Source organism: Bythopirellula sp., from assembly GCF_041737835.1.
Taxonomy (GTDB): Bacteria; Planctomycetota; Planctomycetia; order Pirellulales; family Lacipirellulaceae; genus Bythopirellula.
In genome coordinates this window covers 346,029-403,699 of record NZ_JBGSQY010000021.1, presented here as the reverse complement: position 1 = coordinate 403,699, position 57,671 = coordinate 346,029, and the positions used below count along the sequence as shown (strand labels likewise).

Below are 57,671 nucleotides of genomic sequence, written 5' to 3'. Positions count from 1 at the left end.
AAACCGCCGGGGATGGTCGTTCATCCTGCGCGGGGGCATTGGTCGGGCACACTGGCCAGCGCGCTGGTCCATCACTTTGGTGAGCTGAGCCAATATGGCGGCGCGATTCGCCCCGGAATCGTTCATCGGCTCGATCGCGATACCAGCGGCGTAATGGTCGTGGCCAAAACTGACGCTGCCCATATGCATCTCGCCGAGCAATTTCAGAATCGCACCGTCGAAAAGGAATATCTCGCCATCGTGCTTGGTTCTCCCGACCGTGACCGCGACATCATCGATATTCCCATCGCGAATCATCCGTCGCACCGCGAAAAGATGACGCTCTTGGCTAACCATTCCACCAGCCGGGCCGCCCAAACTTTTTACGAAGTCGAAGAGCGTTTTCGTGGCTTTGCGTGCATACGTTGCTTTCCCAAGACGGGCCGCACCCACCAAATCCGGCTGCATCTTGAATCGATTCGCTGCCCCGTGCTGTGCGACAAGCTCTACGGCGGCCGCGCTAGGCTCACGCTCGAAGAACTGCGCAACATGACGCGCATGAAGCAACTGGCTACCGACCGCGCGCCCGCGGAAATTGTGCTGGACCGGCAAGCCTTGCACGCCCATATCTTGCGGATCTCGCATCCGCTCACCAGCGAACGCCTGGAATTCCGCGCCGAGCTGCACGCCGATCTCGAAAGCGTGCTTGTGCTCTTGCGTGAAGCTTCGCAAAAAGCCTAATTTACTCGCATCCTATCGCTGCCGTTCGCTAGCCAAACAGGAGTCTGAACCATGGGCATGATCAAAGAATTCAAAGAGTTCGCCATGCGCGGCAACGTCGTCGATATGGCCGTGGGCATTATCATTGGCGGTGCGTTCGGCAAGATTGTCAGCTCGCTGGTAGGCGACGTGATCATGCCAGTCCTTGCTAAGTTGACCGGCGGCGTGAATTTTACCGACCAGTTTATCTGGCTCGGCGAAGGTGCCAAACCGGCGACCCTCGCAGCCGCTAAGGCAGCTGGTGGGGCCTACCTCGGTTGGGGTGCGTTCGCCCAGAACGTGCTCGATTTTGTAATTATAGCTGCCGCCATTTTCGCGATGATCAAAGTCATGAATTCACTGAAGAAAACGGAGGAGGCACCCCCGGCAGCAACCCCCGAAGACGTGCTTTTGCTCCGCGAAATTCGCGATCAACTTGCGAAGAAGAGTTAACCACAAAGACACAAACGGCACTAAGAAATCTTTGTGTCCTTAGTGCCTTTGTGGTTCTCAATTATTCAAAGATGGTCTGCATGAGATCCGTGGTGCCCAGCGTGCGCGGGCTGATCAACAGTTCCCCCGCTGCGAAGCCCGCCATATAGCCGTAATTCGCGGCCATTGATTCGATTCGTGGATAAATGTACTGCTTTGCCGCCGGAAACTGAGTTTTGTAACAGCGCACCGCATTGAGCTTCGCTTCGAGCGTGTCGCTGATATCGACAACAATCTGCCCTGCCCCCTCCATCGGATTCGCGCGATGCGATTCCAACGTGTAATACATTTGCGCGGCAATCGAATGGGGCGGCAAATTCGTGAAGTCGACATCCCACTTCGTGAGCCGCGAATAGAACACGGCCGCATCGGTGATTTGCATCGCTTGCCAATGGTCGGGAGAGGCCATCGGCGTTTTCTCGCCCAGTCCGATCACCAGCCTTGGCCGATAACGGCGGAACTCAATCGCCAGCTTCACCCGCGCTTCATAGGAATCGAACAGCTTGCGGTTGGGCAAATCGAGCGTCAAGCGCACTTGCACTCCTAGTATCGAAGCGGCCACCTTAGCTTCGGCCAAGCGTTCCTCGGGCCCTGATGATCCAGGAGTGGGTTCACCATCAGTGAGATCGATGATTCCCACGCGATAGCCTTGCTGCACCAATTTGGCGAGCGTCCCGCCGCATCCGATTTCCACGTCGTCGGGGTGAGCCCCCACGGCAATCACGTCGAGTTGTTCCACTTCACTGTTGGTCATGCTTTTCGCGACGGCCAAAAGCCGCTGTCCTCTCGAATCCGTGCTAGTTGTTCTCGCGATTCTTGGGATATCGGCTGCGTCGAACCTAACTGTCCGGCGAGAAATAAGATTTTGCAGTACGCATCCAGTACTTCCATCAAGTTATAAGCCAACTGCAAGCTCGTTCCAAACGTGACCGCCCCATGATTGGCCAGCAAACAGGCATTGGACTTATCCACGAACGGCAAAATCTTGCGGGCGAACTCAACGGTCCCCGGAGTTTCGTAGGGCACAATCGGCACTTCACCCAAAAACACATCGGCCTCGGCCATCGTTCCCATCGGCACAGATCGACCCGCGATGGCGAACGCCGTCGCATGCGGCGGATGGCAATGCACAACGCTCAACACATCGGGCCGTGCCTTCAAGATTTCCAAATGCAAACGGACTTCACTCGAGCAGCGTTTGTCGCCCGCGAGTTGCTTCCCGTTCATATCCACGAGGCAAATATCTCGCGGCTCCATGAAACCCTTCGAACACATCGTCGGCGTGCAGAGTATCTGCTCATCGTTGAGCCGCACACTGATGTTGCCGTCGCTGCCGGCCACGAGTTCGCGTTGCCACATCCGCTGGCCTATGGCACAAATCTCGGCTTGGATCGACTCGATTTTGTCCATAATGAATAATAGCCGCTCGCGGCTTAGCGCCATTAACCGTGTTTCGCCCCGCCAATGATCACCCGTCGACCCTCCACACGAATCTTGCCGCCGGCAAGTAACTTCAGTACATGGGGCAGGGCCTCTTTTTCCACGCTGAACACCCGCGCCGCCAGCGACTCCGCCGTGTCGTCGTCAAACACCGGCACGGGCTGCTGCCAAATGATCGGCCCGTTGTCGTATTCATTATCGACGAAATGCACGGTACAGCCAGTCACCTTCACGCCGCAATCAAGCACGGCTTGATGAACATGATGACCATACATGCCCGGGCCACAGAACGACGGAATCAACGAGGGATGAATATTCACCACGCGGTTCGTAAAATCTTCCGGCACGGGAGCCAATTTCAAAAAACCGGCCATCACGACGTAATCGACACTCGCGTTCCGACAAGCAGCAAAGATCGCATCGCCGTATTCAACGTCAGTCGCAAACTTCTTGCGGTCGAAAATCGCCGTCTCGATGTTCGCATCCGTGGCGAATTGTAACCCGGCGGCTTTCGCACTGCTAGAAATCACCAGCCGCACGTCGACGGGCAGTCCCTTCTCCTCCGCGGCTAGGTCCAACAAATTTTTGAGCGTACGCCCACCACCAGAAATGAGGACCGCGATCTTGATGGGTTCGACGGGCGTGCGGCTCACAGCGACACCTGCTGCAAGCTTCTAAACCGTAGCCCCAAAGGAGTAAATAGTCTCATAGCAGAATCGAATGATAAATTATCAAATAGGCTGAACGTAAAGCTTAGCAGAAATTCCATTTATAATAATTTCCGCGGGAACAACATCACTAAGGGAACCAAAGGCTAGAGGAATTTTATCTCGTTCAAATCCGAATTGGACAGAAAGAACTTCGTTTTTAATATATTCGATCCAATCTTCAGTTGCCTTTTTCAGTTCCGGGTTATCGGTTTCGAGTGCAACAGCAATTCGGTCCGTAAACTCCAGACCAATCAATTTCCGGTGGTCCTGTATAGCACGCACTAAATCTCTTGCTAGTCCTTCAGCCAACAGCTCCTCGGTGATCTCCGTCGCCAACACCACGACTACGCCTTTGTCATTCGCCGCGGCCCAACCCGGTTTGGCTTTGATGCGAATCTCGACTTCCTCGGCCGTGAGGGCGACTTGTTGGCCATCTATTTCCAAATCGATTTTGCCGTTGTCGCGAATGTTTGCCAGCAACCCCGAGCCACTTTGCTGGGCCAACACGCCCTTCAACTTGGGTAGCAGTTTACCGAGCTTCGGTCCCAGCAACTTGAAATTCGGCAGCACTTCGTGGTCGACGTACTTCTCGGGCGTGTCGGAAAATTCGACCGCTTTCACGTTGAGTTCCTCAGCAATCACGGCCGCATGTTCTTCGAGCCACTCGCGATGCGTCACGTCAGCCAGAATCACTTCCACCTTGGCCAGCGGCTGACGCACCTTGAGCTCCGCGGCGCTGCGAGCCTGCCGACCCAGGGAGGTGATCAATCGTACCAAATCCATTTGCTCCGATAGGGCTTTGTCGAACTTCGCGTCTCCCAGGGGATAATCGCAAAGGTGCACGCTCTCGGGCACGGAATCGTTGAAGATTGCCACCGCCAAATCCCGCCACAGCTTCTCGGCCAAAAACGGCACGAACGGCGCGATCAATTTGCTCGTCGTGATCAAACATTCGTAGAGCGTCCAATACGCATCAAGCTTGTCGGTGCTGCGTGTCTCCTTCGCCCAATAGCGGTCGCGACTCCGCCGGACGTACCAATTCGACAAACCATCGACAAACGCCGTGATGGCCTGACAGGCTCCGTAGTTGTCGTAGGCATCCATCCGCTCGACGACTGCCGCGCAGGTGGCGTGGAGTTCGCCTAAGACCCAGCGATCGAGTTCGTTGCGTTCCGCGACTGGGCGGTACGACTCCGCTCGGGCGAAGTCGTTGGGGGTGAGTTGCACGGTGCCGCCGCTCGCTGAAGCGAGCTCGCCAGCGGGGTTGAATCCGTCGATGTTCGCGTAGATCGTGAAGAAGCTGTACACATTCCACAAACGCAACAGGAACTCGGGGATACTATCTTTGATCGCCTCTTCGCTGTAGCGGATCGACGTCCACGGCGGTTGATTGGCAAACAGATACCACCGCAAGGCGTCGGCACCATATTTGTCGAAGATCTCATTCGGCTCGCGGTAGTTCCGCTTGCTCTTGGACATCTTCTGGCCGTCTTCGCCAAGCATCAGACCCAGCACGATGCAGTTTTTGAACGGATGAGGATAAGATGTCGAAGCAGGAGCGTTAGGATTTTTTTTGGACAGTAGCTCTGCATATTCAATCTTTCCGAGTGTACTCTCATAAGATTTCACAGATGCTGCAATAAGCTCTTCCTTATTGGGCTCCGCCATGATTTCAGAAATCTTAAGCGGAATTCTTCCAAACATGAGCGTGCTGATCGCCAGTTGGCTGTAAAACCAGCCACGTGTCTGATCGATCGCTTCGCTGATGAAGTCGGCGGGGAATTGAGAATGGAATTGCTCGGCGACTCCGGGCGCTGACGGCTCGCCTTTGTAACCCCATTGGGCGAACGGCATCGCGCCGCTGTCGTACCAGCAGTCAATCACCTCGGTGACGCGCTCCATCCGCGCCCCCTCGGCATAGGGCGAGTCATAAGTGATCGCGTCGATGTAGGGCTTATGGATCCGCAGATCATCAGGAAGCTCAGGATTCGCCGCTTTCGCCGCCTCCCACACCTCAAACCCAGCCGCTTGCGGCTTAGCGGCCAACTCCTCATAACTCCCGACCGCTTCCATCTTGCCGGTTTCACTGCACACCCAAATCGGCAGCGGCGTGCCCCAATAGCGTTCGCGCGACAAGGCCCAGTCGACGTTCGATTCCAAAAACTTGCCGAAGCGTCCGTCACGAATATGCTCGGGAAGCCAATTGATCTTCGCATTGTTGGCGAGCATTTGGTCCTTGTATTCGGTCGTCCGAATAAACCAACTCTCGCGCGGATATTGAATCAGCGGATCTTCTTCCGCCCGCCAACAGAAGGGGTAATCGTGGAGATATTGTTCTTGGTGAAACAACAGCCCGCGAGTCTTGAGATCGCGGATGATGTCCTTATCGCAATCTTTCACCCAGCGACCACGGCAATATTCGGGACCTTCGTCGGTAAACTTGCCATTAGCAGCAACAGGATTCAAAACGCCAGGGACCGAATTAGACTCCAGAATATCACGTTCCCGTTGCAAAATACCAAAATCGTCCTCGCCGAATGGTGGTGCAATATGCACAAGCCCAGTTCCAGAATCTGTAGTTACAAAATCAGCTGGAACAATGAACCACCCATGCCACCGGACACTATTTTTATTTATCCAATCACGGATTCGGTCTTCGACAATCTGTAGAGACTCCTCGCGGCTGATATCACCAACCGTGACTCTACTTACGAAGTACTTTGTACAGAAGTCACGTAAAGGCAAAGAACTTACGCCACGATCTTCAGAGTAAGACAGCTTGCTAAATTCATTTTTTAAGCGACTATGATAATCCGTGAAGGGAGGTAGGTAGCGTCGGTTATGTAGCGATTCTCCAGAAAAAGGTCCCCTGACCCTTTGCAACTGAGTCTTTTTCTTTTCTTGAATACTTTTAACAAGGTCTAATGCTACGATTAGTTTTCGTTGATTATCGTCGGGGTCAACAACTTCCACATAGTAGATATCTTTACTTACCGCGACGTATTGATTGCTCGGCAATGTCCAAGGTGTCGTCGTCCAGACTAGCAGCGATGTATCCGTTTCCTTGCCATCATCATCCAACAGCGGAAACTTCACATACACGCTCGGATCAGCCACCTGACGATAGCCCTGCCCCACTTCGCCAGCTGAGAGTGCCGTGCCACCCTGGGCCCACCACCAGACGATCTTGTGCCCGCGATACAGCAATCCGCGGTCAAACAGGTTTTTGAGGCTCCACCAGACGCTCTCGATGTAGCTTTGGTGGTACGTGACGTAAGCCGCGTCGAGATCGACCCAAAAGCCGAGCCGCTCGGTGAGTCGCCGCCACTCCTGCATGTAGCGCCACACACTTTGTTGGCATTTCTGAATGAACGGCTCGATCCCAAAGGCTTCGATCTCCTCCTTCGAGTGGATACCCATCTCTTTGCAGACTTCCACTTCCACGGGCAGGCCGTGGGTATCCCACCCCGCTTTGCGTTCGCAGCGATAGCCGCGCATCGTCTTGTAGCGGGGGAACAGGTCCTTGATCGCCCGGGTGAGGCAATGCCCCGGATGTGGCATGCCATTGGCCGTGGGAGGGCCTTCGTAGAACACAAACGCTGGAGCACCATCGCGAGCGGCTAACGACTTGGCATAGATTTCGCGTTCTTTCCAAAACGCACCAACGGCCAACTCGCGCTGAGGAAAACCTTCATTCTTATCAATCGTGGGAAACATGCTACCTGCGAAAAATTAAAGCGGGCCCAATCACTCTCGCAGGATCGCACCCAAGAAATTTAAACAGGAGGTAGCAGAGTGAGCAGAGTTGAGGTCTTACCGAGGGCCAGTTTCAGTCGAATAGAGCTACGACCAGAGGGATCTGGCCTGTAGTACTTTTAAGGATAGGAAACTTGTCCAGCATGAATCCAGATTCCTCAATCGCCTAGGCTCCCTCGGAATGACATGCATTCATCCTCTGCTCTCTCTGCTACCTCCTGTAAAGTAAACTATTCGTCGTCGAAGTCGGGATCGTCGCTAAACGGCGATTCGTCGTCTTCGTCGGTGTCGTTGTCGCCATCAAAGTTGTCGGGGAACTCAACGTCCTCTTTCAGATCGTCTTCCCAATCTTCTTCAAAGTCGTCGTCGAAGTCGTCATCGAAATCGTCGTCGTCGAAGTCATCGAACGGATCGTCTACTTCGGCAACCAGCGTCGAGGGCGACCAACCCCGCTTCCAGGTGTCGCTCGCGTCGCTCGTGTTGGTGTCGGTCAATCCTGGTGCTAGCAATCCCAAACCCATCTGTTCCACCTATTAAGTACGACTTCAAAACGGCTCAAAATGTTCACCGGTAACGACCTAACTCGTGTCGTGCGGGGCCTTTAATTGGCCTCGCTTAATTGTAGGGGCGGATTCTGCCGCACGACAGGCGTCCTTGTCAAGTTCTGCCGCGGGGGTAGGCATTCTGCCTGCCTCCAGACGCGACGTGCTGGAAGCATACCCCACGCACAAGCTGAAGTTGGTGAAATCAGCGATTCGGGGTAGACTCGACCCCCAGCCGCGCCGCATCGCGTTGCCCGGCAAATTGCATGTTTTCCGTCGGCCGCAAGGAGGCACCGATGTCGCATCCCCCGCTCCGCTTCGTTCATGCCAGCGATTTTCACCTGGAACGCCCGCTTGGGGGCGTGGCCGAAGTGCCCGCTGCCATGCGCGAACTGTTTCTCGAAGCCCCATTTAACGCGGCCCGGCACGTGTTCGAGACGGCCCTTGCCGAAAACGCCGATGCCCTGCTGCTTTCCGGCGACTTATTGAATTGCGAACTCGCCGGCCCGCGGGCGGTCGTGTTTCTCCGCGATCAATTCCAGCGGCTCGCCGATCATGGGATACCAATCTATTGGGCCTGCGGCGAGGTAGATGCCCCCGACACCTGGCCCGCCTGTGCGAAACTCCCGTCGAATGTCCATATTTTTCCTGTGGGTCGTGTCGAGAACATCGATCTGCTGCGTGAGGGCAAACCGATCGCGCGGATTCAGGGGATTAGCCGCACCCCCGGCATTGCCCCCGACGACACCGGTTTTCATCGCGATGCCCTGGGCCTGTTCACCGTCGGCGTGGCGTATGGTACGGCGGCGTCATCGGGCGCCGAAGGGGATCGTGTCGACTACATGGCTCTCGGAGGACAGCATCAACGGCAGACGGTCGATCAATCGCCAGGAATCGCCCACTACTGCGGTACGCCTCAGGGGCGGAACCCAAGCGAAACTGGCCCGCGCGGTTGCACCGTGGTTTACGTCGACGACGCCGGGCACGTGAAAACCAACTTCGTGGCAACTGATGCCGTTCGCTGGATCACCGAAGAGGTCGAGATCACCGCCGGCACCGAAGAAGATGCCCTGATGCTGCAAATCGAAGAACGCATCGGCAAATTGCAAACGAAACACCACGGCAGCGAATTGCTGATTACGTGGCACATCACCGGTCGTGGCAGCGTGCTCAATCACATTCGCACCGGCGGCATCAGCGACAAAATGGTCGAAGTCCTACGGGAACGCTACGCCAAGCTCAAACCGAGTATTTGGACCGTGGGCATCGAATGCGATTCGCCGCTCGACGTGCCGCAGGAATGGGTCGACGAAGAAACGATCATGGGCGACCTGTTGCGGGATTTCCGCAAGCTCGAAAACGACCCGCTGATCGATCTGGCGCTTGAGGAATTCCTTCCCGCGGAATTTCGTGAAACTCAGTTTGCCGAAGTGGCCGTCATCCAACCCGAAGAGCGGGCCCAATTGCTGTGGGCGGCTTCCAAGTTGGGGGTCGACCTCATGGATGGCGAAGAAGTGCTGGCGAGTAGTTAGTGGCAAGCGTTGTTAGTAAGTAGCCGCGATTCGACGAATCGCCGGGGACAACAAAATGAAAATCACCGAAGTACACATCGACGGCTTTGGCGTTTGGAACGACCTCAAGCTGGGCGGGCTTTCGCCACAACTCACGGCGTTCTACGGGCCCAACGAAGCGGGCAAAACCACGCTCATGCAGTTCATGCGCTGCGTGTTGTATGGCGTTTCACCGAAGCGTCGCGGCCGCTACTTGCCACCAATCAACGGTGGTCGTCCCGGGGGATCGCTTCGCGTGCTGGAAGATGGCCAGGCGCTGCACATCAACCGCATCGCCGACCGGGGAAACGACGACCTGGGCCTTGTGACGATCATCGACGATGCGGGCCATGCGTCGGGGGATCGGCTGCTCCGCGAATCGCTGGCCGGTGTCGATGAAAAAACTTATGAGAATGTTTTTGCCCTGGGGCTTGGCGAGATTCAACAGCTCAACACACTAAGTGATACCCAAGCCGCCGAGTGGCTGTACCGACTCACCTCGGGACTCGACCGTGTTAGTCTTTACGATGTGATCCAAGGCCTGCGAAAGACTCGCAAGGATTTGCTCTCCGGGCGGGAACAGGATTCGCTCATCGCGCAACTACTAACTCGGCGTGAGGTCTTGCGTGGCGAAATCACGCAGCTTTCGCAGCAGAACCGCCGTTGGTCGCAGCTGGCGATTCGGATCGACGAACTCGATGCCGAAATCTTGGCCCAGGAATCCAAGGTTGCCGAACACGAACGCCGCGCTCGCACGATCGAAATCGCTGTCGGTCTGAAAGAAAATTGGCGCCGTCGCGCTAAGCTGACTTCGCAGTTACAGCAATTCAACACTGCGGTGCAACTCCCCGACGATGCCGCCGCGCGGCTTGATGGTCTGAATCGTAAATTGGAAGAGCATCAGCGCGAAGCCGATATTATTGAGGGCCAACGTCGACAATTGCGGGAAGAAACCGAGCGGCTCGGGATCAACGAATTGCTGGTTCACAATACTGCCCGCATCGATGCCCTCGCCGAGCAACGGGATTGGCTGATTTCGCTCGACCGCCAGATCGGCGATCTTGATGGCGAAGCTAAAGAACTCAACAAACGTCTGACCAACGAGCAAGAACGCCTGGCGTCGGCGCTTGGCGTTGCGAAGAGCGATCATCTCAAACAACTCACGACCGCGGAATTTGAAAGCCTCGAACCGCTGCTCGAAGATATTCAATCGGCTCAGAAAAAGGTTGATTCCGCCAACAAGGAAGTCGACGCCCTCACAGAGAACGAGCGTTCACTCAAAGTGCGGATCGACTCAGCCATCGTCGGCGGGGAATCCCACGGCCTGCCGATGGACCTGGAAGAGGCAAGCGATTTAGTCGCCCGTCTGCGCCGCCGCTTGCAAGTCGAGCAACGGCTGGAACAAGCTCGCAGCCACGAAATCGATCTCGAACATCAAAGCCACGAACTGCTCGAAGACCAAGTGATGCCATTATGGGCGTTCGGCTGGACCTTTGCGATCGTCGTGTTGGGGATGCTCTTGGTTGGTTTGTGGTTATGGGTGCCAAACAATCCCATCGGAAATAGCGGCGGCATTGTTGCCATAGTTGGTCTTGCTGCGGCCGCATTTATGTTTGTCTTCAAATTCTTCACCGAAGACGCCGCGGCCGACAAGCTTGAAGCCTGTCAGCGACAAATGGAATCGCTCTCGCGGCAACGTGAAGAAGCCGAGCGTGAAAAAGAAGTGCTCGATGCCGAGTTGCCGATCACTGATGGTTCGGTGGTCTTACGCCTCCAAGCCGCGGAAAAGCATCTTGCGGAACTCGAGAACGTTTTGCCTGTGGAAGCTCAACGCAAACGGGCTGGTCACGAAGTTTCCAGCGCCCAATCGCGGCTTGAACAGGCTAAGGCCCAGTTCGATAAAGCCTCCACAGCTTGGCGGAACAAACTTGTGGGTCTCGGCATTTCCGAAAAACTCGACCCGCTACGCTTCGCTGCTGTTACCGAACGCTTCGCAGCCCTTGGTGATTTGGAAGAACGTGTCGCCCTGCGTCGCGAGGAAATCATCGCCCGTCAACGCGAACATGCAGCGCTATCACGACGGATCCACGACATTGCCCAGGAAGTTGGTTGTGTGCTTGTGCCTAAGAAGAAAGAGGGAGCCAAATCGGCTGCCACCGCCGAGGCCGACGAGCTACCGCTGGCCCCAGTGGTCGATCAATTGGAGCACTTAATCGCCGAACGCCACAAACAACTGGCCGGTGTCGAACGTCGCACCGAATTGTTTGAACGAGCCAAAGAACTTAAGGCCCAGGAACGCGAGCATCGCCGCACCGTGGCTGGCATCCGCCGTCGTCGTGAAGGGTTGTTCCATGCCGCCGATTGCGAAGACGAAGTCGGTTACCGCCGGATGATCGAAGAGCAGCAACAAATCCGCAATCTTCGCAACCAGCGCGAAAGCGTATCGCGCGAGATCGTCGCCGCCATCGGCACGCACGCCAGCGAAGATACCTTTGCATCACTCCTTTCGCCCGAGAACATCGACAAGCTCGACGAGATGTGGGAAAAGTTCTCCGCCGAACTCGATGCGGCCCAAACCGACCTGAAATCACTCGTCGATCAACGGGGTGCCCGTCGGCACGAGCAAAAACTGCTTGCCGAAGATCGTTCGCTCGCCGAGCGGCAGCTGGAGCTCAGTTGCCTGGAAAAGCAACTCGACAATGCTCGCCAAGCGTGGCGCGAACATGCCATCGTCAGCCGGGTGCTCGAACGCCTACGGCATCATTACGAAAAGCACCGCCAGCCGGAAACGCTCAGCGAAGCCAGCCGCTATCTGTCGCAACTCACGGGCGGCGAATACGTGCGAGTTTGGACCCCCATCGCCGACGATATTCTCCTCGTTGAAAATTCCGCCGGCCAATCACTTCCCGTCGAAGTACTGAGCCGCGGCACACGCGAGCAATTGTTCCTCAGTATTAGGTTGGCAGTTGTCTCGACTTACGCCAAACGGGGCATTCAACTCCCCATGGTACTCGACGACGTGCTGGTGAACTTCGACGCAGTTCGCACGCAGCGCGCCGCCGAAGTGCTTGTCGGCTTCGCCGTGGGGGGTCATCAGTTGATGATCTTCACTTGTCACGAACATATGTGGCAGATGTTTAAACCTTTGAACGCCGATTGCCGCCGCTTGCCCAACCGCTTCGGCGAGACCATTGAACTTATCCCCGACGAGCCAATCATCGAGCCCGTTGTAGAGGAAGTTGTTGACGAAGTGCCTGTCGTTGAAGAACCGAAGGCTAAGAAGCCTCGCAAAACCCGCCGCGTCGTGGTGCAGGAAGTGATCGCCCCCGAGCCGGTCGATTTCTACGACTATCCGTTCACCGAGCGCATCGAGCAGGAAACAATTCGCACGCCAGTAGCCGTAGAAACAGCTACGGTCACGGAATACACGGTTCCCGTGGCGGAAACAACCTACGAATGGATGATCGACGAAGAAGACGCCCGCTACGACCGCCTGTTCCGCGACCATCTCGAGCCGCGCCGGGCTTAATCGACTCTTTGAATTAAGCCAGTGTGCTTCCAGCTTGACTTGCCCCGGCGAGTCGGTCGAATTGCTGTCGCAGATACACAACCGCTACAAGAATCATCAATAAGCATATCGATGAAAAAACGAAGTACTGTTCGATAGATGCTGAGGAATCGGTCAAATTGGCTTGTTGCGTGTTACCGCTGAAATCATAGACCAGCCGAATTAGATAGCCACATAAATTGGCAGCCATGTGGACGACGATACATGGCCCCACGCTTCGCGTGCGATAGTAAACCCAGCCCAAAAAACACCCCAACACTAAGCCTGTGACGAATTGCCATGGGTTGAGGTGGGCCAAACCGAACAACAGGCTTGAAACAAAAATCGCCGTCAGCGGCCGGTAACGTTGAAGAAGCCCATCGAGCATTATTCCTCGGAAGATTAACTCTTCCAGCACTGGCGCCGCTATTACGAAAAAAACAAACGTTGCAAAACCGGTTTGCGATGCCATTTTCTGGATACTCTCGTTCGCCTCCTCGGGCATCGGTATCAAACTCGTAATAGGTCCGATTACCCCCAGAAGTAGCGCAACGGAGACAACGATTAAAGGAAAAATCAGTTTCCAAGAATCAATTCTAAAATTATAGATCGACTGCCCAGATTTTCGTTTACGAATTGAATGCACGATAAACAACGTCAAACCCATGGCGGTGATATAGTACAACATCATCGCAACTTCGCTACTCAAGCGGCCCGTGAGCATGAACAACGGTGCGCAGCCAATCATGACAAAAATCATGATGAATAAAATACCAAAACTTTGCCAGATCGAGGGATATGCGCAGTAGGAAGCTTCGCTTGGGGGCGAAGAAATCACGGTTTCCAGTGGTGAAAACGTGTCGATTGCAGACACCAACTCTTGATCCAGCGATTCCATAGCGCACCTGTGAAGAGAGGCGAGACGCAGATGAAGTCCTGATTCTACCCTGTTACGCGAACTAACTGGTAGCACCAAGTTTGATTAATATTTATGGCTTTTGTTAATATTTCAGTATGACATCCACCCAATCCCAAATCGACCAACTCAACGATCAACTCGAGGAACTCGCCGGCAATCTGGCCGAAGTTGAAGGCCGCGCGCAGTTGGCTTTGAAAAACCAGCGTCGCGCCCGCTGGCATTCGTATTACTACAAAGGAATTTTGGCTTTGCGCAAGCCCGAGGCCAATTACGCCATGTGGACCACCGGCGTGCTGACGATTGGCCCCGCCGCTGGGATATTGTTGACCTTCGTGGTGGGGATTCTGCTTGGTCTCCCCGGCGGAGCGATTTTCTGGCTCGCCATTCTCGCGGCAATAATATGCTTTCTGGCACTGAGCGTGATGTTGAATTTCCCCGCCACGCGTGCCCTGCCCAAACTTATCGCTGACAAACGATTTGAAGAAAAAGAGTTCCAAGACGAAGCGGCAGAACTGACTGAAGAAGCCAAACTGGTCCAACAAAAAATCGCGTTGACTCAAGCCACGATCGTTGAACTTCGACTGGCCGACGTTGCCAAGCGAGAGCAACTTCTCGAAAGAAATTGGCTGGAGATGCGCGACGCCGAATGGGATGACTACGTCGCCGAGGTGTTTGCCGCCTTGGGTGCCCAAGCGGAACCCATGCCCGACAAAGACCATGGGATCGATTTGCTTGTTCGTTACGGTGCTTCGATGATCGCCGTGGAATCGCAAGGCTACATCGGCTCGGTGGGCATCGAAACCGTCAAGCAAGCCGTTGCGGGCCGCTTCCACTACGGTTGCGACCGCGCGGCTGTGATCACGAATAGCCGCTTTGCCGCCCCGGCACGTGCCTATGCCGCCAGCCATCAATGCTTTCTCATCGGCGAGCAAGAATTCCCAGCCTTCGTGATGGGGAGCAACCTTGAGTTGTTCAAGTAAGGCCGCCAATTATTGGGCTGGCGAAGAGTCCCCTTTGCTTTCATACTGTTCCATCAATTTTTTAACTTCGGCAGCTAATTCTGTCGGCGCTACATCCTTGGCTGCGATCTTTCCTTCGGGATCGATCAAATAAAATGTCGGCCACATGAGTACGTTGTAATCCTTGTGAATGGGCTGATCTTGGCCATCATACCAGCAGGGCCAATCGATTCCTTTTTTCTCGGCTGTGTCCTGTGCGACCGTAAGTTCTTGATCGTTATTAACTGCCAAGAGTGCAAACGGTTGACCACCAAAGGTTTCTATAAGTTTTTGTTCCTCGGGGATCATTTGCAGACAGGGACCGCAACCGGATGACCAGAAGGAAAGCAACACAATCTTACCCTTGTAGTCGCTCAATCGCAGCGGCTTTCCTCGCAAGTCGGTGCCAACGATCATGGGAGCTTCCTTGCCCACAATCAAATTTTCGAGTGCGTGTAAACTTTTTTTCGCTTTGTCACCTAAGGTCTTAACGTTGCGAAAATAGGGCTCGCTTTGTGTGATCTCAATATCGCCATAATGGGAAATGACATGCCGCATCAAGTCCACACTTTCAGTACGACATTGCTTTGGATCTACAGACCGCATGTACTCGATCCATTCAGGAGCTTTTGTTGAACGAAGATATTGCTCGAATTCCCCTTGAGGTTCAGCCCAAGCGTCGATTCCACCGTTGGCATGGAATTCATTGTTACGAGCAAGCCTTTCTGCTAGCGCGAGGTAAGCATATCCATGAGCCGCCACGGGCTGACGATAATCCTCCAAAATACTGCGCAAAAACTGCTCCCGCGCAGGCGAAGGATACTGCATCGCTCGTAGGCAATACTGGCGTATCTCATCACGCTGGGAATGGTGCTGTAAAAGCATATTCCAGGCAAATTTCTCCGGTTCATAAATGCCTATTTCACTGTTACCAACATTCGAGCATCGGGCGATGATCCAATAACAACATGCAAACGCAACGTCGTCATCTGGAACTTCCTTGGCCAAGGCCACGAACTCTGGCAAGAATTTCCAGCCAGGCCACGCTTGATAGTGTCGTATCTTTTCTGAATCCGGAGCATCATCAGGAAGTTGAACTTCCTGATATTCGGAAACAGCCGCGCTGTAGCTTTCTTCAAGCTCAAGCAACTTCTGCTGGCGCTGAGCGGAAGCCTCAATTTGTGTGGTTGTTACCAAGAAAAACAATGACGCTAATATCGTGTTCATGGAGTGCCTCGACTATGTGTCAGTCGTAGTGTTAGGACTATCTATTCAAATAGATGCAGCCAGACAGCCGACAGGGTTACAGATTCCCCAAAAATATTGGGAATTGGATATTCTCAGCCATATTGTCGACTGAAAAAGCAATTCTTATACGCTAGCCATCGAGCGGCATTGCTTAAGAGCATGTATTAGATAAGTCGCTCGAAAGCAGGAAATCTTGCGAGAATTTTGCCAGAATTTTTAGCGAGGCATCAACATGATTTAACAAGAATTCCCCGCCTTCGTGATGGGGAGCAACCTTGAGTTGTTCAAATAACTATTCGTCTCATTCTTAAGATTTGTGATTCAAACCATATTAATCACGCACGCGGCGGCCACTGATTCGCCGGGCGGCATCGTCGACCAGATCGCGGTACTTATTCCGCACGTCGAGATAGCTCCAGAACAAGTAAAGATTGCCCGCCCCCGAACCACTCAGTAGCACCCACGATAGCAAGAGTGGGAACGTCCCCGCCGAGCCAGCCAACGCGGCATCAAGTGCTTGTTGCTGGTATTGTTGAGGTTGCGGCTGGGCTTGAGGCTTGGTGTTCCAATTGAAATCGTTGGCCGTGGGTGTCGACGGTGTGCTGACCGTTTGAGCGGCTGGTGCCGGGTTGCGAACTGGTTCCTGGCCAATAGGCAAACCGTTGGCTCCTTGGATGTCGGCATTGGCCGGCTGATTAAGCATGTCACGGCGAATCTCCGCGACGTTGGCCGAGGACGGCGGTTGGTTCGGCGTGGGCGTGATCGCTTGGTCGTTGCCGAGATTCGGAGTAAACGCTGGAAATTCAGGCCCCGCAGGATTTCTAAGTGGCTCGGTGGCGGGGGGAGTATTGCGGTTGTCTGCCGTCGCAAAATTGTTGCTCGGTTGCTGACGATAATCTTGCGGAGCGTTGCTCTGAGGCACGATGTTGGAATTCGATCCTGCTAAGGACGAATATCGGTCCGTAGTAGCAGGAGCCGCGTTCAGATTGCTGCGTTGATTATTAACAGGCTGGCTCGGTGAATTATTGACAGTCTGTGGCATGCTTTGCCAATCGTTGGTCGGCGGTGCACTGATTGGTTGATCGAGTCGCCGACGCGTGTTCATGTTGCTCGTATCAGTGGGCATGATTTGCGCGGCTTGCTGGTTGTTTGCCGGTGCAGCGTTGGAACTTCCCGGCGGAAGAATCTGGGAGCTATTCCCTGTCGCAGGCTGCGCGCCGAACATTTGCCGAATGTCCTCATGAACCGTGTCACCCGCATTCTGCAAATTCTCGCCCAGTTGCTGACCTGCGCGATCCATGGCGTTGGACACACTTTGCCTCGTTTCGGGTGGCAAAATATCTTGGGTGGCCTGATCGATGTTGTCCCGAACCGCTTGCCCGCCGTTTTGCAAAGAGCGAGCAAACGCATTTTGCGTATCGGTGATCGGTTGATTAACCGGCAGAATCTGTCCGTTCACAGGCTGCTGCTGGTAGTTGTTGTAAGCGTTATTGGGCGCGGCATTGTTCGTCGTGTATTGCGTCTCAACAACGCCGTCTCGCGACTGTTTATCATCTGCAGGCCAGGGCTTGAAAGTTGTCGCAAGCGTCTGCTGTGGCAAATCGCCGTGGCCGACGGTCAAACGAATGCGACCGATGGGCCGCACGTGCTCGGGGACTTCCACGGACAAAGGAATTGAATCGCCCCGTTTGAGCGATTCGAGAAGTTCGGGCTCGATCTGGACGACGCATTCGTAGCTTTGACTGCCATCGGGCATCGGCTGCCAACCGCACACGATACCCATCAACGAAGCCAAGCCCAGCTTAAAAGCAAATGAGGCGACCAGCGCAGCACTCATGGTTGAATCCCTTCTTCGCGAAAATCGCGTCGCACAAACTCCTATCCCACTCGTTGAAGAAAGTGGGACGATTCCATCGATCCTTCGAGTGGAACACTCGACCGGGTCATTCTAACCCGATGTGCAAAAATCTCCTAGACAAGCCAGCACGGCTAGTAGTGCTTCACACTGAGAGTGATAGCACTTATCAAGGAACCTTGGTTTGATCGGGCACAGCTGGCTCTGCGGCGGCCTGGATCGTTGAAGGGGGATCGATCGCATCGATCACAGGCTGCAAGGAAGTTGAAAAGTTCATTTGTTCGATTTCCTTGTTGAGCATGTTGATCAATGCTTGCAAGAAGGCCACCAGCATCGGCCCCACGAGAATTCCAATAGGGCCCAGCACCTGCACCCCACCGATCACACTCAACAGCGCCAGCAGCGGGTGCAAATTCGCTTGGCCATGCAAGATGTAGGGTTTGAGGACGTTATCCACCATCGAAACCACGGCCGTGCAATACCCTGCCAAGACCAACGCCGCCATGGGCCGCTCGTCGTGAAAATAGAGCACCAGACAGACGGGGACCCAAATCGCTGCCGCCCCGACAAACGGAATCATGGCGAAGAAAATGGTGATCGCCGTCAGGAAGAAAATTTTATCGAGTCCGACAAAAAAGAAGCCAATCCCCGCCAGCAGGCCTTGCACGATTGCCGAAACCAGCGTTGCCACGACGACCGAACGGCTAATGTCGCTGAACTTTTCCAGAAGTTCTCGCTCGTAGGCATCGTCCAGCGGCGACATTCGCATGAGGGCAATCAGCATGTACGGTCCATCGGCGAAGAAGTAATAGGTCGAGATGACCATGATCGCCAGCCCCACAAGGATGCTGGTCAAAATTTGTAAGCCCCCCACCGCAATCGGCGCTACCGTGCTGACCAAGTTTTCCTGAATCGCCTTGTTCGTGGCGTCGACATCGAGTTCAGGCAAATTCAGCCGGATCAAAATTTTGGCGTTGATTTCGTTGACGATTTTCGTGACCAGGGTATCCAAGGCATTTTTCTTATGCTGCTCCGTTTCATCTCCACCCACGGCTGCCTGTTCACTCTCAGCTTCGTCGACGGCCTTAGCTTCGCTGGCGACCGCCGCGACGGCGTAAGTGGAATAAAGCTCCATCCCTTCGGCAATGGCCCGCATTGTCATGGCGAGCGTGGGCAACAGCACAATCAGCACAATGACCAGCGTCGTCAGCGCCGCCGCGATGCGACGATGACGCCCCACTTTCGACAAAATCCACAGATGAACAGGTTTGAAAATGACGACCAGCACGGCCGAGAGAAACAACGGCACGATAAAAAGGACCATCACCTCGAAGAACTTCATGCCGATCAGCAGCACGATGGTCAGCAGAACAATAAACGAAACGACGCGTGGCACGTGGTGCTCCTTATCGGCAATTTCTTCTCCGTGGGGATTTCGTCCCCAACAACGGCATCTTGCCAAGTCATTCTAAAAGGCAAAGTCACCTTCGTGAAAGACAAGAAATGCTCGCGGCAACGATTCCTTGCCGAAGGCGGCCCCGGGGAAATCAGCGTTTTGGCGAATGCCCCCTGATCTGCTATTCTGGAGAGAGAGCCCAACACTCCCCATTCGAGCTATGATCAGCCGACCCTATGATCAGCGTCGTTATCCCCACCCTGAACGAAGCTCCTTGCCTTGAAGAGCTGCACGAACAGCTCTCGGCAGTGGCCGCTGCGCGGGAATATGACCTGCAAATTATCTTTGTGGATGATGGTTCCACCGACGCCACCTGGAAAACCATCGAGAAACTCGCACGCCAGGATCAGCGAGTGTTAGGTATTCGCTTCCGGCGAAATTTTGGCAAATCGGCCGCGCTGAGCGCCGGTTTCGATGCAGCTGTCGGAGAAATCATCATCACGATGGATGCCGACTTGCAGGACGATCCGGCCGAGATCCCGAACTTGATTGCGAGGCTCAACGAAGGGTTCGACGTGGTGAACGGCTGGAAACGTGAACGCCATGACCCTTGGCACAAAATCTGGCCATCGAAAATATTCAATAAGCTTGTGAGCGCGATGACGGGCGTTCGTCTACACGATCACAATTGCGGCCTCAAATGTTTTCGCCGCGACGTTATCAACGAAGTGCGTCTGTACGGCGAGCTGCACCGCTTTGTTCCCGTGCTCGCTGCTGCCCGCGGCTTTCGCGTCGGCGAAGTCGTGGTGAAACATCGCCCGCGACTTTTTGGCGAATCCAAGTACGGTTGGTCACGCATTCCCAAGGGGCTGCTTGATTTGTTGACCGTGCGATTCATCACCCGCTTTAACCAACGCCCGCAGCATTGGCTGGGGATGGCGGCTTTGTCGTCGCTGGCACTTGGCATTCTCGGGATGGGCTATTTGGCCATTCTATGGTGCGTATCGCGACTACCCGGTCATGTGCCAATTCATCTGCATGAGACCGCGGCTTTGTATTATTCGCTCGTGCTGTTGTTGATCGGGGCGCAACTTTTGGCGCTGGGATTTGTCGCTGAGCTGATCTCGGCCCTACTCTCCCGCGACACCGACGCCTATTCCATCGCAGCCCACACCGAACCAGAGAAGCGAACGACGCTAGGAAAGCATTTAAAAATCTCTCAGTCCACCGAGAACCCGGAATCATGAGCCCGCAAGGCAGCGCTGCTCAAACGTCATTGCGTTGGGGAATTTACGCAATCCTGATCGCCATCGCGGTGGGGAATATGACCGGCCGCTTGTTGTCGGTCAATTCGATCAATCGCATTGATCTTGAGCGGCATGTCGTCAATCGTGAGTTACAAACATTCGAAGAGCAACTCCGTTTAAAGAATCTCTCCGATGAGGAACATGCCAAGCAATTAGCAGCGCAGCGAGAACGCCTCGAGCTTGAGCATCAGTTGCAACGTCCCTTCTTGAGCGCCAACGACCGCAGTCGCTGGCTGGCGATCCGTGCCCTTGTGGAATTAGGCACCTTCGAAATTGATACGCTCATCGATCGGGATGTATGGAACACCATCGACATGGTCCAGCATCGGGGTGATGACGGCGAGCTACACATTTATTCCAGCAAGCCTCCGCTACTAATTACACTGCTTGCCGGTGAATACTGGGTGATTCATAAACTCACGGGCATGACTCTCGCCGAGCATCCTTATTTGATTGGCAGATTCATGCTATTCACGGTGAATGTGCTGCCGTTAGCGTGGATGTTGGTGATTGTCGCTCAACTGGCGGAACGCTTTGGTAAAACCGATTGGGCACGAATTTTCTTGGTCGCCACGGCATGCTTTGGCACGATGCTTGGAACATTTGCCGTGGTGCTCAACAATCACACGATCGCTGCAGTGTTCGCCGCTGTTTCCCTGGCAAGCTTTGCACGGATTTGGTGCGATGGCTCGAGTCGCATCCACGATTACGCCGTTTGCGGCATCGCGGCAGCGTTCACGGCCGCTAATGAGCTCCCCGCCCTTTCAATGTTTGCCCTTGTGGCGTTGGCTCTGTTGACCCGAAACCGCCGTGCTTGGTTGATCGGTTTTTTGCCACCTGCGGCCATTATTGCTCTCGCTGTGTTCGGCACCAACTACGCCGCACACGGCACGCTATCGCCTCCCTACGCTTTCCGCACAACCGAAGAGGGCGAGGAAAACTGGTATCAATACAAATACACGGTCGAAGGAGTCGAAATCAAAAGCTACTGGGCCAATCGCCAAGGGATTGATCGTGGCGAGGAATCAAAGCTCAAATATGCTTGGCATTGTTTGTTCGGCCATCACGGCGTGTTTTCGCTCACTCCGGTTTGGCTTTTGAGCATGGTAGGACTGGTCATGTGGTGGCGAGGCGGGGAACGCAGTACGAGCCAAATCGCACTGGGAATCGCGATTCTCACCGTCGTTTGCCTGACGTTCTTCATTGCCCTCAGACCACTCGAAGATCGCAACTACGGCGGCATGACCAGCGGCTTACGCTGGATGTTCTGGTTTGCTCCGTTGTGGTTGTGGGCCATGTTGCCAACCGTCGACAAGCTCAGCACATCCCGCGGCGGAAAGGCACTTTGCCTTGTGCTGCTCGCTATTTCCGTGTTTTCGGCAAGCTACCCCACCTGGAATCCCTGGACGCATCCCTGGATTTACAACGGCATGGAATCGCTGGGCTGGATCGCGAACTAGCTTTAGCCAATCAATTCCCGCGGCAATTCAAACTTGTCCCACGCCTTAGAAAGCGGCGCGACGACACTCACCGGTTCCTGTGTCATTGGGTGCCGAAACCCAATTGAGCGGGCATGAAGCGCGATCGGACGTTCGCGGGGGTCTTCCTTCGGTTCGCCAAAAGCGATCTTGCTGCCGTAATCCTCATCCCCCACCAGCGCATAGCCACGCGCCCGTGCTTGGGCACGTATTTGATGTGTGCGGCCGGTCTCAAGCTCAATCTCGAGCCAACTCCCCAGCGGCGAATGCCACAGCACGCGGTAATGCAAAATCGCATGCTTGCCGGCGGGATGATCGGCCGTGACGATCTCTGGCTGAGGTATGCCGTGACGTTTGTGCAGATAGTCGGTCCAAGTTCCTTCGTCCGGAGTCACGTGACCTTCAAAGAATGCCCAATAGATTTTGCTGACCGTGCGTTCGGCGAACTGGGCACAAATTCGTTGTGCTGCCCGGACGTGCCGTGCAAATATTAAAGCGCCCGTGGTGGGTCGATCCATCCGGTGAGTGATGCCGAGATAGATATTCGCGTCGTCAGGCTTCCCTTCCTGTTGGCGATAGTAATTTTTGACGCGCACTTCCATGCTGTCGATGCCGCGCGGAGCTTGCGTGAGCACCCCCGCCTCTTTGTTCACAACCAGGCACGGACCATTCTCATAAAGTATTTCTAACGGCGGCGAATTCAACACGGCACCCTCAGCCAAAACGATTCATCACGCGGTCCACAAGCCGCGGGGCCCAACGATTGACGGCCACCAGCAGCCGTCCGCGCCAGTTGGGATAGATTTCCGTCCGCCGTAGCTCAATCGCTCGCACAATCTGGCGAGCCGCCGCGGCGGGTGAAATTCCCTTCTGTTTGCCCCAAGGTAACGAATCGCTCGTGGCGAGCAAATGGCTAAAGAATTCCGTATCAATCGTGCCAGGGCTCACCAACAGCACGTCAATTCCTCGCCCGTGCAATTCCGTACGCAAGGCCTCACTCCAGCCCCGGAGCGCAAACTTGCTGGCCGAATACTCGCTGTTGTAGGGCATCCCACGGTGACCAAGGATCGAACCGAGATTCACAATGAGTGCGTCATCACTTTGCGCCAAGAAAGGGAGCGACAACCGGGTCAATTCCGTGGGCGCATAAAAATTAACTTCCATGATTTGCCGAAGAATCGCTTCATCATGGCCGTCGAAATGTCCGTGGGCACTCACACCCGCATTGTTGACCAGCACGTCAATCGCCTGCCACTCGGCCTGCACTTTAGCAATGATCTCCGCGCGAAATTCCGCACGAGTAACATCGCCAATAAGTGCCTCGGCACTCTTGGCACCTGCCGACAGAAGTTCAGCAACCAACGGCTGAAGCACCTCGCCGCTGCGAGCGACCAACAATAGCCGGGCATGCCGACGCGCTAGTTGGAGGGCCAACTCACGCCCCACGCCACGTGACGCCCCGGTCAAGAGAATTCGCCGGTTTTCCAGGACGCGTCGAGCCATGGCAATGCTTAGGCCACTTCGTCGATTGATTCAGAAGGTGGCGATTCCAGCCGGCCCGTCGCCGCGGAGTACTCATGGACCTTCGAACTCTTATGCGGCCGAATCTGAACATCCGGCTGGTCCTGCATGCGTCCCCAGTACTTCTGCGAAATCCGGCAATGCACCACGATACGGTTTTCGACGTACGTGCGGCTCAAAACTTCGCCATACTGGGCCAGAAACGCAAGCAGCTTGCCGTTGCTGGCATCCATTTGGATTTCCAGGTCGAGAAAATCACGGCTCAGCGATTCACTCACGGCGTTGGACAGTCGGGATATTCCCTCGCCGCTCGCGGCGCTGATTAATACGGCACTGGGATAGCGGGTACGCAACGTTTCGATCGACGTTGGATCGGTCACTTGGTCGACTTTATTGAGCGCGAGAATCGTGTCTTTCTCGTCAATACCCAGTTCATGCAACACATCGTAAACAGCCAGAATTTGCTCCAATGCCGCAGGATTGCTTGCATCGGCCACATGAATCAGCAAATCCGCTTGCCGAGCTTCTTCGAGCGTGGCCTTAAAGCTGGCGATCAAATGGTGAGGCAAATCGCGAATAAATCCGACCGTATCGCTCAGCAGCACAGGCCCCCAGCCCGGCAATTGCCAACGGCGGGTCCGCGTGTCGAGCGTGGCAAATAACTTGTCCTCGGCCAACACGTGGGCGTCGGTCAGCCGGTTCATGAGCGTACTCTTACCGGCATTCGTATAGCCCACGAGCGAAACCGTCATGCGATCGCTGCGTGCCGCGACGGCCCGTTCTTTCCGCTCTTCAATTTTCTTAAGCTCGCTGCGGAGATCGTTGATCCGCTTTTCCACCAACCGGCGGTCGGTTTCGAGCTGCTTTTCACCAGGGCCACGCATGCCCACACCCATCTTCATACGCGACAAGTGGGTCCACATCCGTTTCAGCCGGGGAAGCGAATACTCAAGCTGCGCAAGCTCTACAGCCAAACGGGCTTCGTGAGTTTGGGCCCGACCGGAAAAGATATCGAGGATAATCTCGGTTCGGTCTAAGACCTTGACCTTGAACGCTTCTTCAAGATTACGAATCTGCGCCGGCGACAAATCGTTGTCAAAGACCACGACATCGGCCTCAAGCACTTCGACGAAGTGTCTGATTTCTTCAACCTTGCCTGTGCCGATATAGGTGGCTGGATCGGGCGAAGGCCGCTTCTGCGTGATGCGACCGACAACCTTCGCGCCAGCCGTCTGGACTAAGCCGGCTAGCTCGTCTAAAGGATCACTCGTATGAATGCCGTTTTGCGTGCGGTCGCTAGATAATTGAACACCGACCAGAATGGCCGATTCACTACTAATTCCTGCTGTGCGGTCGATGGAACTCACCGGGTTGGGAAATCTCCAAGGGTCTTAAAAGTTAGGGAGCGATGAAGAAGAGGAGTCATCTGCCAAACCAAGGTTCGCCTGAAAAAAACTTCCTCTCCCTCAGGCTCTATAAACAATTATAGCACCGAACACCTCGCCGGGGTAACGGCGGATGTCCGGTGCTTTTTTAGTGATTTCGCCAGATTCGGCCGAATTGGTTTACAGCTCACCCGCCCCGATCAGTTCGAACACGGCATCCTCGGCCGACAGTTCGTCAGAATCATCATCGAGAGAACGGCTGGTGACGATGTCTCCAAAATCGTCATCCGCAGCAGCTACGATGTAATCATCCAGCTCACTGCCCGCAGCCAAGTAGGCAACATCAACTTCCGCTTCAGTAAACGTGGCGCTAGGCTTGGTTGACACTGGGGCTTGTAAAATCCAGCCTGTCAAAATTGGCTCGCTTGCAGCAAACGACGGTTCGCTAGCAGTTTCTTCCGCAACAAGCGGCGCCGAGACACTCTCGCTGAATTCTTCTACGACCAACGCAGCAACAAGGGCACCCCCGCCAGTTCCATAATTGGATTGCCAACTGGCAAGATCCCCGTTGCTTCCAGGGCTGGGAGATTGCCCGCGCTGCCAAGCCAAGAAATCCCGACCGTTGATGACACTGTTGCCGTCAAAATCTCCTGACGCGGCACCCGTGAAGTCTGATTCATAGGCACCCACGTCGATACGGCCTTGCTTAACACGGTTTTCACCTCGTTGATCAAACTCCGGTACGCCGTTCTGTCCTGCCACGGCAGCAGGGTTACCACGACCGACAGCAGGGCTATCGTCTTTGAGTGCGTGGATCCAAGCAGTAGTGCCGTCAGTATTCAAAACGGGGCTTAGTATCTCAAGTCCTGGATCCAACACACCGAACTGGTCTCCGGGACTGGTGAATTTGGTCGTTAACCCTGTACCGATGACGTTGTATCCCAAACTATTGAATGTGTCCTGGAAGGTTCCTCCAACTCGGTCCACATCACTGTTTTGGTTGCCTGTCATCACAACGCTGGATTTGTTGCCGGCAATGATCGACGAACCCACGTCAGTTCGTGTCGTTGCTTGGCTACCGAAGGTTGCCACGCCAGCACCGAAACCAAAATAGGGCGCGGAGTTCTCAGTGATCGTGCTATGTTTGATCACTGTCAAACCGTCGGCGTTATAAATACCGCCGCCATAACTACGGGTCGAGTTGCCGGAAATCGTGGAATTCAAGACGGTAGTCTGCTTACCTGTCAAATTCGTGTTGCTATAAATGGCTCCACCATCTGCTCGTACGCCAGTCGTGTGGTTGTCTCGAAGAGAACTGTTAACAACCGACAGGCTTCCTTCTTGAATCGAGATGGCTCCACCATGGGCATCGGCACCCGCGGTCGAATTCTGTGCTAGATCCAATCCATTGACGGAAACGTCGGCGTTAACACTGGCTATGGCAGCGCCCGAGGCGAATTGCCCAGTAGTAACATTTTGAAAGAAATTCCCTCTTTCGATCGTTAAGCTGCCACCATTCATAAATATGGCCCCACCCTTGGCTTGCGAGCCAGTCGTGATGTTAAACGCAAATGTTGTATCGATAAACGTGGCTTCACTGTCTCTGAGTGATATCGCCCCGCCTTCGGCAGTCGAACCCTGGCTACGATTGCCGCTGATAATCGAATTGGTCAGCGTCATCGTGGCGTTGCGGGCATAAATGCCACCGCCGTCGCCCATGCCGGTCGTCGTGAGATTGCCAGTAATGTACAGGTAATCGGCGGTAAAATTGCCATTTCTAATGTAGATCGCGCCCCCCTTGCCGCCCGCTGAGGTGGTCGTGGAATTTCCAGACAGGAACGAATTATTGATCTCCAGGTTACCATCCAAAACGTGAATCGCGCCGCCACCACCAGTACCGGTTGAGGAATTGCCAATGAACGTGCTGTTCTCGATAAGCAAATCGCCAAACTGTTGAGAGATCGCACCACCATTGGTCGTCGCAGCGTTGTTGACAAACAACATGTCGTCAAACGTAAGGTTTTCTTTGCTGATGACCTGAGTGTTGTTTTCAAACCGAATACCACTGATTCGGACGTCGCTCAATTCGGCATTATTTCCATCATTAATGTTCACCGTCAGCGAAGAATTTCCAGTGAAATACATCGCTGTGGATCCAAGACCCACGATGTTTACCGAATTGGTGATGTTCAAAGCATCGCCTGGAAAAGTCTCTCCTTCCCATGTGAAGAGAAAGACGATCGTTTCCGGTAAAGGATTTAAATTCGCATCCGTAAGGGCAGCAACGAATGTTGAATAGCTTCCTTCTGCGGGACTTCCGTCACCCACCAACAGAACATCCGTTTGAACCTCATAGGCACCGATGTCGATGCGACCACCGTTGGCAACATCCTCAATGCGATTAAAAGGAAAACCTCGCTGATCGAACTCCGGCACGCTGCCTAGGCCGTTCGCGTTAGGGTCCCCAGCGTCAATCGCCGGGCTGCCAGGCTGCAATCTGTGCACAGCGGTGAGTCCGCCGAGTTTGACCAATGGAGCGAGAAGTGGATTCTTGTTGACCTGATCTCCCGCAGCCGAGAAGACGCCCCCTGTTACGGCATTGCCGTTGCCGATTAAGTTGTAACCCAAGGAGACAATATTACTGGGGCCGGAGAGCACATGCTGGACATCGTTAGTAGTATTGCCCGCAATAATGCTCGAGCGGATTTCCGTGGTGGCGGCTCCATTACGGAAGCTCGCCACGCCACCTCCCAATGTGGAACCCGCGGTATTTAGCGTGATTGTACTGTATTGAATGACAACATTACCGCCGGCGTTCGCAATACCGCCACCGTGGAGAGTGCCAGTATTGCCTGAGATTGTCGAATTCTCGACCGTGACATCGCCACTAATAACATAGATGCCACCGCCACTGCTTGAGGAGCGATTGTTGTTGATCGTTGTGGAATCCAGAAAGAGCGTCCCCGCCTGCACGGCAATGGCACCGCCAAAAGCAGTCGAAGAGTTTTCCTTCACTGTGACGTTTTTGAGAACGAGATCACCACTGGTCAGAATTCCCCCGCCTAGTTCCTGACGATCTCCCCCCATCAACGTCAGATTGGAGATTGCTACGCTGGCCGTGATCTGAAAAACACGCGTACCGTCACCATTGTTCGAAGAGGGAGTAGGGTCATTACCCGTGGCATCGATTTCCAGAATGAACTGGGGTCCTTCGATGGTCACATCTTGATCAATCGATATTTGACCCAGTTTGAGCAGAATCGTGGCTGCTGGGGAGGGAGTAGGATCGGTGTTGCTCCCAGCCTGTGTCAGTTGTTGGGAAAATCGGATCGTGCTTGGCTCTGGATTGAGATTTGCAAACTCCAGCGCTTCTCGCAGTGAGAAATCGCCGGCGACTGTGTAGTCATACACTTCCACGTTTGTGCCATTGGGCAACACAAGAGCATCCGGGGTCGGAAACGTATCCCAGACCCGCGTGTATTGACCGTCATTCTCGTCTTCTAGCGCATCAACGACAAACACGCCGCGTTGCACTTCAACTGCACCAATATCGATACGGTCTATTTCTAAACCCAAACCGTCAGCGACCCGAACAAAGTGTCGGCCACGTTGATCAGAAACTCCCTCAAATTGCTCTGGTAAGAAATCAGCGTTGCCTGCATCAATCGCGGGGCTTACGCTGAATTCTTCACTGTTAGGATCGGAATTCGGATAGTAGGTTCGGGTCGGCCCCCCGTAGTAATCCAACGGAAGCAGTTCTGGATCGATACCAAATATGTTCGTACCTTGATCGTATTCAATCACGAAAGCAATTGGCTTAAATTCGTCCTCGGGATCATCGACGTAGTCACCCCAAGTGGCAGTGCGAGTATCGTCCGGCGCGTGGAATGCCAACCGATTTTCGGCTAATTCTGGTGGGTCTTCTGAACTCGTAGCGGCTCCATCATCAGGCTGGCCCGCATCCCAGATACCAACAAACGGGCTCTGATCGTCCGGCTGGACCCATTCCCAGCCTTCAGTGGGACCGTCCTCTTCGTTAACTTGAATACCGCCAATCCACGGACCGATATTCTGTGCCGGACGCGTGTCGTCAGTTTCTGGCTCAAAAAGCTTCCAGAAAAGCTGATCGTCAATTAAATCAAAGACGACCTGATTTTCTTCCGGACTCGTAATCGTCGCCAGGTGACCGGTCCCGGAACTGGCAATCGCGTTGGCATCTGTCCAAGCAATGCCCTCCGGCGCGGAAATGACAAGATAAAAATTTCCATCTGGGCTGCTGCCAGCCACTGTGCCACCGCCAACAGTACCAATAAGGTTGTAGTCCAGAATGTTGAGGTCGGGAATCAGCGGCTCACCTTCGATGTCGAAGTAGATGGCGGCCAAGTCTTCATCTTGTCCAGCAAGACGGGTGTTCCCATATGCGATCGTGTGAGTCAAATTTGTCGTCGGTATCGGGGCATCTTCTTCATCCACCGCACGACCATATGTCGCAACGCCACCGCCGCGGTAGGCGATGTTCTCGGTAATCGTGCTGTGTTGGATATCGACCGTGCCACGGCGAGTAAAGATACCGCCACCGAAACCGGGATGATCGACAATGCTAGTCGTCAGGTTCTGCGCGATCGTGGAATTGGTGATCGTTACCAAACTGCCGAGTTCGCCATCTTCGCTACCCGCGAAGATGCCACCACCACCACCACCCGAAGTATTGTTGACGATCAAACTGTTTTGCACGGTAAGACTACCGAACGGCTGATAGATGCCGCCGCCACCATCGGCCGCGGAATTACCACTAATTTCAGTTTCGATCAGAAGCAAATTCTCTGTTGTGAAAATAGCACCGCCACGACCATCTCCGGTCAACAGTGCCCCACCTGAAATCGTCATGCCGCCGATTACAACATCACGGTACTGGTTGTCGGCGTCGATACTGATATTAAAGACGCGTTGTCCTACCGTCCCATTGATGGACAAAACACCAGCACCCGGGCCAAGAATTGCGACCTGGTCGGTTATGTTCAGTACCCCACCGTTCGCCCTGCCATCCAAAAAGATCGCGCCAGGGCTGGAACTGCCTGTACTCTGATTCGTGAAGAGAAAATCGGCAAAAACGATGGTGTCATTCACATTGGGAGTGCTATTGGAAAGCTGGACCGCCTGGCGCAACGAGCCGACTACGACGTTGCCATCGTTATCGAGATCACCGAGATTGTTTACCACGTAAGTCGCCAACATCCGTCGGTCTTCGAGCGGCTCCATGCGCAGCATCTTTGAGAACGAGCCTTTCGCCCCCTTCGACTGCGACAAAATGGTCTTCAAAGTGGATTGCTTGAAAGTTGACCGCGCAGCACGACCGCGACGCTGTTTTCCTTGAGCCATTACAGGTGTTCCTCAAAAATAAGATGTCAGACAGACTTGTCTGTCTGGGATTTTTAGACCTAGTTGGGAGGTGGGCGCACATCATTTCTCGCCCCTGTGAGAAACGACGGGCTGGCAGTCGGAGCCAAAAATCCAGCCCTCATTGTAATTGCACACGAGGGAATTGGCAAAAACTGTGCAGTCCAAAAAAGCCACAAAATGAAAAGAATTTGCCAACGCCCCCAATAGGCGTAGCCAAAAAAAAGCCCTGGACGGTTTCCCGCCAGGGCTTTGGACATGCCAGAAGTGGTTACTTTCTTACGCGAGTGTTACCAGACGTACTCCGTACTCACCGAGAAACCGTGGTACAGGGCATCACTCTCGGCCGTGATCGTGGCGGGGAGGAAGTTTGTGGTATCGATATTCCCGGCCACCGACGCGAGGTTGTCGATGTAAATCGCGTTGTAACCGCCCTTGAGCGACCAACTCGGCAGAATGTCGCCCACAATATTAACTCCAAACTCGCCAATAAAGGCCACCTTATTGCCGTCCGCGGGGACGGAATAATCTGCGGGGGCGTTCCCAACGGCCGGGAAATTACCATCTCCTTGGAATTCCCAGCGGTTGTTGTAAACGCCCGCCTTACCCTCGCAGCCGATGCGTAGGCCTTGGCGAACGCCAATCCAACCGTCACCACCCAATTGGAAGCCCAATACATCGTTGGATGACGCCCACGACAGGGCCGAATCACCGGCCAATGTCACGGTGTCGAAATTCAGATCCTCGGTCAGCCGCAAATACCGAAAACCGAGCAAATAAGTGCCGGAGATACGCGGATTGTTCCCCACCCAGTAGCGGCGGTAGCTCAGTTCCGTGCTCTGCAAGTCCGATTTGTAGCCCAAGGTGTAGGTAGCACCATCGTCAAGTCCGTCGATCGGTGTAGGCACACCAAAATTGGAAAAGACCGTGAATAACTGGAAATTCTGATTGGGAGGATTGGTTGTCACATCCACCGAGTTAACCGTGTTTGTAAAGCCAATGTCGTAAACTCCCATGTAGGTCGCTTCCAAGATCGACAGCGGACCTAAGTCATAGCGAAAACCAATTTGCCAACCCGCCTCGTAACCATCGAGACTCTCAGATGGATCCAAAATTCTGGGTGCTGCGGGACCTGCCGTGACCGAAGCCAACGGGCCCACACCATCCAGGATCGAATCGGCATTAATAAATACTGCCCCGAATGTGACGTCATAGTAGTGGGGACCAATTTGATCCTCGCTGTATCCGCCGAAATCGATGTCCATGGGGTCACCATAAGCTCCCCCCATTCCCATGCCTCCGCCCATCGGAGGGCAATAGCCACCGGGGCCAGCCGGTCCGCAATAGCTCGCCGGCAATACGATTGAGTTGCCGCGCACGTCGACAAACTCGCCTCCGACGGCTGCGGTTGGTCCGCCCGCTAGGGGCGAGGCCATATGCGCTGGAATCTGAGAGGCTTGATGGAATTGACCTCCCGACTGAGCAACAGCAGGCGACATGTATCCGTTTTGTGCCAAGCACGGTTGGACAGCCGGCCAAACCGCAGCCACACCCAGTGTCAGCCTGGCGACGAGTCGCCGACTCACTCTACTGCATTTCATCGAGAATCCCCCCCTTGGCTTCCTCGGCAAACACCGCAATCTGTCGGCGTTTTGCCCGCGAAAAGTGGCCGAGTTTATTGCTCGGCGTGTATTCACTAGATTGTCTTTTTTGGTTCGAGCAGACTTTTTTGGACGGCGGGCTTTGACGGCGCATCGCAAAACAGTCCGATTGCTAGGATTTATCGGACCGGTCAGACCGGAATAATCAGACTTTTCGTTACAAGCCGCACTTTTTATGGAATCGAACAGTTTCGAGAACTCGACTTAACGACAGTACATTGCAGGCTTACCGCCCGTATGGTGTTGTCCAATAAGCGTTTACAAGGGCCGCCGGCTTATTGAGGCAAAACAAAATAATCGGAAAATTTTGCCTTATCGCGTGTGACAACTGCTGGCAAAAACGTCCTTATACTTAGAGCTTGCTTGCTCTCAGGACATGTTGGGGTCGTCCGTTTTGATTTCGCCAAAATTTGCCGCTTCTCGGGGTCAAAGGGTGTGCAAGAAGTTTGACGACGACAGCAGACCTAACTAACATGAGTGATTGAGTAAACGACGCCGGAGCCAAGGTCAGGAAATTCCGGCAGGCCAGTCGCGACTCAAACGAACGCTAGCTATCTCCTGGGGTTTGCCAGAATCCTAGGAGAGTTCCATTCAGGGCATGGAAAGAGCTAGCCCCACCAACCGGAACGAACTTTTCCCTCTGTACAGAGCTATCTGGAATACGAGGGGTACGAACTTCAGCAACTACGAACGTCAGCGTTACTTAGAAGCAGTCGTCGGATCTCCCCTCCGCCAGTGCACACGAATTCAGCGAATCCTCGCTCACACGCGGAGAATGTCTGCGCCGAGCGATAGCGACCGTCGTTGCGCGAAAACATCAGGATGTTAGGGAAACGTCAGAGATTTGAGTAAAGAGAACAGAACAGCAGGCAACCTCGCTAGGGGTTTATTTCTTAATCGGGAAGCATAAAGATGCCATTTTTCTCCAATCGTGATTCGCAACCACATGTCGCAGCTAAACGCAAAGAGCGCCGCCCCGAAGGGGTGAGCCGCCGCCGAAAGAAAGAACTCGGCTTCGAGACCTTGGAAGAGCGCCAGGTCATGTCGGCGAATCCGTGGCTAGCAGATTCGCAATCCTATTCGTACGAAACGCAGTCCTACTCGAGCGCAACTCCTGAAGGTCAGGCAGCAATCCTGCAGCAGGAGCTCTACCGTGCTCTGTTGCAGTCGACTTCAGCAACCACCTATGGCCCTCGATCTATTCCCACCGACCCTTTGCTCAACAATCAATGGCATTTGATCAACTCAGGTCAACAAGTCGGTAACCCCGACTTCCAAGCGATTTTTGCCACCGCAGGCGAAGACATCAACGTTGCAGGTGTCTGGAATCAAGACATTTATGGGAACGGTGTAATCGTAGGCGTTTTCGAACCCGGTGGTAGTTTCCAAACGAACCATCCCGATTTGGCTGGGAATCTCGACGAGCTACTCGGATATGGTGGAGGCTCCGCTGAAGCTCACGGGACGGCGGTTGCTGGTTTAATTGCTGCTCTCTCCAGCAATGGCCAAGGCGGCACAGGCGTGGCCCCGGGGGCTACGCTCGTTCCCATGTCATTTGCGGGCTCATCAATCGATGCTATTGCAGATGGAATTCGCTACGCCATGGAGAATGGCATCGATATCGTTAACAACAGTTGGGGGCCAGCCGATAATCGTGGATTGGCTGGTCCTACAGCCGACGAAACCCTCGCGTTGCGGGATTCTATCTTCTTTGGTCGTGACGGATTAGGTGTGATTCACGTTTGGGCCGCTGGAAACGGTGGTAAGGATTTGGATTCAGCTTCCTATGATGGTTGGCAGAATTCGCGATACGTCATTAGTGTCACCGGCGTCGATCACGACGGGCAATACAACAATATAGACGGTACCGTAACGGGTTATATGGAGGCAGGAGCCAGCGTACTTGTGGCTGCTCCCACGGGATCGGTGGCACTCAATGTAAGTCTCGATACAGGCGTTGGCAGCGGCATTTGGACGACCGACATGACAGGCCAGGATGGCTACAATGAAACCGGATTCATTGATGATCGAGATTTTCTGGCAGACACTAATTACACGTCACGATTCAATGGTACTTCGGCAAGTACTCCGATCGTGTCCGGCGTGATTGCCCTCATGCTTGAGGCAAACCCGAACCTGAGTTGGCGTGACGTTCAAGAAATCCTTGTTCGGTCCGCCCGACAGAATGCTGAGTTTTCGACCCAAGCGAACGGTGTCGATATTGCTCTGGGTGTCGAATATCAAAACACCTGGATCATAAATCAAGTTCCTTTGTTTCATGATCCCGACATCTACGATCCATTGATTGATAATGGATTGCAGATTGCCTATCCCACGCTAAATCCCCTTTTGACTTATGGTGGGTCAGGTGCTCACTACACCCCAACCCCACAAGTCTTGACCAATGGTGCGGGCTATACGGTCAGCCAAGGCCGTGGCACCGACCGCGAGCAAATTGGTTTCGCTCACGGCGTAGTCGATGCCGAGTTGGCTGTGAACCTTGCTCAGCAGTGGTCGACAAAGAATCAACATCTTCCCAATGAACTGACGTTTACAACTGCCATCAACGTGCCATCGGTGAATAATCTGCCGGGAGCCGAAGTTATACCTGACGTATTTGGTGATGGTACACGCGATTTGATTATCCCTGGCGGACTTGGTGGCGCTACTGGTTTTAGCTCCTACTGGGCCGAGTTTTACGCAGACGATCCTGATTTCACCCAGACATTTCCCGCCCGTGGTGAGCCAATCGAACTGACGGTACCTGACACAAACAATATGACTGTGAATTCCGTCGAGATCACTGTCACCCTAGGTACAGGAACGATGGCTGACTTCATGGACAATGTTCGCATGGTGTTAGTGTCGCCCACTGGTACCCATTCCGAACTTAACCATTACTTTGTCGATGGTGCTTATTCGGGCGATGGTTTCTTTCATCAAGCCGCACCTGGCATCAATCCAGGCTTAAACGCGAATGGATTGAATGGTGTTTCGTCTAACCCGACAGATTTTGGAGACGCAGGCTCAATTGATAACGGGACGAATAGTTTTACGTTCTCGACCAATCGCATTTGGGGGGAACGTTCGGACAATGCCTTGGTAATTGATCCGACGACCGGATTGCCTTATACGGGCGCCAACGGAACCCTGTATAACGGCGTGCCCAGTAACTTGGGCGATCTTCTGGCTCAAGGTTGGCAACTTCACTTCGAGAACTATGGGATCGCTGACTTAAGCATCGCCAGCTTGGAAGTCGCTTGGCATGGCAGTCCGATTCAGGCCAACACAGAACGCATCTCCGGTTTGATTGGCATCGACGACAATCGTGACGATGCATTCAATTATAGCCGTGTGATTTCGCAAACAGACGATCTCGATGGTGATTTGACTACCAATCGACTTGGGGAAGTCATCAACGTGATCGACGTCGATCACGAATCGATGGGTGAAAACATCACTGTGATTGCTCGCCGAGTAAGCGACGGAGCTATCGTCGATCAATTCGTCACCGGGGCCGATGGCAATTTTTACTTCGATCTCGTGCCCGATGACTACATCATTGAGATTCAGGATCCACTGGGACGGGTGGCTCTCACTGATACCGATACCCCGTCGGGATTCATGAAGGACTATCAAACCCAGTGGCGAATCACCCCCGAACATTTTCAAGTTTGGAATCGCACGACCGATCTAGAAGTTCCTGTTGATGCCAACGGTGTACCTGAAGCCTTCCTAGATGGTTCCGGCGCTGCCGTGACCTATGGTATGTCGGGCATTAACTTCCTGCTGGATCCCGGCCAACCCGCGTTGCCACAGGTCGAGTTCAGTGGTGTTATTAACGCCGACTTCAACAGCGATGGCGTTTTCAATGGTAACGACGTAGCCGTGCCGGGCGTCAAAGTCTTTGCCGACGTCAATCGCAACGGCGTTTTGGATGCCGGCGAAATCGTTGTCACCACCAACATCAATGGCCAATACAATTTGGTTGTACCAAATACTATTTCGACAGTTATGAATGTCGGCGTGGTCGCTCCGGTCAACTGGTCATTCGGTGACCCTGCGGAAGGTTTCTCTCCGCTGTTTGTTGAACCGGGTGATGTGTTCACCAATGTTGACTTTGAATTGACTCCGCCACTCGGGGCGAGCGTCGGCGACGGTTCAACCAATGCCGGTTACTTGATGGGTGTTGTGTATGAAGACGTCAACAATAATAGCAGCCGTCAGGCGACCGAATTGGGTGTCTCGGGCTTACAAGTCTTCATCGATACTAACAACAATGGCACTCGCGAAGTCAACGAAGCCACGACAATCACAAATGCCAATGGTGCGTACATCTTTGCCAACGTCGCTCCCGGCGTACACCGTGTTCGTGCCGTGCCCGTAGCACCTTTGTTGTCGATCAACCCTGGTCCCGGTGTACCACGAATCGTCACACTGGCCGGTGGCGGGACGGTTTCGCAAACGGAATTCGGCGTGGGCTTGGGATCGAACCCCGCCACCTCGAACTTGGACTTCGGCGACCTGCCCGCGGCCTACGGCATTACGACGTTGGCCGAGAACGGTGCCCGTCATGGCAAGAGCGCTTATTATCTGGGTGCCAAGATCGACGTCGAACCCAATGGCCAACCTTCGGCCAATGCCAATGGCGATGATCTTGTTGGTGGCGACGAGGACGGCATTCTTGTCGACCCATTGATTCCTGGTACGACAGGTCACTTAGTCGCTGTTGCCAGCCGTCATGGTGGCAACCTCCAAGGTTGGATCGATTTCAATGGTGACAATGTCTTCCAGGCTTCCGAGAAAGTCATTTCCAACGTGGCCCTGCAGCCTGGTGCCAATGACGTGTACTTCCAGATTCCAGCTAACATCACCTCGGGCAATGTTTATGCCCGTTTCCGCTACGGAGAATACGGCATCAACAGCCCGACCGGCGCGGCTGTGATCGGCGAAGTCGAGGATTACATTCTGGCCAAAGACCCCAGTGCGTTGCCGGCCGTCATTGAGCATGGTCCCGACTTCGATGAAGACGGCGATATTGATGGCCGAGACTTCCTCACATGGCAGCGTAACCACGGAGCAACCAATGCGACCCCAGCTCAAGGCGATGCCAACAGCGACGGTGTCGTAGGTTATGCCGACTTGGTGCTGTGGCGTAATTTCTATGGCACTTCGGCAGGAAGCTTTTCCGCTTTGACTGGTGGAGATTCCGACGAGGAAGTGGCCTCCTTCACGTCCGTCGAGAGCAGCTTCTCCGATCAAGTGGCTGCCGTGATTGCCGATAGCGAAGAACTTGCTGAGGAAGGGACCTTGGTCGAGGCCTTGTTGATCATCGACACGTACAACGATGAAAGCCTCACAAGTGTTACCGAAGCTTCAGCAGCGTCGTCAACGCTTGTCGGCCCCGGCCAATCGGCACCCAACTTCGATCTGCTCTTTGCTGCCGACGATGACTCTTCTTCCGAAGACTCTGAGACTGCAGTCGACGAACTGGATTCCGTCTTTGCCAGCTCCGATGATTTGATCAATCTCGGTGTTGCTATCCGTGATAGCAGCCGTTCTTCCTCGGCTGCCTACTTGAGCGATGAAGAAGCCGAAAGCGAAGAGGACGAAGCGTTCGCCTTGGCCTTTGAAGGAAACGATTGGCTCCAATTCTAAACGGGATTGCCGCTGGTTTCTGATAATTACGAAAACCCGGGGATTGCACTCCCCGGGTTTTCTTTTGTAATGATGTTTTGTTTTCAATCCGAGATTGCCCCGCCATGACTCCTGAAATCATAGTCGTCTCTGGTCTGCCCCGCTCCGGTACGTCGCTGATGATGCAGATGCTGCACAAAGGGGGCCTGGAGACCGTTACGGATCACGAGCGTGTTGCCGACGAAGACAATCCGGCGGGGTACTACGAGTTCGAACCGGTCAAGAAAATGAAGCAGGAGACCGGTTGGCTGCCCGATGCCCGTGGTAAAGTGGTAAAGATCATCTCGCAGCTCTTGTTCGATCTTCCGGCCACCGAGCGTTACGCGGTCGTTTTCATGCAGCGCGACATAGACGAAGTACTGACCTCGCAAGACAAAATGCTGGCCCGCTCAGGCCGCAAAGGTGCCGCCCACGAGATGATGCGCTCGGCGTTTCAGAATCATCTGGCCAAGTTGGATGGTTGGCTAGAAACTCAGCCCCATATTCGCGTGTTGAAACTGGAATACGCCCAGGTCGTGGCCGATCCACTGGCATCGGCTCAAAAGCTTAAAGAATTTTTGGGGCTCGATCTGGCCCCAGAAAAAATGGCCGCGGCGGTTGACCCGAGCTTGTATCGCAATCGCGGCAAATAATCTTATTGTTCTTGCCGCGGCCGCTGTTGCTGTTGGCCTTCATTTGGCTCGCCTGGAGTTGTCGCACCACCACTGGTGATCAAAGAGGCCCCTTTCGGCGGGGCGGTTGGGTTCTCAGGCAGCTCAACTTTCTGTTCCGAGCCACAGCCCAGGGCAAAACACAGTATCAGCATGAATACTGATTTCCAGGAAGCTGGTGCTGAATCCACAGAGAGCGACTTTTGCACGGGAAACCTTTAGCTATCGTGATGAAAACAAGCCCTAAATCAACTACAGCTGATCGGTGGAGACAACTTCTTGTGCCTGCATTGTCGACAATGCATGGAGTATGTCGGTATCCATACTCTTCGTAAACGAATGAACGGACCCATCAACAAAGCAGAATTGCACAATATCGCCATGCAACGAACCATAGTAGCCCCATTTCGTTTCATAGCTGGAACCCTTGGGTTTACCGTTCTCATAGGCCACATCAAGACCGATTAGCGTCGGCAATGTTCCAAAGCCGGCCCATGCGTTGCCCCGAGTGAAACCACTCACAACAGCTTTAGATTCATCTGTAAGTTTTTCTTCGACATTAGTCACCACGCTTCCTGGTGCCTCGCCAAACATAAGTGTTTGTGAAGTACCATCGGTCACCTGTCCCAAACGGGTTTTCGAGCGAATCCCAAACACACCGAGTAATTCGTCGTTCTTCCGGGGTCCCGTCGAAGTATAGTAATCGTAAGGTCCAGCAGGTCCCCATATCCCTGGGATACCTTGATAGTGAGTCAGACCGAGTTGCATCTCTTCCGGTGTTCGATTAATCGTGCTGAATTCTACGACAGGATAGCCTCCTGAAAGAATTCCATAGTTCATGAGGTTGATACTGACCGAGGGCAACCCTGGAATCATGCTAGGACACAAGAGCGTTGAAAGGCGAGCTTGAGCAGCGGCCCATGAAATCGGCTTGGATGGACTCTCGTTGAAATAAGAAAAATCGCGAGTATCAACGCCTAGTTTGATCTCCTGCCCAAACATGTCGGCAACATTGGCCGCCTCAAGGTAAGGTAGGATAAAAGTGAAGACGCCCGTCATTTGATGATTGCCAGTTGAATCATTAGGACGGTTGGGGAAATTCCAGTTGTTACCCGCCAAATAGCCAGGCGGCAGCCGATCGTTCGCTGACTCAAAGTTCAAAGAAGCCAAGCCAATCTGACGCAAGTTATTTCCGCAAGCACTTCGACGGGCCGATTCCCGTGCCGCTTGAACGGCTGGCAACAAGAGAGCTACCAACACGCCAATAATGGCGATCACAACAAGTAGTTCGACGAGAGTAAAAGCTCGGCTATGAATATGGCGACGGTACGAGGGCATGGATAGAGTCCGCATAGCTTGTAGCTCGCATTGGTGGATGGGAACAACATTCCTAGGCCAACGATCCGCCTTCGTCGGCCTCATTTTAAGATTATCGATTTTGGTTCTAAAGTCAATCTTCCTAAGACTTTACGGTTAGCGCAAGCTTTTAGGCCAGCATCCCCTGGGCTTTGAGTTCCGCTGCCATCGCTTTGTCTGTTTGCCCCAGATTTCGATAGGCCGTAGCAAGTGCCTCGTGGGCCCGCTTCATCTTCGGAGCCTGTTTAATGCATAGCTCCAAGGCCTCTACCGCCCCGTAATAATCGCCCAAGGCATTGAGCGCCTCGCCGATCGTCAAATGCACTCGCGGGAAATGATGCACCAACTCAGCCGCAACCAAGGCATCATCCAAGGCGGCCTGCACTTCCCCTTTTTTAAACTTGGCCTGTGCCAGACCGGCATAGGCCATCGGACTGTCGGCATCAATGGCCAAGGCTTTTTCAAAAGCCGTGATCGCCTGATCGTAGCGTCGGGTATCAAGATAAACGTCACCGAGTTTCGTATGCAAGCCGGGGAGACGCGGTTCGGCCTGTTCTACCAGACCCAAATGCTTGAGAGCCTCCTCGGGATGACCGTCGGCAAACTCCAGCGCGCCCAACATCATGTGGATGCGCGGTGATTCAGAATTTGATTTCTCCAAAGTTTCCAAAATTTCACGAGCGGCTGACTTGTCCTCCAAAGCGAGATGGCACGACGCCAAGAGTATTTGGGCCGGAGGCGCCGCCTTTAAAGAAGAGTCAAGTTTTTCAAATTCGGTCATCGCCAAGGGATAGTTACGAGCATCGATCAACGATTGAATCAAGTTGAACTGATTCGAAGCGACCGTGTCACGAATTGTTTTCTCAACGTCCTCGGAAGGAGCCTCGACATATCCTAGCGCAACCAATTGTTCGAGCATGGCTTGCGATTCCGTGGCATCATACCGCAGGTCCGCGGGATGCATTCCCGATGGACCGTCGATCTCTTCCCAACTTTCGATCCGCCCCAACGGCTTCTCGCCATCCAAAATTTCCGCCAACACACGTCCGGGCATGTCGTGGGCCGCAGGTAGTCCAAGTAGCTGCAAAACCGTGGGTGTTACATCCAGAATGCTGGCGCCATAGAGCCGGCTGCCTTGTTTCACTGTGGGACCCTTTGCCGCGAAAATCCCAAACGGCCGATGCCATTCGACGGGGCCCGTTTTGCCCTCGCGCGGATCGGGCCGCAAATGATCGTTGTAGTAACCATGATCCGACATCAGAATCACGGCGGTCTCTTCGCCAGCCAAATTCAAAAGTGTTTCCAGCAGCATGTCGTGAAACCGATAGATGCCAACCATGCACTGTTGGTAGACTTCGAAGTCCTCCTGGGACACCTGCTCCATCTTGGGGGGATGGAACTCCATAAAGACATGGCCAAAACGATCAATTCCTTCATAGTAGACCGCTGTGAAATCCCAATCCGTGTTGGTCATCAAATGAGTCGTGACTGAGTGAATCGTCGCGGTTTGGGCAAGCATATGCTGCAACTGACCCAAACGATGTTTCTCCTGTTTCAATAGCTCCCCTGCACGAGGCACGAAGGGCAAAATCGCTCCTGCGTCGATCTCGCTCGGTAGCACACGAAACTCGGCAAGTTCCTCCGCCATCTTAGCAGGATGAATGCACTGGCTTGGAAGAGGTGAAACTTGGCCATCCGTTTCTTTGTATTGCTCGAACTGATTCGAGACCATCACGCCGTTAATCGGTTCCGCGGGATGCGACGCGTACCAACCAACGACATTCGACTTCAGACCTGACTGCGACAGAACATTCCACAACGCTTTGCACTTGCGGGTCGTGCTGGAAACGGGCCGCACGCCCGTCCCTTCGGGGTTCGGCTCGGTAAATCCAAACACGCCGTGATGCACGGGCCGCTTACCCGTGGCGATGGTGTTCCACAGCATCGGCGACAGGATCGGCCGCGTCGTGGCCAGATTTCCCCAAGCACCATCCTGGAGAAACTTAGCGGTCGTCGGCATCAACCCCTGCTCGATAAGGGGTTGGATCATTTGCCAATCGGCACTATCCCAACCTACCAACAAGACTCGCTTGGGTGATTTCTCGGTAAGGCTTCGGCTAATTCCCATGTAAGGCTACCGTTGACGAAGTCGTCGCATCAGAACCAAACCAGAAGCACCAGCGGCCAACATGCCGAGCGTCATTGGTTCAGGTACCGCATTCAAGGCAACAAGGGCACCACCATTGTAGTTGTCTTGCCATTCGATCAGCGAATCGACACTGAAGGCCGGATCAGTTTCACCACGCTGCCAAGCTAGAAAGTCCCGACCAGTCACTTCCCCATCGCCGTTCAAATCACCCGGAACTGCCGTCGGCCCCGTATCACCAACCACGATGCCCACACCGGCATCACCTTCCCAAGCCCAGTCGTGAATGATAAAGGAGCCCAGCGTATTATCGATACTCACCCGCATCCAAGCGAAATGCAACTTATCTGCCGTGTTGCCACCAATAGGAAATGAAAGACCGATGTAGCCATTTGTAATGTTATTAAATTGAGCATTGGGATTCAAACTACCGTAAGCCAGCGAGCCCTTGAAATCGGGTCCTGCTGAAACAGAATCTACCAACGTCCCAATTGTCAGTGCCGAGACATAGTCCACCGCAGAGATGCCGCTGCCAATTTGAAACCCTGCAACCTTACCAGGGGCAAAATTCACAGTAAGACCCTGATAGGGTCCACCTCCAAAGTAATAGTTCTTGAGCTTAACATCGCTGTAAGGATCAGTATCAAATTGAATCGACTGGCTAGATCCCAATTCGATGGAGATCTCCTGGCTGCCGGAGTAAACGACTTCAGCATTGGCATCCATCGCCTCAACGCTAGCGACAGCGGCACCAGCTGCCAAAGCATAGGCCACTCGCTTTTTACTCAATCCACTGGTTTCGTTATTTGTTTGTTTCCGCGCGCTCATCTCTAGCTTGACTCCAATTCCGAGAATGTGCGCAGCAGCGCACGGGTATTAATCAAGGGAAAATCCGTGCCGCGAAGTTTGAGCTCTTCGCGGCACGGTGATTAAGAATTTAATCCGGTTTGAGAAATTCTCTTCTAGGCGGCTTGCTTGCGGCGACGCATGGCCAACAGGCCGACGGAACCGGCAGCCAAGAGGCCCAAGGTGGCCGGCTCGGGAATCTGGCCTGCCGCAATGCCCGCGCCGGAAACATTGTTGTAGGCCCAATCCTTGACCTGAAACGTACCGGCAGCACGGTCTATAGCAACCCGAACCCAACCATAAAACAAGTTTGCTCCACTGGGAAAACTCAAACCAATGTAAGCATCTGAGACATTGTTGAACTCAGAATTCGGATTGGCTCCATAAGCCAAGGATCCATAAAACGTCGGCCCCACAGTCGTTGAATCGATCAAATCTCCCGCACTCAAAGCCGTGACATAGTAAGGGAAGGTGCTATTCGAGAGCACAAGCTGACCAGGGGCATTGATGACAGTGGCACCCATGTAGTTGCCACCAAAGACATAGTTTTTCAACTTAATGTCTGGGGAAGCGCCGTATTCATCGAGATCAAGATTGAGTGCACCAAATTGACCGATATTGATCGGATAAGGACCCGAATAAACGATTTCGGCTTGGGCTTCGGGAGCACCAACGGCAGCGGCACCCGCGGCGGCACCTGCGGCAAGAGAGTAAGCAAGCCGACGCTTTGTGGCTGGCAGCTTGGAACCGGACTGATTTTCCTTCATGAGCGTTTCTCCGAGTTGTTCTAAGAAGTCTTTACATGTTTAGCCGGAAACGCAGCCGCCAGATGCGTCGGGGCAAGGTAGGACCGTTCGGGCAATCAGCCCAGACGGCGACTCTTGAGTATAAAAAGCACATTCACCAATTTCAACAATTTCGCACATGAAAATGATGTTCCTTGAGCAATCTTAACAAATCGCCATTTCCTACGTATTTACCGCAACGGAAGAGCTGAAAATTGGTTATGAAACCCCACGGGCACAGATTCCCCACAGCAGCGGGCCCATCAACAGAACCCAAGCCGTCGGCTCGGGTACTGTGTAACTGGCAGTAAGCCCCTGAACCCAGCCAAAATTCGTTTGCCAATCTGCCAAATCCGAAGGGCTAAATGGGTTGAACGATTCTCCTTGCTGCCAAACTAAAAAATCCCGCCCATCGACGTCGCCATCCCCATCGAAATCACCGGGATGGTTGGGAGGGTCAACTATCACTGTTTCAAGCAGCAAGGAAAATTGATAGAGCTGAACCCCCGATGGGCTCGCTGAAATACGAAAAGCATACTCCCCGGGCGTTTCAAGAAGGAAATCAGTAATCGATTCATTCTGTCCCGTGGGATTCACGTTTTGGTTCGTGAGTAGTACGGGGCTACCACTCACGAGCGAATAAAGTTGTAATCCTAAGTCACTTACTGCCGAAGGAAAGGTTGTTGAGTAGGCTGACCCGCTGCCAGTTATTCGTTCGTTGTAGCTTTGCCCCACGGGAACAACGCTCAAATCTAATAATGCTGGGTCCGTAATTTCGAACGAAAAATAATCAAAATCATTCTGGTTCGAGATGCTTAAAAAATCGGTCTCTACCATCTGTGTAACAATATTGCCGACAGTGGGATCTTTTCCACGAACTAACTCCACGCCGGGCGAAACACTGAGTGGTACAGCAGAGGCCGCGGTATTATTGCCTGCCCCCTTCTCATTGACGTCGCCATACAAATAGTGCAAACCTCGGATTTCATCCAACTGGGGCCCGACGATAGCCGCCGCACTTGTAACTGGCTCCATTAGAAAAATAGATGTTGTTGAATCAATGTGCCCCAAACCCAGTGCATGGCCGATTTCATGCATCAGAGTATTACGCATGTTTTGGTAGTCATTAATCGAGTTGCTGTAATAGGCCGACTCTGCGGTATCAATGGTCAAATCGGCGTCGAGCAAAAAGCTTGTCGAAGCGAGTGTCCCCGAAACTCCATCGATGTTGGCCCCGCCAATTCGCACGTCGCCTCGCACGTTTTGAAGCCCATAGAGATTTCGCAAATTTGAGCCGTCGTCGTCATCTTCGTAATGAAAAGTAAGCCCACCCAATTCCGACCAACGATCAAACGAATCCTCGATGAAATGGAACCAGGGTCGATTCTGATAGTTCGTCCCTCCTCCGCCGTTACCGAACAATCCATCCATAAAGGCGATCAGATTGCTGCCACCTTCGCCTGGAATGAATGTCCCGTCGGGCACTAGGCTCCAAGTCACATCGACCCCCGTGCCATAGGCACCGGTCCACCCATTAAGAGCGGTCGTTGACCACCGGCCATTGGAATAGAAGGCCAGAACATGGGCCGGCGCGCAGCAGCATATCGCGCAAAAAAGAATGATCAAACTAAGCTGCTTCATCAACCGAGTTCCCAAGCGAGACGCGCCTCGATTCAGTGTACACATGACATGCAAAAAACGCACTTTCGGTGAACCGCGAAGTTTGTAAAAAATGTCGCGCAAGTCGCCAGACGGGCGAGAGAAAAAAGTGACCCCTACGGGGCTCGAACCCGTGTTGCCGGCGTGAAAGGCCGGTGTCCTAACCACTAGACGAAGGGGCCATTGAAGGCCAGAGAGACGATCAGTCCACTGCGAGTGAACGAGTCCCTCACGGAGAACATATAGAGGTACGGGACGCAGGCCGAATCGTCAAGTGGAAGACCGGCCACAGCTACAGAGTTCACGAAGTTTTTTGCAGGAAAAATTTTGACTGCTGCAAGCGAATCACAAATCAATCACATAAAAACGGAAGAACAACGCTCGACGATAAGCTCGCCACAATTATTCGGCGGCACTATCTTGTTCGGTCGGTTGTTCGCTGGAACCTGTCTGATTGCGACGGATGGCTTCGTAAACTTCATTACGATGAACGGGTACTTCCTTGGGAGCTTCCACGCCCAATCGCACCTTGTCGCCGCGAATTTCAACAACGACAATTGTGATGTCGTCGTTGATGACAATGCTTTCGTTCTTTTTTCGGGACAGGACCAACATGGATCGATTCCTTCGTAAAAGGAGGCTCTCATCTCGCCCCCAACTGAGTTTGCAGACCTTATCCCTTCTTGCCGGAGCAAGCGCATAAGGGCAAACTTTCGGGACTTGACAAAAAGTCCCTTAATCCACTCTACGTGGTGATTAACGGTAGTCAAGGAAAAGACCACAGTGTAAATCTGACTTAATTGGTGGTTTTGTGCAAACCGGCATGGAACGTGATTAAGGCTTCTTCATAATCACTAAGTTTCTCTACGTCTCAAGGAGGTCATGCATAACACAAGGCAAGTCGTAAATCATTTTCAGACAAACACTTAGGGAAACTCCCTTCACTAGAACTTCTGTTGTAAAGTCTGTTAGCGATCTAACATGCAAGACAGCTGATCATGCTGGCCACCAGAACGGAAATTGTCGAATTTTTTCGTCATCTGATCTGCCAATTGGACGCATGACAGCCACTTCCAAGCCACTCTTTTGGCTCCGCACCCGCCAGTTTCCCTAGCCGAAGCGAAATCACATGACTGAGCAGGTTCATCTTTACGATCAAACCGATGGGATCGGTTGAAGAGGAATTCAGTTTTTTGGAGCCCATAATCTTTGTGCTGCACCGACCCTCGATACCAATTTCGCTTCATGCTCAAAGGGCGGTTGCGACATCGCTAAGTCACTCTATAATCCAGGGTTTCTGCTGTTAAGCTACCTTCAATCCTTGGTCCGAAGTCGGTCGGAAGCCGCTTGACGGACAAGGTGCATGCATCGCGAGAGGATCTCAGGAACATCATGATCCAAGGACTCAAACGAGTCTGGCCCTGGTTGGGAAATGTTTTCGAGGCGGTGTTTACGGTCGCGCACGGTATGTGGGTGACTTTGCGAACCTGGTTCAAAACCTATCGGCCCGATCGCAAGACTTTTACCGAGCACTTCGAGTACCCCGAACTCCCTGTGCCCGTGGCGGCCCGTTATCGCGGGTTTCATCGTTTTGATCTCACGACTTGCATTGCCTGCGACCAATGTGCAAAAGCCTGCCCCGTCGATTGCATCTACATCGGTAAGGAACGTGTCGAAGGCAGCAAAGGTTTCAAGATCACTGGCTACACGATTGATTACAGCAAATGTCTATTGTGTGCCTTATGCGTTGAGCCCTGCCCCGTCGATTGCATCTTCATGGGTGCCAATCACGACCTGAGTTGTTACAGTCGCGATGGCTGTATTGTTGACTTCTCGCGTTTGCCGCTCGATGTGGCTTGGGGTAAATCAACCTTGAACCCCACGGCCGTGGCTCAAGCGAAAGTCGTCACCGAACCAGTTCACGGCGGTCCGAATCAGTAACATTTCACCGTTTTTACAACACCTCCTATTCGATAAACATTTATGGCAACTCCCACCGCAATAGTCGCTTACCTGGCATTATTTGCCGGCGTTGCTGGGCTGTTTTTGTTCGTCAATTTGCTCGTAGGCCGCTTCCTGCGACCTAACCTGCCCAACGAAGAAAAGCTTGAAGTTTACGAATGTGGCGAGCCGGTGATCGGTTCCAGTTTCGTTCAGTTCGACCTCCGTTTTTATGTGGTCGCCTTGTTGTTCATCATTTTCGACGTCGAAATCGCGTTCTTCTTTCCTTGGGCGACGGTGTTTGGCAAGGCCACGCAGTTGACTTCACCCGATGTGCCCATCTTGGCTGTTGAAGCTGGCGAGACGGGTTCGGCCGAGCAATTGTCAACAATTGCGGCGATGCGGTTTGAAGAACTCGGAGCTCTGCCTCTCATGGGCGACCGCGGGGCCGAAGGAGTTCGCGAAACCGCGAGTGCCCTGGCGTGGACCTCGTTTGCCGACATCCTTGTTTTCTTCGCAGTCTTGATGGTTGGCTTCGCCTACGTCTGGCGACGCGGAGATCTTGATTGGGTTCACGCCACGACCAGCCACAAGGACGAAATCGTGCAGCGTACCCCGCCACGCATTAGTCCCGAAAGCAGTCGTAGGGGTGTCTCCGTTCTCTCGTCATAAACTTTCAACTCACACTTTAGCGACAACTTTCTTTCATGAGCGGACAAGCATTCGTCGACCAGCTGAAGCAAAAGTTTGGCGACAAGATTTCAGGTGCGAATTTTGAGAACGTCGATCCGTGGATCGAAGTCACTCCCGACGGCATCGTCGCTGTTTGCGAATACTTGCGCGACGAGCCGACGCTGGCGTTTGACTATCTCAACAGCATCACCGGCGTCGACTATTTGCACACCGATGAAAAGAAGGCCGCCAAAAGCATTTGGCAACCGCACACCGAGGTCGTGTATCACCTCTTCAGCATGCAGCACAAACACAGTTTGGTGCTCAAGGTGATCCTGCCCCGCTGGAAAAATGATCAAGTTGGCACCCTCCCGGAAGTCCCCACCGTTTCCGGTGTCTGGAGCACCGCTGACTGGCACGAACGCGAAGTTTATGACCTCTCGGGCGTGAACTTCATTGGCCATCCTTTTTTGCGACGCATCCTTTGCCCCGAAGACTGGATCGGCCACCCCCTACGCAAAGATTATGAAATGCCGCTGGAATATCATGGCATTCGCGGAAGATAACTTATGAGCGCAATTGTCGACGACCCTCGGGTCCTTGAATTTGACGTCCGTACCGACGAGATGTTGGTAAACATGGGCCCGCAGCATCCCAGCACGCACGGCGTGTTGAGGTTGGTGCTGCGTACCGACGGCGAAATCGTTTCCGAAGTGACGCCTCACATCGGCTACCTGCATCGCTGCGCGGAAAAGATTGGCGAGAATCTCACGCCACGGCAATGGATTCCCTACACCGACCGCATGGATTACCTCGCGGCGATGAACATGAATCTCGGCTGGGCGCTGACGGTGGAAAAGCTCATGAAATATGAGCCACCCGAGAAAGGCCGTCATCTGCGGGTTCTCATTTCCGAAATGGGTCGCATCGCCAGCCACTTGGTTGGTATGGGGGCTTACGGACTCGACCTCGGCACGTTCAGCCCGTTTCTGTATGCCTTCCGCGAACGCGAAAAAATTCTTGATCTGTTTGAAGAAGTTTGCGGTGCACGGCTGACGTATAGCTACCTTACGGTGTGTGGCGCGACGGCTGATCTACCGCCGGGCTGGCTGCAAAAATGCTCGGCCTTTCTTGATCAGTTCGTCCCTCTGATCGCTGAATATCACACGTTACTCACCACCAACTCGATTTTTATCAAACGCACCGCAGGCATCGGCATTCTCACGCCGCAGATGGCGATTGATTACGGGACAAGTGGGCCCGTACTTCGTGGCAGCGGCGTCGACCACGACCTCCGCCGCGACGGCGAAGAAATCTACACGGCCATGTACGAAGGCTATGCCTTTGAAGTGATCGTTGAGCGAAACGGTCACTATCCGAAGGATCACAACTATCCCGCAGTTCCTATGGAAGCCGTCCTCGGTGACTGTTGGCATAGGTTCTACGTGCGCATGCTCGAAGTCATGCAGTCGATCGATCTGGTGCGTCAAGCTATCGAACGCTACAGCACGGCCTCGGGCAGTTATGGCGAGCCGATGAAACTCAATCAAAAGCTGCCGGTCGGCGAAGCGTATCTCGAAACCGAAGCCCCCCGCGGACAGATGGGCTTTTACATCGTCAGCGATGGCAACCCCATCCCCTGGCGAGTTCGGGCACGCAGTAGTTCGTTCTGCAATCTGTCGGTCACGGGACCGTTGTGTGCAGGCTGCCTGATTGCCGACGTGCCGGCGATTGTCGGTTCGCTCGACATCGTGATGGGCGAGATCGACCGCTAAGCGGCAAGTCGTGCTTTGTTTGAAGCGACCAAAGCCTGCGCGATCACTTGGTGCATATCAAAGTATTGATAGGTGCCTAGTCGTCCGCCAAAAATCACGTTGCTTGTCTGTGCGAGCATACGGTAACGGTCGTAGACTTTGCTGTTCGCTTCGTCACGGATCGGATAGTAAGGAGTCTTTGTTTCGTCGTATTGCTCGGGGAATTCCCGAGTGATCACCGTATGCGACTGATTCCCAAACTCGAAATGTTTGTGTTCCGTAATTCGAGTGTGAGGAACCTCCGGGTCGGTGTAATTGGCGATCGAAACTCCTTGATAATCGCCAGCATGCTCTTCTTGCTCGAATCGTAACGAGCGGTACTCCAGCCGCCCGTACCGATAATCAAAAAACTCATCGACTTTGCCCGTGTAAACCAAAGTCTGGCCAAGCGATTTCACTTCGCGCTGATTCTCAAAGTAATCCACATCGGTTTCGAATCGAATATTCGGATGATCGAGCATGTTCATGATCAATGCCGTGTAGCCGCCGATGGGAATTCCCTGAAAACGGTCGTTGAAATAGCGGTCGTCATAGGTCAGACGAATTGGAATCCTGCGAATGATCGAACTCGGCAGTTCCTTGGGATCGCAATTCCACTGTTTGCTCGTGTATCCGTGAATAAAAATTTCGTAAAGCTCGCGGCCGACCTGCGAAAGAATCCATTGCTCAAGATTACGCGGATTGGCACAAGGGATTCGCACTTCGGCAAGCTTGTGTTCTGCTTCCGCCGGAGTCGTCACGCCCCACAATTGATGCAGTGTGTGCAAGTTGATCGGAAAAGAAAAAATGCGGCCCTTGTAATGCACGCAGCCCCGGTGCCGATAATGGTTGAACTTGGCGAACCGTTGCACAAACTCCCAGATATCAGGGTCATCCGTATGAAAAATGTGGGGGCCATACATATGAACATGAATGCCGCCACGATCCTCGGTATAGCAGTTCCCACCAATGTGCGACCGTTTATCGACGAGCACCACCGTGCGGCCTTGCTCGGCAACATTCCGCGCAAACGTGACGCCAAACAGGCCAGCCCCAACGATGACATAATCAGCAGGCATTGATCTATGCTCCAAAAATTGAAAGCAAACTTTTTTCAGGCCGCCTTATCACCCGCCACGCGAGTTTCCCATGGACCGAGAATTTCATACTCGACGTTTCGCCATTTCAGCCGCTTGCGCACGGTCGCCTTGTAAAGCGCAATCGCGTAGACAACCTGCGTGAAAATCGTCTTGGGAATAAAGCCGAGGATTGCCCCCAGCGTCGGTGTGGGAATATGCTCGCCCCGTTCGGCCAAAGCATTACGAATCGTTTTTTCATTGCGTGCCAATGCTAAAGGAATCGCGAGCAGTAACGCCGCCAATCCCAATGTATTCGTTAGCACGAGGGACATATCACGAGTCGCCAAACCATAGATTAAGAGTCCCACGGCCGCGGCTTCGATCGCCAGCACCGACCAGCCGTGAATGAGCAAATAAACCCAGTGTCGTGCCGGCGAGTAAAGGCGGGCCCACATCAATTGGCGGGTTAAAAACTCGGTGCATATCGGCAACGAGATGGCATCGCGGTTGAGTATCATCAACTCGGGCAAGAACACCGTTCGCTTCCCGAACTGTTTCATCTTGACCTTGGCGGGATTGTCTTGATTGAGCGTGGTCTGCCAGGCGTCGATCACCCCTGCATCGATCATGTCTTGGCGGCGCATCGCGGAGCTTCCGCCCCAGGGGATATGAAACAGATACATAACCACGACGGCCGCGGAATTCCAACAGTATCGTGCTGCTGACCCCCAACCCGTTTGGTCGAACCGATACCAACGATTGCCGTGCACCATGCCAACGCTGGGTTCGTCGAGCCCAGCCACTAACGTCCGCAACCAATTTCGCGGTGCCACAACGTCGCCGTCCACCAAGGCCAACACTTCGCACGACTGCGCGCTTTTCGCGGCCTGGGCCAGCGAAGCGCAATGCGGACTGCAAGTTGTTGGCCGCTCGCGAAGTGTATTTACAAACACATTCTCGGAACGATTCTTAGCCACGACTCCTTGAACGATCGGCCAAGCCGAATCGAGTTCGCTATCCACGACGATATGGAGTTCATAGTCGGGGTAATCTTGATCTAACAAGCTTTGCAGCGCCGTGGGTAGCTCTTCATCCCCGCCGCGTAATGATAACAAGATCCCCGCCTTCGGCCAGATTCTTAGCGACGGCTGGGCTGGTTGTTGTCGCTGAAACACACGAACGAATAACCAGCTCACGACATACTGAGTCACGGCCGAGAGAATTAGCCATCCGGCCACGAATTTGGATACTGTTAAAAGCATAGTAAAAATACGCTTGTATTAAGATTTGTTATTTAACGGGATGCGAATGCATAAGGGCGTCGGATTGTATCGACCTATCCATCCTGTTGCGAGATCGACTTTCCCTGCTTAATATGGTGCCTTTTCATTTAATCGCAGTCCTCAATGGCTCAGTCCAAGGTGGTCGAGGACTTGGCCAACTGAGAGCTGGTTCTGTTGTTTGGCAGTTCGATAGGGAAAGGTTGGCACGTGCCTGGATACTTACTTCTGACAGGATCAACTGGCTTATTGGGTCGTTATCTGCTCCGAGATCTCTTATTGGCCAATAAGAAACTTGCTGTCGTAGTTCGAGCCACCACCAAACAAACGGTTCAGCAGCGAATCGAAACGATTCTGCAACAATGGGAGCAGGAACTCGGCATGATGCTGAGTCGTCCCATTTACCTAGAGGGCGATGTCACTGAACCTTTGCTAGGTCTCGATCCCACGGCTGTCACCTGGGTTACTGAGCATTGCACGGCCGTCATACATAGTGCCGCCTCGCTTACATTTTTTGCAGAAGGTAATGACGAACCGTGGACTACGAATCTTAATGGCACTCGCCAGGTGCTTGAACTTTGTCACGCAACCGACATATGTGAGCTGCATTACGTTTCAACAGCGTACGTTTGTGGAATGCGCAAAGGCGTGATACTCGAGTCCGAACTCGACTGCGGACAGTCATTTCGGAACGATTACGAAAGAAGCAAATTGCAAGCGGAGCAGTTGGTTCGTAGCGATCCTTTCATAACCAATCTCACAGTTTATCGCCCCGCTGTGATCGCAGGAGATTCACGCACCGGATACACGAACACTTATCACGGGTTGTTCATGTATCTCAAAATCATGTCGATCCTGGCACAAAGTGTCGAGCCTGATGCGAATGGCATAAGACACACGGAAGTTCAACTCCACCTCACGGGAGACGAGCAACGCAACGTCATCCCCGTCGACTGGACCGCAGCGGTGATCGCTCATTTGGTTTGTACTCCCGCTGCTCATGGCCAAACCTATCACTTAGCTCCTGATGTCCGCATGACCCCACGCGACATGATCGCCGCCGGCTGCAGCTACTACAATTCAACAGGTGTCGAGTTCATTGGGCCTGCTGAAGTTACTCCGAGTAATGACAATGACCTGAAACGCCATGCCTACGACAACTCAACCCTCTATCGCGACTACGAATACAGCGACCCGATTTTCGAAACAGCAAACTTAAAGAAATACGCGGCGCACCTTCCCTGCCCCGTTATCGACGAATCAATGCTTCACCAGTTTCTGCGTTTTGGCGAGCAAGATCGCTGGGGCAAACGGCGCCCGCTCACTCCACAGCCGTGGTTCGACGTCGCAAATTTTTTGATGACCGCGGTGGTTGAATCCAGACAGGATATTGATCAGTGCCAAATGCTTGGTCTCGACCTCACTGGCCCCGGCGGTGGACAATGGACTTTAACGCTTAGCGGCGATGTGCTGATTGCTGCCGAACCAGGGATTTGTGAAACATGTGAAGAAGTGTTTCGATTGCCAACACAAATCTTCGCGGCAATCGCTCGGTCAAAACAACCTACAAAACCACGCGAATTTCTCGTCTCGCTGACTTAGCGACGACACTTTTCTTTTTACGCAAACCTACAATTACACTCAGAGCGACTCGTCCAGCGTCACACCAGTTCGATCGTAGGGCTGATAACTCTTCATGCGAATCTGCCAAGGGCCTGCGACCTCATAATCGATTCCACGCCAATCCGTCGATTTTGCGAAGGATGCGGAAAGAAGTGCAATCGGATAAACAAATTGTGTAACAAGCATTAGAGCCGCGAACTTCAATATCGACAGCCCACGAATCCACACGGCGTCATCGCCGCGTCGCGCGACGATTGCCCGTACCGATAATTCCATGGGCAGGATCGCCAGCGCCATAGACACGGCCCAAATCAAAAAAGCGGTCGCCGAAATCACAGCTACCCATTCGTTGCCCGTGATCAATCCCACAGCAAGCATCATGGCCACAAACAGGGGAGCAAGCGTCGAGACAACCCCGTGGAAAACCACCGCGGGCCAAGCGGGGTGGTAAAGCCGTGCGTTCAGTAATTGCCTCGTAACCCACCGATAGAAGCCCCCCAGCGAAACATTCTCACGGTTGATCATCATCAAGCTCGGCACGAACGCGACGCGCATCCCTAACATGGCTGCCTGGGAATGAAGCATCGTGTCTTCACAAAATGCATTGCCGAGTTTGGCTAAAAAGTCGGTATCACTCACCAGCCGCGATTTGTAGGCTACGGTGCCCCCCCAAGGAATTTTGTAGCAGTACATTTGCACAACTGCCGCCGCATTCCATGCGTATCTCACGACCGAGCCAACGGAGATTTTCTGGGGCATGTACCAACGGTTGCCGGTCGCCACGAGTACATCATCGGGCAGGAGTGCCGTTGCCAACTCTCGGAGCCAGGTTCGATGTGGAATCGTGTCTGCATCGAGCTGCGCGATGATTTGGCATTCTTGATCGAGTGCCGCCAACACTTGGCGCAAAGCCATGCACTTTAAACTGCAAGTTGGACTCACATCTTGCAGATTTTCGATTTCGAATGGCACTCCTCTCACATCGTCCAGAATCTGAGAGAGAACCAGCTGGACCGGATCATCCGCCGAATCGACGATCAAGCGCACTCGATAGGTGGGATAGTCCTGATTGAACAATCCCATCAAACAGTCTTTGAGAAAGGGGTCGGTTCCCCTCAAACAGAGCACAACCACCGCTGGAACGGCCTGTTCATCGGCAAGCAGCGGAATTTCAAACCGTCGTAAGGCCCTCACAAAGGCACCTACTAAAACCGATTGCATCACGACCAGGCCCATCAAGCAGGCTGCGGCAACACCGGCAACGACGATCAATTTGGTACTCTCGGTTGTGAAAATGCGGGGTTTGTAATGGCGATGCGAGTCTCGTTATCTGTCCCGCCAAAAGTCGTACGCCAAATCATCAAATCGGCTCACAAAACCACGTATTTAGCACGGTTTTTTTGCCTGGGGGTGTACAGCTTCAAGGGCTTGTGCCATATTTCACAATCTTAAATAGACCGGCAGGTAACTGCCAGTCTACAAACGTTTTGGGTGCATGCTATCGGTCCCTGCGGTGGGGCCCGACCCCCTCACATGGGGGTATACAGATAGCATTGGCTCCGCTGGTTTGAGGAAGAACCAACAAGTGGCCTCGTTTCTGTCCGAGTACATCTGGACTTGGCTGGCGTATACCTTCGCCGGGCTGGTCCACATCGCGCTGATTATCAACTTGGTGGCCGTTGGTGCGCTGATCTTTATTTGGCTCGAGCGCAAAATCTCTGGCCGTATCCAAGATCGTCTTGGCCCCACCCGTGTCGGCGGCAAATTTGGCTGGCTGCAAACACTGGCCGATGGTCTCAAGCTGATCACCAAAGAAGACCTGATGCCCGCGGGGGCGGACGGTTTTCTCTTCAAGATCGCTCCCTACGTGAGCTTTTGTGCCTCGATCGCCGCTTTTATCGCCATCCCCTTCGCGGGCGGCGATTATCCTTGGATCCCGCAACGCTTGAACACGGGCGTATTCTTCGTCATTGCCGTGCTGGGCCTTGAGGTCTTCGGCGTGATCCTGGCAGGCTATTCATCAGCCTCGAAGTGGTCGCTCTTTGGGGCGATGCGCGAAGCCGCTCAGGTGGTGAGCTATGAAGTTCCCCTGGGTATGTGCATCGTCGTTCCTGTCTTAATCGCTGGATCGCTGGATCTGATTGTGATTGGCGACCGCCAGGCCGGTTGGTTCACCAATTGGATAATCTTTCACGACCCGTTCACGTTTATCACGTTCTGGGTTTACTTCACCTGCGCCACCGCAAGCGTCAACCGTGCCCCCTTCGACTTGGCCGAAGCGGAAAGCGAGCTCGTCGCCGGTTTCCACACCGAATATTCCGGCCTGCGGTGGAGCTTCTTTTTCATGGCGGAATACGGCTCGATGTTCTCGGTGAGCATCTTGGCCTCGATCCTTTTCCTCGGGGGCTGGAACGGTCCAATTCCAATTTCCGACATGCTGGGTCTCACCCCCGAAAACGGCGCGTTCGCGGCCTACATCGGGCAATTCCTCGGTGCCATGAATGTTATTTTCAAAGGCACGATCGGCGTCTGCGTCATGATGTGGATTCGTTGGACCTTACCGCGTTTGCGTATCGATCAGGTGATGACCACTTGTTTGAAATACTGCACCCCCATTGCCGCGGTGATGTTCCTCGGCGCGACCTTCTGGCAGCTGAAAATTCCCGATCGCAATTTCTTTGGTGTGATGCCCATGAATCCTGCCGTGTTCGAAATCGGCGAAGGCTTGCCGGGACCGCGGTTTCCAGAAATTCCTGAAGGCAAACCAATCACCGATCAAGTTGCCGCGTCAAACGGCGCCGAGAGAAAGGCGCTCTAAACCATGGAAAGCATTTATTGGCCGTCGTTCTTCTTCTGGCTATTTAGCGCGATCACCTGTTCGTTCGCCGTGGGCGTCTTGGTCTCGACCAACATCGTACGCATGGCGTTTTACTTGGTACTGTCGCTCGCTGCTGCTGCGGGCTTAATGTTCCTGGCCGGTGCCGATTTCGTCGGCGCGATGCAGTTGTTGATCTATGTCGGCGGCACGCTCGTGTTATTGATCTTCGGCGTGATGCTCACGTCCCAAGAACGGTTCGTGGAAATGAAAACCTGGGCCGGAGATTGGGTCAAAGGCTTTCTCGCCGGTGGAGCGCTGCTCTTCGTGCTGATTTATGCCGCGTTCAGCATCCCCGAATGGCGTGGCATGGAACGTACCGCCGCGGAAGCTGTTCCCACGACGCATACTGTCACACCGATTGCGATGGGTCTCTTGGGTGCACGCACGGATGCCCCCGATCGTCCTGGTTATTTGTTGTTGTTTGAAATCGTCTCGGTGCATTTGTTGGTTGTACTCATCGGAGCAGCCTACTTGGCCCGCGCCCGTCGCACCCGCACCATCGAATCCATGAAGTAAACGACGATGTTTGATATACCCTTTGAAAATAGCTGGCCTATCGCCAATATCCTGACCGAACCCGTAGGCGTTGCCCACTACGTTTCCGTCGGCGCGGTCTTATTTGTCTGCGGCGCCTTGTGCATGGCCACCAAGCGCAACGCCCTCGGTGTGCTGATGGGAATCGAGCTCGTTCTTAACGGAGCGAATCTCAACTTCGTCGCCTTTGGCAGCCAGTATCTGCGAGCTGATGAACATTCGCTCGGACTCGACGGCCAGTTGATCGCGCTGTTCGTGATTGTGCTCGCCGCGGCCGAAGCCGCCGTGGCCCTGGCGATTGTCCTTAATTTTTATAACAGCCACGACTCAATCGACGTCGACCACGCCGATCAGTTGAGCGGTTGATGGAATAACGAACTCTGGGACATGCGTTTCTGATGGATCCTCAATCGACATTACCGTTCCTGTTGATGCTAGCCTGGCTGACGCCGTTGGCCTCGTTCGTGGCTATCGTGCTGTTTGGCAAGTACATGGGCCCGCACGGCAAGTTCGGCGGGTATTTGGCAACGCTCGCCATTGTCACCTCCGCGGTATTGAGCTTCACAGCACTGTTCGGCGTTTGGCTTCCCAACTACCCCATCAAAGAAACCCACCACGTAGAGCATGGCGAGCCCGCTTCAGCGGGCGGTGCAGCACATGATCACGCCGACGAACACACCGTCACCGAAGACGCCCGCGCCGAGGACGCCGACCCCCACCATCACGTCGACCCAACCATCAATAATGAAGCCCCCGCTTACATCAGCGGCAATTGGTACACGCTCGGCCAGT

Annotated in this window: 42 protein-coding genes and 1 tRNA gene (2 of these 43 cut by a window edge); 18 read left to right on the top strand and 25 right to left on the bottom strand. The window is 53.7% G+C overall.

What is annotated here, in order from left to right:
* Together AC6T8Q_RS06295 and mscL are read left to right on the top strand one after the other, a co-directional pair.
* A protein-coding gene (locus AC6T8Q_RS06295; protein ID WP_500678256.1) for an RluA family pseudouridine synthase crosses the window boundary here: on the top strand, positions 1-720 show its 3' portion. It extends 363 nt beyond the left edge of the window; 720 of the gene's 1,083 nt are visible here — the last part of the coding sequence; its start codon lies beyond the left edge, outside the window; the stop codon is at positions 718-720.
* 51 nt (positions 721-771) lie between these two features.
* Positions 772-1,191 carry a large conductance mechanosensitive channel protein MscL gene (gene mscL / locus AC6T8Q_RS06290; protein WP_500678255.1) on the top strand — a complete coding sequence of 140 codons (420 nt, stop codon included), beginning with the start codon at positions 772-774 and terminating at the stop codon, positions 1,189-1,191.
* 61 nt (positions 1,192-1,252) lie between these two features.
* Here mscL and AC6T8Q_RS06285 read toward each other — a convergent pair whose 3' ends face one another.
* The 5 genes from AC6T8Q_RS06285 to AC6T8Q_RS06265 all read right to left on the bottom strand — a co-directional run bounded on the left by AC6T8Q_RS06285 (position 1,253) and on the right by AC6T8Q_RS06265 (position 7,657).
* The gene (locus AC6T8Q_RS06285) at positions 1,253-1,984 is read right to left on the bottom strand and encodes a PIG-L family deacetylase (RefSeq protein ID WP_500678254.1); all 732 of its coding nucleotides are present in this window, start codon (positions 1,982-1,984) and stop codon (positions 1,253-1,255) included.
* Entirely contained in the window at positions 1,981-2,640 is a 660-nt protein-coding gene (locus tag AC6T8Q_RS06280; RefSeq protein WP_500678253.1) for a class II aldolase/adducin family protein, read from the bottom strand. The genes AC6T8Q_RS06285 and AC6T8Q_RS06280 overlap by 4 nt, the downstream gene beginning before the upstream one ends.
* Before the next feature lie 32 nt (positions 2,641-2,672).
* Entirely contained in the window at positions 2,673-3,323 is a 651-nt protein-coding gene (gene purN / locus AC6T8Q_RS06275; RefSeq protein WP_500678252.1) for a phosphoribosylglycinamide formyltransferase, read from the bottom strand.
* A gap of 78 nt (positions 3,324-3,401) precedes the next feature.
* Entirely contained in the window at positions 3,402-7,097 is a 3,696-nt protein-coding gene (ileS, locus tag AC6T8Q_RS06270; protein WP_500678251.1) for an isoleucine--tRNA ligase, read from the bottom strand.
* Positions 7,098-7,366: 269 nt separating this feature from the next.
* On the bottom strand, positions 7,367-7,657 hold the full coding sequence (locus AC6T8Q_RS06265; RefSeq protein WP_500678250.1) for a hypothetical protein: 291 nt from the start codon (positions 7,655-7,657) through the stop codon (positions 7,367-7,369).
* Between the two features lie 317 nt (positions 7,658-7,974).
* Between AC6T8Q_RS06265 and AC6T8Q_RS06260 the strand changes: the two genes are divergently transcribed.
* Together AC6T8Q_RS06260 and AC6T8Q_RS06255 are read left to right on the top strand one after the other, a co-directional pair.
* A complete protein-coding gene (locus tag AC6T8Q_RS06260) occupies positions 7,975-9,210 on the top strand; it encodes a metallophosphoesterase family protein (RefSeq protein WP_500678249.1) in 1,236 nt (411 codons plus the stop codon).
* A gap of 55 nt (positions 9,211-9,265) precedes the next feature.
* Entirely contained in the window at positions 9,266-12,757 is a 3,492-nt protein-coding gene (locus AC6T8Q_RS06255; RefSeq protein ID WP_500678248.1) for an AAA family ATPase, read from the top strand.
* 13 nt (positions 12,758-12,770) lie between these two features.
* On the opposite strand, the gene AC6T8Q_RS06250 is transcribed toward AC6T8Q_RS06255, so the two are convergent.
* Positions 12,771-13,673, bottom strand: coding sequence for a CPBP family intramembrane glutamic endopeptidase (locus AC6T8Q_RS06250; protein WP_500678247.1), 903 nt, complete (start codon positions 13,671-13,673; stop codon positions 12,771-12,773).
* A gap of 116 nt (positions 13,674-13,789) precedes the next feature.
* On the opposite strand from AC6T8Q_RS06250, the gene AC6T8Q_RS06245 reads away from it, so the two are divergent.
* The gene (locus AC6T8Q_RS06245; protein ID WP_500678246.1) at positions 13,790-14,674 is read left to right on the top strand and encodes a restriction endonuclease; all 885 of its coding nucleotides are present in this window, start codon (positions 13,790-13,792) and stop codon (positions 14,672-14,674) included.
* A 9-nt stretch (positions 14,675-14,683) separates the two neighbouring features.
* On the opposite strand, the gene AC6T8Q_RS06240 is transcribed toward AC6T8Q_RS06245, so the two are convergent.
* From AC6T8Q_RS06240 to AC6T8Q_RS06230, 3 genes are all read right to left on the bottom strand, one after another.
* Positions 14,684-15,919 carry a TlpA family protein disulfide reductase gene (locus tag AC6T8Q_RS06240; protein WP_500678245.1) on the bottom strand — a complete coding sequence of 412 codons (1,236 nt, stop codon included), beginning with the start codon at positions 15,917-15,919 and terminating at the stop codon, positions 14,684-14,686.
* A 352-nt stretch (positions 15,920-16,271) separates the two neighbouring features.
* Complete coding sequence (locus AC6T8Q_RS06235; RefSeq protein ID WP_500678244.1) at positions 16,272-17,777, bottom strand: hypothetical protein; 1,506 nt, start codon at positions 17,775-17,777, stop codon at positions 16,272-16,274.
* A 187-nt stretch (positions 17,778-17,964) separates the two neighbouring features.
* Positions 17,965-19,191 (bottom strand): AI-2E family transporter, encoded by a 1,227-nt coding sequence (locus AC6T8Q_RS06230; RefSeq protein ID WP_500678243.1) that lies wholly within the window; start codon positions 19,189-19,191, stop codon positions 17,965-17,967.
* A gap of 236 nt (positions 19,192-19,427) precedes the next feature.
* On the opposite strand from AC6T8Q_RS06230, the gene AC6T8Q_RS06225 reads away from it, so the two are divergent.
* Complete coding sequence (locus tag AC6T8Q_RS06225) at positions 19,428-20,438, top strand: glycosyltransferase family 2 protein (RefSeq protein ID WP_500678242.1); 1,011 nt, start codon at positions 19,428-19,430, stop codon at positions 20,436-20,438.
* Entirely contained in the window at positions 20,435-21,958 is a 1,524-nt protein-coding gene (locus AC6T8Q_RS06220) for a hypothetical protein (protein ID WP_500678241.1), read from the top strand. The genes AC6T8Q_RS06225 and AC6T8Q_RS06220 overlap by 4 nt, the downstream gene beginning before the upstream one ends.
* Before the next feature lie 2 nt (positions 21,959-21,960).
* On the opposite strand, the gene AC6T8Q_RS06215 is transcribed toward AC6T8Q_RS06220, so the two are convergent.
* The 5 genes from AC6T8Q_RS06215 to AC6T8Q_RS06195 all read right to left on the bottom strand — a co-directional run bounded on the left by AC6T8Q_RS06215 (position 21,961) and on the right by AC6T8Q_RS06195 (position 31,715).
* Positions 21,961-22,698: an RluA family pseudouridine synthase gene (locus AC6T8Q_RS06215; protein ID WP_500678240.1), complete on the bottom strand. Its 738-nt coding sequence runs from the start codon at positions 22,696-22,698 to the stop codon at positions 21,961-21,963.
* Positions 22,691-23,479, bottom strand: coding sequence for an SDR family NAD(P)-dependent oxidoreductase (locus AC6T8Q_RS06210; RefSeq protein WP_500678239.1), 789 nt, complete (start codon positions 23,477-23,479; stop codon positions 22,691-22,693). Before AC6T8Q_RS06210 ends, AC6T8Q_RS06215 begins: the two co-directional genes overlap by 8 nt.
* Before the next feature lie 8 nt (positions 23,480-23,487).
* Positions 23,488-24,864, bottom strand: coding sequence for a GTPase HflX (hflX, locus tag AC6T8Q_RS06205; RefSeq protein ID WP_500678238.1), 1,377 nt, complete (start codon positions 24,862-24,864; stop codon positions 23,488-23,490).
* A gap of 198 nt (positions 24,865-25,062) precedes the next feature.
* Complete coding sequence (locus tag AC6T8Q_RS06200; protein ID WP_500678237.1) at positions 25,063-30,261, bottom strand: choice-of-anchor Q domain-containing protein; 5,199 nt, start codon at positions 30,259-30,261, stop codon at positions 25,063-25,065.
* A 308-nt stretch (positions 30,262-30,569) separates the two neighbouring features.
* Entirely contained in the window at positions 30,570-31,715 is a 1,146-nt protein-coding gene (locus tag AC6T8Q_RS06195) for a hypothetical protein (protein WP_500678236.1), read from the bottom strand.
* A 1,137-nt stretch (positions 31,716-32,852) separates the two neighbouring features.
* Here AC6T8Q_RS06195 and AC6T8Q_RS06190 point away from each other — a divergent pair.
* Positions 32,853-37,598, top strand: a complete 4,746-nt coding sequence (locus tag AC6T8Q_RS06190; protein ID WP_500678235.1) for a S8 family serine peptidase — start codon at positions 32,853-32,855, stop codon at positions 37,596-37,598.
* A 104-nt stretch (positions 37,599-37,702) separates the two neighbouring features.
* Positions 37,703-38,269 carry a sulfotransferase gene (locus AC6T8Q_RS06185; protein WP_500678234.1) on the top strand — a complete coding sequence of 189 codons (567 nt, stop codon included), beginning with the start codon at positions 37,703-37,705 and terminating at the stop codon, positions 38,267-38,269.
* Positions 38,270-38,271: 2 nt separating this feature from the next.
* Here AC6T8Q_RS06185 and AC6T8Q_RS06180 read toward each other — a convergent pair whose 3' ends face one another.
* From AC6T8Q_RS06180 to csrA, 8 genes are all read right to left on the bottom strand, one after another.
* Positions 38,272-38,442: a hypothetical protein gene (locus tag AC6T8Q_RS06180; RefSeq protein WP_500678233.1), complete on the bottom strand. Its 171-nt coding sequence runs from the start codon at positions 38,440-38,442 to the stop codon at positions 38,272-38,274.
* Positions 38,443-38,539: 97 nt separating this feature from the next.
* Positions 38,540-39,640 (bottom strand): DUF1559 family PulG-like putative transporter, encoded by a 1,101-nt coding sequence (locus AC6T8Q_RS06175; RefSeq protein ID WP_500678232.1) that lies wholly within the window; start codon positions 39,638-39,640, stop codon positions 38,540-38,542.
* Between the two features lie 133 nt (positions 39,641-39,773).
* Positions 39,774-41,771, bottom strand: coding sequence for an alkaline phosphatase family protein (locus AC6T8Q_RS06170; RefSeq protein ID WP_500678231.1), 1,998 nt, complete (start codon positions 41,769-41,771; stop codon positions 39,774-39,776).
* 6 nt (positions 41,772-41,777) lie between these two features.
* The gene (locus AC6T8Q_RS06165; RefSeq protein ID WP_500678230.1) at positions 41,778-42,617 is read right to left on the bottom strand and encodes a PEP-CTERM sorting domain-containing protein; all 840 of its coding nucleotides are present in this window, start codon (positions 42,615-42,617) and stop codon (positions 41,778-41,780) included.
* Between the two features lie 134 nt (positions 42,618-42,751).
* Entirely contained in the window at positions 42,752-43,402 is a 651-nt protein-coding gene (locus AC6T8Q_RS06160; protein WP_500678229.1) for a PEP-CTERM sorting domain-containing protein, read from the bottom strand.
* 237 nt (positions 43,403-43,639) lie between these two features.
* Complete coding sequence (locus AC6T8Q_RS06155) at positions 43,640-45,061, bottom strand: matrixin family metalloprotease (protein ID WP_500678228.1); 1,422 nt, start codon at positions 45,059-45,061, stop codon at positions 43,640-43,642.
* Positions 45,062-45,189: 128 nt separating this feature from the next.
* Positions 45,190-45,261, bottom strand: a tRNA-Glu gene (locus tag AC6T8Q_RS06150).
* Positions 45,262-45,481: 220 nt separating this feature from the next.
* A complete protein-coding gene (gene csrA / locus AC6T8Q_RS06145) occupies positions 45,482-45,694 on the bottom strand; it encodes a carbon storage regulator CsrA (RefSeq protein ID WP_496919407.1) in 213 nt (70 codons plus the stop codon).
* Between the two features lie 777 nt (positions 45,695-46,471).
* Between csrA and AC6T8Q_RS06140 the strand changes: the two genes are divergently transcribed.
* From AC6T8Q_RS06140 to AC6T8Q_RS06125, 4 genes are read left to right on the top strand one after another with little or no spacing between them, the layout of a single operon-like run.
* Positions 46,472-47,020: a NuoI/complex I 23 kDa subunit family protein gene (locus tag AC6T8Q_RS06140; protein WP_496919408.1), complete on the top strand. Its 549-nt coding sequence runs from the start codon at positions 46,472-46,474 to the stop codon at positions 47,018-47,020.
* A 42-nt stretch (positions 47,021-47,062) separates the two neighbouring features.
* Positions 47,063-47,692: an NADH-quinone oxidoreductase subunit A gene (locus AC6T8Q_RS06135; protein WP_500678227.1), complete on the top strand. Its 630-nt coding sequence runs from the start codon at positions 47,063-47,065 to the stop codon at positions 47,690-47,692.
* Positions 47,693-47,727: 35 nt separating this feature from the next.
* On the top strand, positions 47,728-48,258 hold the full coding sequence (locus AC6T8Q_RS06130; RefSeq protein ID WP_496919410.1) for an NADH-quinone oxidoreductase subunit C: 531 nt from the start codon (positions 47,728-47,730) through the stop codon (positions 48,256-48,258).
* Between the two features lie 3 nt (positions 48,259-48,261).
* Positions 48,262-49,467 carry an NADH-quinone oxidoreductase subunit D gene (locus AC6T8Q_RS06125; RefSeq protein WP_500678226.1) on the top strand — a complete coding sequence of 402 codons (1,206 nt, stop codon included), beginning with the start codon at positions 48,262-48,264 and terminating at the stop codon, positions 49,465-49,467.
* Here the strand turns inward: AC6T8Q_RS06125 and glf are convergent.
* Together glf and AC6T8Q_RS06115 are read right to left on the bottom strand one after the other, a co-directional pair.
* Positions 49,464-50,564: a UDP-galactopyranose mutase gene (gene glf, locus AC6T8Q_RS06120; RefSeq protein WP_500678225.1), complete on the bottom strand. Its 1,101-nt coding sequence runs from the start codon at positions 50,562-50,564 to the stop codon at positions 49,464-49,466. The two genes, AC6T8Q_RS06125 and glf, sit on opposite strands and share 4 nt — an antisense overlap.
* A 35-nt stretch (positions 50,565-50,599) precedes the next feature.
* The gene (locus AC6T8Q_RS06115) at positions 50,600-51,802 is read right to left on the bottom strand and encodes a glycosyltransferase (RefSeq protein ID WP_500678224.1); all 1,203 of its coding nucleotides are present in this window, start codon (positions 51,800-51,802) and stop codon (positions 50,600-50,602) included.
* A gap of 252 nt (positions 51,803-52,054) precedes the next feature.
* Here AC6T8Q_RS06115 and AC6T8Q_RS06110 point away from each other — a divergent pair, with 252 nt between their 5' ends.
* Complete coding sequence (locus AC6T8Q_RS06110; protein ID WP_500678223.1) at positions 52,055-53,446, top strand: SDR family oxidoreductase; 1,392 nt, start codon at positions 52,055-52,057, stop codon at positions 53,444-53,446.
* Positions 53,447-53,485: 39 nt separating this feature from the next.
* On the opposite strand, the gene AC6T8Q_RS06105 is transcribed toward AC6T8Q_RS06110, so the two are convergent.
* Positions 53,486-54,739: a glycosyltransferase family 2 protein gene (locus AC6T8Q_RS06105; RefSeq protein WP_500678222.1), complete on the bottom strand. Its 1,254-nt coding sequence runs from the start codon at positions 54,737-54,739 to the stop codon at positions 53,486-53,488.
* Between the two features lie 313 nt (positions 54,740-55,052).
* Here AC6T8Q_RS06105 and nuoH point away from each other — a divergent pair, with 313 nt between their 5' ends.
* The 4 genes in view from nuoH to nuoL are tightly spaced (at most 32 nt apart) and all read left to right on the top strand, a layout consistent with a single transcriptional unit that may run on beyond the window.
* Positions 55,053-56,285: an NADH-quinone oxidoreductase subunit NuoH gene (gene nuoH, locus AC6T8Q_RS06100; RefSeq protein WP_500678221.1), complete on the top strand. Its 1,233-nt coding sequence runs from the start codon at positions 55,053-55,055 to the stop codon at positions 56,283-56,285.
* Positions 56,286-56,288: 3 nt separating this feature from the next.
* Complete coding sequence (locus AC6T8Q_RS06095; RefSeq protein ID WP_500678220.1) at positions 56,289-56,861, top strand: NADH-quinone oxidoreductase subunit J family protein; 573 nt, start codon at positions 56,289-56,291, stop codon at positions 56,859-56,861.
* Between the two features lie 6 nt (positions 56,862-56,867).
* Positions 56,868-57,245, top strand: coding sequence for an NADH-quinone oxidoreductase subunit NuoK (gene nuoK, locus AC6T8Q_RS06090; protein ID WP_500678219.1), 378 nt, complete (start codon positions 56,868-56,870; stop codon positions 57,243-57,245).
* A gap of 32 nt (positions 57,246-57,277) precedes the next feature.
* A protein-coding gene (gene nuoL, locus AC6T8Q_RS06085) for an NADH-quinone oxidoreductase subunit L (RefSeq protein WP_500678218.1) crosses the window boundary here: on the top strand, positions 57,278-57,671 show its beginning. The gene runs 2,045 nt beyond the window's last position; 394 of the gene's 2,439 nt are visible here — the first part of the coding sequence; the start codon lies at positions 57,278-57,280; its stop codon lies beyond the right edge, outside the window.

Coding starts and splice junctions, on each gene's coding strand:
- mscL (WP_500678255.1), top strand. CDS start 772: ATGGGCATGATCAAAGAATTCAAAGAGTTCGCCATGCGCGGCAACGTC.
- AC6T8Q_RS06285 (WP_500678254.1), bottom strand. CDS start 1,984: ATGACCAACAGTGAAGTGGAACAACTCGACGTGATTGCCGTGGGGGCT.
- AC6T8Q_RS06280 (WP_500678253.1), bottom strand. CDS start 2,640: ATGGACAAAATCGAGTCGATCCAAGCCGAGATTTGTGCCATAGGCCAG.
- ileS (WP_500678251.1), bottom strand. CDS start 7,097: ATGTTTCCCACGATTGATAAGAATGAAGGTTTTCCTCAGCGCGAGTTG.
- AC6T8Q_RS06265 (WP_500678250.1), bottom strand. CDS start 7,657: ATGGGTTTGGGATTGCTAGCACCAGGATTGACCGACACCAACACGAGC.
- AC6T8Q_RS06260 (WP_500678249.1), top strand. CDS start 7,975: ATGTCGCATCCCCCGCTCCGCTTCGTTCATGCCAGCGATTTTCACCTG.
- AC6T8Q_RS06255 (WP_500678248.1), top strand. CDS start 9,266: ATGAAAATCACCGAAGTACACATCGACGGCTTTGGCGTTTGGAACGAC.
- AC6T8Q_RS06250 (WP_500678247.1), bottom strand. CDS start 13,673: ATGGAATCGCTGGATCAAGAGTTGGTGTCTGCAATCGACACGTTTTCA.
- AC6T8Q_RS06245 (WP_500678246.1), top strand. CDS start 13,790: ATGACATCCACCCAATCCCAAATCGACCAACTCAACGATCAACTCGAG.
- AC6T8Q_RS06240 (WP_500678245.1), bottom strand. CDS start 15,919: ATGAACACGATATTAGCGTCATTGTTTTTCTTGGTAACAACCACACAA.
- AC6T8Q_RS06235 (WP_500678244.1), bottom strand. CDS start 17,777: ATGAGTGCTGCGCTGGTCGCCTCATTTGCTTTTAAGCTGGGCTTGGCT.
- AC6T8Q_RS06225 (WP_500678242.1), top strand. CDS start 19,428: ATGATCAGCGTCGTTATCCCCACCCTGAACGAAGCTCCTTGCCTTGAA.
- AC6T8Q_RS06220 (WP_500678241.1), top strand. CDS start 20,435: ATGAGCCCGCAAGGCAGCGCTGCTCAAACGTCATTGCGTTGGGGAATT.
- AC6T8Q_RS06210 (WP_500678239.1), bottom strand. CDS start 23,479: ATGGCTCGACGCGTCCTGGAAAACCGGCGAATTCTCTTGACCGGGGCG.
- AC6T8Q_RS06200 (WP_500678237.1), bottom strand. CDS start 30,261: ATGGCTCAAGGAAAACAGCGTCGCGGTCGTGCTGCGCGGTCAACTTTC.
- AC6T8Q_RS06195 (WP_500678236.1), bottom strand. CDS start 31,715: ATGGCCTCGCCCCTAGCGGGCGGACCAACCGCAGCCGTCGGAGGCGAG.
- AC6T8Q_RS06190 (WP_500678235.1), top strand. CDS start 32,853: ATGCCATTTTTCTCCAATCGTGATTCGCAACCACATGTCGCAGCTAAA.
- AC6T8Q_RS06185 (WP_500678234.1), top strand. CDS start 37,703: ATGACTCCTGAAATCATAGTCGTCTCTGGTCTGCCCCGCTCCGGTACG.
- AC6T8Q_RS06180 (WP_500678233.1), bottom strand. CDS start 38,442: ATGCTGATACTGTGTTTTGCCCTGGGCTGTGGCTCGGAACAGAAAGTT.
- AC6T8Q_RS06175 (WP_500678232.1), bottom strand. CDS start 39,640: ATGCGGACTCTATCCATGCCCTCGTACCGTCGCCATATTCATAGCCGA.
- AC6T8Q_RS06170 (WP_500678231.1), bottom strand. CDS start 41,771: ATGGGAATTAGCCGAAGCCTTACCGAGAAATCACCCAAGCGAGTCTTG.
- AC6T8Q_RS06165 (WP_500678230.1), bottom strand. CDS start 42,617: ATGAGCGCGCGGAAACAAACAAATAACGAAACCAGTGGATTGAGTAAA.
- AC6T8Q_RS06160 (WP_500678229.1), bottom strand. CDS start 43,402: ATGAAGGAAAATCAGTCCGGTTCCAAGCTGCCAGCCACAAAGCGTCGG.
- AC6T8Q_RS06155 (WP_500678228.1), bottom strand. CDS start 45,061: ATGAAGCAGCTTAGTTTGATCATTCTTTTTTGCGCGATATGCTGCTGC.
- csrA (WP_496919407.1), bottom strand. CDS start 45,694: ATGTTGGTCCTGTCCCGAAAAAAGAACGAAAGCATTGTCATCAACGAC.
- AC6T8Q_RS06140 (WP_496919408.1), top strand. CDS start 46,472: ATGATCCAAGGACTCAAACGAGTCTGGCCCTGGTTGGGAAATGTTTTC.
- AC6T8Q_RS06135 (WP_500678227.1), top strand. CDS start 47,063: ATGGCAACTCCCACCGCAATAGTCGCTTACCTGGCATTATTTGCCGGC.
- AC6T8Q_RS06130 (WP_496919410.1), top strand. CDS start 47,728: ATGAGCGGACAAGCATTCGTCGACCAGCTGAAGCAAAAGTTTGGCGAC.
- AC6T8Q_RS06125 (WP_500678226.1), top strand. CDS start 48,262: ATGAGCGCAATTGTCGACGACCCTCGGGTCCTTGAATTTGACGTCCGT.
- glf (WP_500678225.1), bottom strand. CDS start 50,564: ATGCCTGCTGATTATGTCATCGTTGGGGCTGGCCTGTTTGGCGTCACG.
- AC6T8Q_RS06095 (WP_500678220.1), top strand. CDS start 56,289: ATGGAAAGCATTTATTGGCCGTCGTTCTTCTTCTGGCTATTTAGCGCG.
- nuoK (WP_500678219.1), top strand. CDS start 56,868: ATGTTTGATATACCCTTTGAAAATAGCTGGCCTATCGCCAATATCCTG.